At 55.6% G+C, this 57671-nt stretch carries 41 protein-coding genes and 1 pseudogene (1 of these 42 only partly in view); 23 read left to right on the forward strand and 19 right to left on the reverse strand.

The features are described 5' to 3' along the window. Positions 1-911, forward strand: the 3' portion of a protein-coding gene (locus QGH09_02630; GenBank protein HJO17082.1) for a D-aminoacylase. It extends 781 nt beyond the left edge of the window; the window shows 911 of its 1692 coding nt (coding positions 782-1692); its start codon lies off the left edge, out of view; the stop codon is at positions 909-911. A 12-nt stretch (positions 912-923) separates the two neighbouring features. On the opposite strand, the gene QGH09_02635 is transcribed toward QGH09_02630, so the two are convergent. The 3 genes from QGH09_02635 to QGH09_02645 form a co-directional block, all read right to left on the reverse strand. Then, complete coding sequence (locus QGH09_02635) at positions 924-2255, reverse strand: MFS transporter (GenBank protein ID HJO17083.1); 1332 nt, start codon at positions 2253-2255, stop codon at positions 924-926. Between the two features lie 92 nt (positions 2256-2347). After that, positions 2348-2680, reverse strand: a complete 333-nt coding sequence (locus QGH09_02640; protein ID HJO17084.1) for a hypothetical protein — start codon at positions 2678-2680, stop codon at positions 2348-2350. Between the two features lie 265 nt (positions 2681-2945). Continuing rightward, positions 2946-4262, reverse strand: a complete 1317-nt coding sequence (locus tag QGH09_02645) for an amino acid permease (GenBank protein ID HJO17085.1) — start codon at positions 4260-4262, stop codon at positions 2946-2948. 363 nt (positions 4263-4625) lie between these two features. Here QGH09_02645 and QGH09_02650 point away from each other — a divergent pair, with 363 nt between their 5' ends. After that, positions 4626-6068, forward strand: coding sequence for a sulfatase (locus QGH09_02650; protein HJO17086.1), 1443 nt, complete (start codon positions 4626-4628; stop codon positions 6066-6068). A gap of 96 nt (positions 6069-6164) precedes the next feature. Here QGH09_02650 and QGH09_02655 read toward each other — a convergent pair whose 3' ends face one another. Next, complete coding sequence (locus QGH09_02655) at positions 6165-7589, reverse strand: amidase (protein HJO17087.1); 1425 nt, start codon at positions 7587-7589, stop codon at positions 6165-6167. A 117-nt stretch (positions 7590-7706) separates the two neighbouring features. On the opposite strand from QGH09_02655, the gene QGH09_02660 reads away from it, so the two are divergent. Together QGH09_02660 and QGH09_02665 are read left to right on the forward strand one after the other, a co-directional pair. Next, positions 7707-8795: an amidohydrolase family protein gene (locus QGH09_02660; GenBank protein ID HJO17088.1), complete on the forward strand. Its 1089-nt coding sequence runs from the start codon at positions 7707-7709 to the stop codon at positions 8793-8795. 147 nt (positions 8796-8942) lie between these two features. Then, positions 8943-10271, forward strand: a complete 1329-nt coding sequence (locus QGH09_02665) for an AMP-binding protein (GenBank protein HJO17089.1) — start codon at positions 8943-8945, stop codon at positions 10269-10271. Between the two features lie 30 nt (positions 10272-10301). On the opposite strand, the pseudogene QGH09_02670 reads toward QGH09_02665, so the two are convergent. The 6 genes and pseudogenes from QGH09_02670 to QGH09_02695 all read right to left on the reverse strand — a co-directional run bounded on the left by QGH09_02670 (position 10302) and on the right by QGH09_02695 (position 17022). Further along, a pseudogene (locus QGH09_02670) lies at positions 10302-11543 on the reverse strand (YeeE/YedE family protein). A 14-nt stretch (positions 11544-11557) separates the two neighbouring features. Further along, positions 11558-12316 carry a nitroreductase family protein gene (locus QGH09_02675; protein HJO17090.1) on the reverse strand — a complete coding sequence of 253 codons (759 nt, stop codon included), beginning with the start codon at positions 12314-12316 and terminating at the stop codon, positions 11558-11560. A gap of 59 nt (positions 12317-12375) precedes the next feature. Next, complete coding sequence (locus tag QGH09_02680; GenBank protein HJO17091.1) at positions 12376-12792, reverse strand: acyl-CoA thioesterase; 417 nt, start codon at positions 12790-12792, stop codon at positions 12376-12378. Positions 12793-12807: 15 nt separating this feature from the next. Then, the gene (locus QGH09_02685; GenBank protein HJO17092.1) at positions 12808-13179 is read right to left on the reverse strand and encodes a carboxymuconolactone decarboxylase family protein; all 372 of its coding nucleotides are present in this window, start codon (positions 13177-13179) and stop codon (positions 12808-12810) included. A 92-nt stretch (positions 13180-13271) separates the two neighbouring features. Beyond that, positions 13272-14093, reverse strand: a complete 822-nt coding sequence (locus tag QGH09_02690; GenBank protein ID HJO17093.1) for a hypothetical protein — start codon at positions 14091-14093, stop codon at positions 13272-13274. A 40-nt stretch (positions 14094-14133) separates the two neighbouring features. After that, positions 14134-17022, reverse strand: coding sequence for an FAD-linked oxidase C-terminal domain-containing protein (locus QGH09_02695; GenBank protein ID HJO17094.1), 2889 nt, complete (start codon positions 17020-17022; stop codon positions 14134-14136). A 165-nt stretch (positions 17023-17187) separates the two neighbouring features. On the opposite strand from QGH09_02695, the gene QGH09_02700 reads away from it, so the two are divergent. After that, on the forward strand, positions 17188-18468 hold the full coding sequence (locus tag QGH09_02700) for an SLC13 family permease (protein HJO17095.1): 1281 nt from the start codon (positions 17188-17190) through the stop codon (positions 18466-18468). A gap of 71 nt (positions 18469-18539) precedes the next feature. On the opposite strand, the gene QGH09_02705 is transcribed toward QGH09_02700, so the two are convergent. Next, positions 18540-19325: an enoyl-CoA hydratase/isomerase family protein gene (locus QGH09_02705; GenBank protein HJO17096.1), complete on the reverse strand. Its 786-nt coding sequence runs from the start codon at positions 19323-19325 to the stop codon at positions 18540-18542. A 32-nt stretch (positions 19326-19357) separates the two neighbouring features. Here QGH09_02705 and QGH09_02710 point away from each other — a divergent pair, with 32 nt between their 5' ends. After that, complete coding sequence (locus QGH09_02710) at positions 19358-20551, forward strand: CoA transferase (protein ID HJO17097.1); 1194 nt, start codon at positions 19358-19360, stop codon at positions 20549-20551. Positions 20552-20585: 34 nt separating this feature from the next. Then, on the forward strand, positions 20586-23507 hold the full coding sequence (locus QGH09_02715) for a DUF5107 domain-containing protein (GenBank protein HJO17098.1): 2922 nt from the start codon (positions 20586-20588) through the stop codon (positions 23505-23507). Positions 23508-23578: 71 nt separating this feature from the next. On the opposite strand, the gene QGH09_02720 is transcribed toward QGH09_02715, so the two are convergent. Then, entirely contained in the window at positions 23579-24574 is a 996-nt protein-coding gene (locus tag QGH09_02720; GenBank protein ID HJO17099.1) for an acetamidase/formamidase family protein, read from the reverse strand. Between the two features lie 261 nt (positions 24575-24835). On the opposite strand from QGH09_02720, the gene QGH09_02725 reads away from it, so the two are divergent. Next, positions 24836-25960: an aminotransferase class I/II-fold pyridoxal phosphate-dependent enzyme gene (locus QGH09_02725; GenBank protein ID HJO17100.1), complete on the forward strand. Its 1125-nt coding sequence runs from the start codon at positions 24836-24838 to the stop codon at positions 25958-25960. An 87-nt stretch (positions 25961-26047) separates the two neighbouring features. Here the strand turns inward: QGH09_02725 and QGH09_02730 are convergent, their stop codons facing one another. Next, positions 26048-27655 (reverse strand): alkaline phosphatase family protein, encoded by a 1608-nt coding sequence (locus QGH09_02730; GenBank protein HJO17101.1) that lies wholly within the window; start codon positions 27653-27655, stop codon positions 26048-26050. A gap of 210 nt (positions 27656-27865) precedes the next feature. On the opposite strand from QGH09_02730, the gene QGH09_02735 reads away from it, so the two are divergent. From QGH09_02735 to QGH09_02760, 6 genes are all read left to right on the forward strand, one after another. After that, positions 27866-31078: a hypothetical protein gene (locus tag QGH09_02735; GenBank protein ID HJO17102.1), complete on the forward strand. Its 3213-nt coding sequence runs from the start codon at positions 27866-27868 to the stop codon at positions 31076-31078. Positions 31079-31111: 33 nt separating this feature from the next. After that, positions 31112-32299 carry a fumarylacetoacetate hydrolase family protein gene (locus QGH09_02740; protein ID HJO17103.1) on the forward strand — a complete coding sequence of 396 codons (1188 nt, stop codon included), beginning with the start codon at positions 31112-31114 and terminating at the stop codon, positions 32297-32299. 132 nt (positions 32300-32431) lie between these two features. Further along, positions 32432-33295, forward strand: coding sequence for a DUF4159 domain-containing protein (locus QGH09_02745; GenBank protein ID HJO17104.1), 864 nt, complete (start codon positions 32432-32434; stop codon positions 33293-33295). 254 nt (positions 33296-33549) lie between these two features. After that, positions 33550-34911 (forward strand): hypothetical protein, encoded by a 1362-nt coding sequence (locus QGH09_02750; protein HJO17105.1) that lies wholly within the window; start codon positions 33550-33552, stop codon positions 34909-34911. Beyond that, the gene (locus QGH09_02755) at positions 34908-35495 is read left to right on the forward strand and encodes a hypothetical protein (protein HJO17106.1); all 588 of its coding nucleotides are present in this window, start codon (positions 34908-34910) and stop codon (positions 35493-35495) included. Before QGH09_02750 ends, QGH09_02755 begins: the two co-directional genes overlap by 4 nt. Further along, positions 35492-37312, forward strand: coding sequence for a multicopper oxidase family protein (locus QGH09_02760; GenBank protein ID HJO17107.1), 1821 nt, complete (start codon positions 35492-35494; stop codon positions 37310-37312). The genes QGH09_02755 and QGH09_02760 overlap by 4 nt, the downstream gene beginning before the upstream one ends. A gap of 95 nt (positions 37313-37407) precedes the next feature. Here QGH09_02760 and QGH09_02765 read toward each other — a convergent pair whose 3' ends face one another. Both QGH09_02765 and QGH09_02770 read right to left on the reverse strand, forming a co-directional pair. Next, positions 37408-38910, reverse strand: coding sequence for a glycosyltransferase (locus tag QGH09_02765; protein ID HJO17108.1), 1503 nt, complete (start codon positions 38908-38910; stop codon positions 37408-37410). Between the two features lie 41 nt (positions 38911-38951). Next, a complete protein-coding gene (locus tag QGH09_02770; protein HJO17109.1) occupies positions 38952-39830 on the reverse strand; it encodes a sterol desaturase family protein in 879 nt (292 codons plus the stop codon). Between the two features lie 182 nt (positions 39831-40012). Between QGH09_02770 and QGH09_02775 the strand changes: the two genes are divergently transcribed. Continuing rightward, a complete protein-coding gene (locus QGH09_02775) occupies positions 40013-41395 on the forward strand; it encodes a YjiH family protein (protein ID HJO17110.1) in 1383 nt (460 codons plus the stop codon). A gap of 51 nt (positions 41396-41446) precedes the next feature. On the opposite strand, the gene QGH09_02780 is transcribed toward QGH09_02775, so the two are convergent. After that, positions 41447-42985 carry a sulfatase gene (locus QGH09_02780; GenBank protein ID HJO17111.1) on the reverse strand — a complete coding sequence of 513 codons (1539 nt, stop codon included), beginning with the start codon at positions 42983-42985 and terminating at the stop codon, positions 41447-41449. Positions 42986-43112: 127 nt separating this feature from the next. Here QGH09_02780 and QGH09_02785 point away from each other — a divergent pair, with 127 nt between their 5' ends. Next, positions 43113-43547, forward strand: a complete 435-nt coding sequence (locus tag QGH09_02785) for a DUF4976 domain-containing protein (protein ID HJO17112.1) — start codon at positions 43113-43115, stop codon at positions 43545-43547. 9 nt (positions 43548-43556) lie between these two features. On the opposite strand, the gene QGH09_02790 is transcribed toward QGH09_02785, so the two are convergent. Further along, positions 43557-44882 (reverse strand): PQQ-binding-like beta-propeller repeat protein, encoded by a 1326-nt coding sequence (locus QGH09_02790; GenBank protein HJO17113.1) that lies wholly within the window; start codon positions 44880-44882, stop codon positions 43557-43559. 114 nt (positions 44883-44996) lie between these two features. Between QGH09_02790 and QGH09_02795 the strand changes: the two genes are divergently transcribed. Beyond that, positions 44997-46346, forward strand: coding sequence for an aminotransferase class V-fold PLP-dependent enzyme (locus QGH09_02795; GenBank protein ID HJO17114.1), 1350 nt, complete (start codon positions 44997-44999; stop codon positions 46344-46346). 292 nt (positions 46347-46638) lie between these two features. Continuing rightward, positions 46639-47931, forward strand: coding sequence for an aminotransferase class V-fold PLP-dependent enzyme (locus QGH09_02800; protein ID HJO17115.1), 1293 nt, complete (start codon positions 46639-46641; stop codon positions 47929-47931). A 19-nt stretch (positions 47932-47950) separates the two neighbouring features. Here QGH09_02800 and QGH09_02805 read toward each other — a convergent pair whose 3' ends face one another. Continuing rightward, positions 47951-50341 carry a DUF5916 domain-containing protein gene (locus QGH09_02805; protein ID HJO17116.1) on the reverse strand — a complete coding sequence of 797 codons (2391 nt, stop codon included), beginning with the start codon at positions 50339-50341 and terminating at the stop codon, positions 47951-47953. A gap of 178 nt (positions 50342-50519) precedes the next feature. Here QGH09_02805 and QGH09_02810 point away from each other — a divergent pair, with 178 nt between their 5' ends. The 5 genes from QGH09_02810 to QGH09_02830 all read left to right on the forward strand — a co-directional run bounded on the left by QGH09_02810 (position 50520) and on the right by QGH09_02830 (position 56792). Further along, positions 50520-51332, forward strand: a complete 813-nt coding sequence (locus tag QGH09_02810) for a c-type cytochrome (GenBank protein HJO17117.1) — start codon at positions 50520-50522, stop codon at positions 51330-51332. Continuing rightward, a complete protein-coding gene (locus tag QGH09_02815; protein ID HJO17118.1) occupies positions 51329-52978 on the forward strand; it encodes a PQQ-dependent dehydrogenase, methanol/ethanol family in 1650 nt (549 codons plus the stop codon). The genes QGH09_02810 and QGH09_02815 overlap by 4 nt, the downstream gene beginning before the upstream one ends. A 115-nt stretch (positions 52979-53093) precedes the next feature. Continuing rightward, positions 53094-54785 carry a gamma-glutamyltransferase gene (gene ggt / locus QGH09_02820; protein HJO17119.1) on the forward strand — a complete coding sequence of 564 codons (1692 nt, stop codon included), beginning with the start codon at positions 53094-53096 and terminating at the stop codon, positions 54783-54785. A gap of 85 nt (positions 54786-54870) precedes the next feature. Continuing rightward, positions 54871-55623 (forward strand): Bax inhibitor-1/YccA family protein, encoded by a 753-nt coding sequence (locus tag QGH09_02825; GenBank protein HJO17120.1) that lies wholly within the window; start codon positions 54871-54873, stop codon positions 55621-55623. 104 nt (positions 55624-55727) lie between these two features. Further along, a complete protein-coding gene (locus tag QGH09_02830) occupies positions 55728-56792 on the forward strand; it encodes a M48 family metallopeptidase (protein ID HJO17121.1) in 1065 nt (354 codons plus the stop codon). Between the two features lie 58 nt (positions 56793-56850). Here QGH09_02830 and pdxH read toward each other — a convergent pair whose 3' ends face one another. Continuing rightward, positions 56851-57513, reverse strand: a complete 663-nt coding sequence (gene pdxH, locus QGH09_02835; protein HJO17122.1) for a pyridoxamine 5'-phosphate oxidase — start codon at positions 57511-57513, stop codon at positions 56851-56853. Positions 57514-57671: the final 158 nt, after the last annotated feature.

A 57671-nucleotide genomic window follows, 5' to 3' on the forward strand; every position in this document is an offset into this window, starting at 1 on the left:
CCGAGATTTATCACCTGAAAGCTGCCGGCCAATCCAACTGGGACAAGCTTGGCGATGTCATCGAGCGGGTTGAAGCAGCGCGTAGTGAGGGGCTCGAGATCACCGCCAACATGTACACCTACACGGCCGGTTCGACCGGCTTGGATGCTGGAATGCCACCGTGGGTGCAGGAAGGTGGCTACAACGCCTGGGCCGACCGGCTTCAGGACCCGGTCGTCCGCGACCGAGTTCGACAGGAGATGACGACGCCGACCAACGAATGGGAGAATCTGCTGCTGGCAGCTGGTGCTGAGGGGACGCTTCTGGTCGGTTTTATGAACGCTAGTTTGCGAGGGTACATAGGCCAAACCTTGGCTGAGGTAGCGGCGGCACGTGGGACCTCGATGTCCGATACTGCGATGGACCTCGTTGTTGAAGATGGTAGCCGTGTGCAAGTCGTTTACTTCTTGATGTCGGAAGAGAACGTCGCTCGGCAAATTGGCCTGCCGTGGATTAGCTATTGTTCGGATGCTGGCTCATACGCCTCCGAGGGGATTTTCTTAAATTCCTCAACGCATCCGCGTGCGTATGGCAATTTTGCGAGGCTACTCGGACGCTACGTCCGCGACGAACGGATCATTTCCCTGGAAGAAGCTATCCGTAAACTGACGTCGCTGCCTGCTGGGAATCTGCGGATCCGCGATCGGGGCCAACTCAGCGCGGGCTACTTTGCAGACGTTGTCGCTTTTGACCCGGCCCAAATCCAAGATCACGCGACCTACGAGGACCCGCACCAATATGCCACAGGTATGGTGCATGTCTGGGTAAATGGCACACAGGTGCTACGAGACGGCGAGCACACCGGTGCAACGCCTGGACGCGTGGTCCGTGGCCCCGGCTGGACCGGTTGGTCAGCGGTCGACGGCTCCTAATCCGGTTAACTACTACGTTGGCGAATCTTTCGCCGCCAATTGTTGCAGTCGGTACTCCGGTTTAATTAAGAACATGGCTGTCGCGCAGGCAAGCATGATGCCGACTAAGGTGAAGAATGCTGGATAATATGTGTTGCCAGCCTGTCCATACCACCAACCGACCGTGATCGGACCAAGCATTAAGCCAAGCGCTGTTATGGAGCTAAACGTTCCGAGAATTTTTCCCAGATGACCCGGACCAAAAGTGTGTTTCGCGACCACTGGTTCTTCCATCAGAACGCCCCCGTGCGCAAATCCCCGTGCTAGCTGGAAGATGACCAGGGTGACCATTCCCTGTATTCCGAAGGCGAGCGCGATATAGAACGCGATCATTACGTAGCAGACGGAAATCCCTTTGAGTGAATACCGATCGAAGAACCAACCAAAAAAGATCTTTGACGAAAAGCCTAAGATGAACGACAAACTTACGGTGAAAGCCACTCGAGTCAACGTGAAGCCTAGGTCTTTCACCAGAAATGGGGTCACGTTTTGAGTGAACCCCTGATCCACGAATCCAATGAAGAACTGCACCACACAAAGTACCCAAAACACTGGCTTCCTCAAAATGTTCGAAAAGCTGGACCCAATGTCGCCCCGGGTTTCTTCAATTAGCCGACCTTTGACGAATGTGCGTGGACTGGCCGGTTGATTACCGAATTCTCGACTAACTTCGTCCTTCGTCGGAGCATCCTTCACTATGAAGTACACGACTGGGAAGACTATGAAAAGGATCGCGAGGCTCATGATTGGGAGCCCATTGTTCCAGCCAAAGGTTTCGATCAACCAGGCAAAGAAGACAGGGAATACCATGCCGGAGATGCTCGTTGCACTCGCTGCCAAGCCGAGTGCCAAACCTAATCGCCGATTAAACCAGCGGGCGACCAAAGTCTTAGTTGCCAAAAGGAGTGGAATCGAGGAAAACCCGAGCGGAATTCCAGCAAGCCACCACATCCATTTCCCATCAACGAAATGGAAGTAAACAAAGCCCAGCCCCGTCATAGTGGCGCAAACGTACAAGATGGTTTTGACGCCGAAGCGATCAATCAGGAAGCCAGCCCCGAATGCCACAATGGCCGCGGTGCCGGACTTCACTGAATAAATCGATACGACTTCGGCTCGGGTCAGATTCAGTGCATCCTCAACTGCCGGATACATCAACTGGAGCATCATATTCGCAGTGGAGAAAATAAAAATGACACATGGGAAGACGGCCGCAACATTCCACCATCCGTAGTACATCTTGCCGTCAGGGCCTTTTATTTCTGACTGTATTTCGCGAAACACTCTGGCGAAGCGATTACTCATAGCCAATTCTTTCGGTCAATAGCGACGATGTTGGACACGATGATCAATTAACAGAATGCCGGTAAGAGTTTTACACGGACTTCAGGGTTTTTTCAGGCGTCTGCGCTAGACGTCAATTCACCCGCCACGGAGCAAGCGTACCCCTGGCGATCTTCCAAACCTGTTTCAAAGATGCCACGGTCTGCCACCCAGCGCTGCGTACTGTCGAAAATACGTCGGTCGTAGGGTAAGAACACAATCCGTTCACCTGGGCCGAACATCCTCAGGTCCATTACGTCGTGCCACCGGGGCGGAAAGAACTTTTTGTAGAAGTGCGTGTAACGTTCTGGACGAAGGTCGATGTCCACCTGTGCACGCTTCAATGCACGGTAGTACTTTCTAACGTCATCTTCATTGGTGCCGTTCGGAACAAGCGCCGCAATCATGAACGTTGTGTCGAGAATCTTTCGAAAGCCCAGTTGCTCGGCAAGATACAGCTGTCTTGCCCCTTTAACCCACCGGCTGTTACAAATTACCTTAGCTTCGCTGGATCACGTACGCGGCCACGGCACCACCAAACATATCGTTGACCTAGATCCGCTCGACACCGGGGTTATTAATCCTTGCGGCAAGTCGCGCTGCCGCTGCTCAGGTAAAAACGATATTGTCCCCGTAGCTGTCGCAAACAATAGCCGATCTGGCCGCAAGAGACTACACGTCCCTGTTTGTGCGTCTGCTCCAGTACCAAAACGCTGGTATACCAGTGAGCACAAGACTGGTCCCGATAATTGCATCCCATGGATGGCTCCACAGGGTTTGCAAAACTAACGCCCAGGCGACAGTGCCAAAAATTACCGGAATATATGGGTAGCCAGCGACTTCGTGAGGTCGAGAGTCATTTTGACGACGATACCGAAGGGTAACCACGGCGAACGCACCGAGCATGTAGAAAAGCCACACGGCCACTACGACATAGGTGAAAAGTTGTTCATAACGGCCCGTAAAGGCTAGGAAACTGGCCCAGATGCCCTGACATAACAGTGCGTTGCCTGGCACCTTCTGCTCATTGACCGTCGCTGCCCAGTTCACGAAGAGGCCATCACGAGCCAAAGCGTAAGTAACGCGAGCACCCGAGAAGAGTAAGCCATTGACCGCGGCCAAGCAGGAAGCGATAACTGCTAATGTAACTACCCGGCCACCGACACCGCCGAACACGTGTGTCGCAGCGTCGGCCACGATCCGTTGGGAGTCGAACGCGTCGATTGGCGGAAGTGCCCAAAGAACCCCAGAGGTTAATAGCAAAGCGAGCACAGTCGTGGCAATCACGGAATAGGACATAGCACGAGGAAGGGTAACTGACGGGTTCCGGAGTTCGCCGCCAACTAAAGTCACCCCGGTCCAGCCACTGAACGCCCAGAGTGCCGCGGCCACGGCTGCACCAAAGCCGGCGACGGTGCGGGTCAGAGTCGCGTCAGGAAACGGCGCACGAAAGGTATCCATTCCATCGCCGCCGTACCAGAAAAAACCGACAACCATCATGATCAATAACACGAGCTTGACGACCGTCAAGACATTTTGGATTGCGGCGCTGCGACGAAGGCCTGACGCATTCCAAATCGACAATCCCAAGATCAGTGCGACCGCACCGCCTGTTGTCATCACTGGGCTGAGTGGAGTCAAAGCGCCTACGTAGGTCATGCCCGCGATGGCTAAGGCGGCGATCGAGGCCGGTTGGATGACCATCAGCAGTATCCAGCCGAATAGAAACCCCCAAAGTGGGGAATATGCTTGTCCAAGAAAGACGTAGGGTCCGCCCGCCTGCGGATAGCGCGCGCCGAGTTCCGAGAAGGTTGCCGCACCACACCACGTAATCGCGCCAGCAGTTAGCCATGCGAGGGCCGACAACCAAGCCGTGCCGGTGTTGTTGATCACGACACCTGGGATAACGAAGAGGGCTGTAGCCAGCATAACGCCGATGTTAAGCATCAGCGCATCTAGTAGCGTCAGTTCTCGTGTGGTAATCGACACCGATGGTTCTGGTCTAGAAACGAGATAATGTCACGGGCATCGGTCCGCATTGCAATGCGGGCAGGGCCGCCACCGATGCACGAACGCGTCACCATTTGAAAATGTTTCGGATTTACCGTCGTAAGACGTCGGCTGGTGCCGCCACGTCTGCAGTCTAGTGGTCTGATCCTTGCAAAGCAAGCAACTGAAGTGGCTGTGTGCCAAGGAAGCACGTACACGGCCGTCCCGTTCCAGGCCTGTCATACGAAGATATCCCTTCGCCCGGTGAAGAGAATCCCCGATGACTTGTTCCGCACTGTCCTTCGTGACATCGGATGCCCCAGAACGATCTATAATCACGGTCCTTCTGTGGGAACCTTATTGATGCCGACTTGGACGTTTAGAGCGCGAGTTACAGTTGGCGTGTCCGTGCTTCTAATGGTCACCGGCTGCTCGGCGGTTCCGGATGAGCCGGCGGCAGTTGGGGAACGACCACCGAACGTGGTGATTCTTTTCGCCGACGACCTTGGATATGGCGACTTGGGTGTTTATGGGCATCCGACAATCCGGACCCCCAATCTCGATCAGATGGCAGCGGAAGGGCAGAAATGGACTACCTTCTACGTCGGTGCCCCGGTCTGCTCACCAAGCCGGGCTGCATTGCTAACTGGGCGATTGCCAGTTCGTAGTGGCATGTATGGCACGAGGGAACGCACCCGTGTTCTCTTTCCAGACACCCCTAGCGGCATTAGCGCCGATGAGACCACACTGGCTGAGGCACTCGGCGCGCGCGGCTATGCCACGGGTATCTTTGGGAAGTGGCACCTTGGCCATTTACCAGCCTATCTTCCTATGGCTCACGGGTTCGACCAATGGCTTGGTCTACCGTACTCCAACGACATGCAGCAGACGATTAACCGCGACGCCCCGTTTTTGGCGTCAATTTTTCTCGAGCCAAAAAGTGAATACTGGAACGTCCCGCTCATGCGCAACGATGAAGTTATCCAGCTGCCCGCAGATCAAACTCAGCTGACGCGCCGTTATACCGAGGAAGCGCAGGGATTCATCGAGGCGAACCAAGAACAACCGTTCTTTCTGTATCTGCCGTACACCATGCCGCACGTTCCACTGTTCACGGACGAGACGTTCGTTGATGCGAGTGCTGCCGGCCTTTATGGCGACGTGATCGAAGAAATTGATTGGAGCGTCGGACAAATTCTTAGTACGTTGCGCCTACAAGGACTGGACAAGCGAACCATCGTGCTATTTACCAGCGACAATGGTCCATGGCTCGTCTACAAACAGCAGGGTGGTTCGGCCGGGCTCTTACAGCAAGGCAAGGCCACGACTTTTGAGGGCGGAATGCGTGTGCCAGCAATCTTCTGGTGGCCAGGCACAATTTCTCCGGCAACGGTTCACGAAATAGGATCAACGCTCGACGTCTTCACGACGGCGATTACCTTGACTGACGGTGCAGTACCAGCTGACAGACCAATCGATAGTCTCGATTTGACACCGGTGCTGCTTCAGGCCGGTGCAAGCCCGCGGAACACCATGCCTTACTACCGAGCCGATGAGTTGTATGCCATGCGCAAAGGGATGTTCAAGGCTCACTTTATAACGGAGGGTTCGTACGGCGAGCCACCAGCGCGTAAGGAGCACGACCCGCCGCTGCTCTACCACCTCGGCGAAGACCCCGCGGAACGATTCGACGTTGGCTCTCAGTATCCCGGAGTGATCGCCGATATCCTTGCTGAGGTCGAGATCCACCGTGAGGGCTTAGAGGTCGCCGATTCGGTTTTTGACCTACGGCCGCCCCTGGAGTGAATTTGCTACTTCGCTGTCTCGAGGTTTTGGCAGCGCAATTCTAAAGACCTTGTTCACCTCGGACAGAGATACATACGTGGCCCCAACTACCCACCGTTACCCAGCTCCGGCGATCGCAGGCCGGTGCTGGCCTACGCCCGTCACTTGTTCGAACGCGTAAGCAAGCTGGAGTAGTCCGAAATCATCTTCGGTGCGTCCTACAATCTGGATACCTACCGGCAAGCCAGTGTTTGTGAAGCCGCAGGGCACTGCAATTGCCGGGAGTCCGGTAACCGAGATGAAGTAGCACGACCGCATCCAGTCAAGATAAGTCTGAAGCACCTCGCCGTTGATCTCGGTGACGTAAGGGGTGTTGACATCAAACGGCGGCACCTGACTCACCGGAAGTACTAGAAACGCGAACGTTTCAAAAAAATCCTCGACTCGTTGCGCCAACTTAGTCCAGGCGACTGTAGCTCGATCGAGCTGTTGAGCATTGAGCCGGCGGCCTTCTTCGATATTCCAAACGACGGAGTCTTTGAGGACAGCACGATGTGAGTCAAGCAGCTTCCCGAATGCGAACTCGTAGTACCAGGCTCTCCAGACGCGGAAGATTTCATCCGCATCTGACAGGTCGGGTTCTGCGTCGTCAACTTGACACCCGAGTGTCTCAAGCATTGCTCGATTTGGCTCTACGACGGCGGTCACACGACCATCTATTGGTAGACCACCCAACGAACGGCTCCATGCGACGCGTGTACCACTGAAATCGCGGATGAGAGACTGTCTGAAAGACAAGCCTGGCTCAGGTAGTGCAATCGGTGAACGCGCATCGGGACCAGCGATCACACTCAACATCAATGCAACATCTTCCACCGTTCGGGCTATTGGTCCCTGTACGTCAAGCCGAAACTCCGGAACCGGCGTTGGCCATACTGGTATCCGCCCCGCTGACGGCCTGAGCCCAACGACGTTACAAAATCCGGCGGGATTCCGTAGTGAACCGCCGAAGTCCGTTCCATCGGCGATGGGTGTCATTCCGGTAGCAACTGCGACCGCCGCACCGCCACTGCTCCCACCGCACGTCTTGGTTAGGTCGTACGGGTTCCGTGTTGCGCCGAAAACTTCGTTGAATGTTTGTGATCCCGCACCGAATTCCGGCGTGTTCGTCTTGCCGATCGTGAGCGCGCCGGCGTCACGCAAGCGCTCAACGATCAGTCCGTCGTGATCCGGTATTTGGTCGGCAAACACGCGGGAGCCGAGCGTGGTCCGAATGCCCCTAGTCGGTATCAAATCCTTGTGCGCAACCGGTATCCCGTGTAGTGGACCGACCGACTCGTCACGAGCGATTGCCTCATCGGCTTTCCCGGCAGCGGCCATCGCCTGCTCAGCCACGAGCGTTACAATGGCGTTGACTTTTGGATTCACATGTTCGATCTGTTCTAGATGAGCGGTCATCACCTCGCGTGCTGATACATCCTTGGTAGCTATACGTCCAGCAAGTTCGGTGGCGGTGAGGAAGCAAAGGTCGAGTTCTGACATTGCAAGCGTGGCCGAAGGGCCGATTATAGCTGTGGTTGGAAAGGTTAGGCAGCAGCGGTAAGATTTGGTTGCCCGCGGTTCCCGCGGCATTGACCACCCGTTCGGGAGGAGACCTGCATGAAGCTTGGTCGATTCATTGTTGATACTCACGTGCATGCTCAGCGGTTCGCGGCAGGCCCCGAGTTTGCGAAAGCGAAGCTGGATACCAGCAAGGCGCGCTACAGCGACCTCGGACGTGTTATGCGGGGCCTGACACCTTACGATAATTCTGCTCGACTCCTATACGACATGGACTGCTATGACGTTGACATGTGCGTGTTGCTTCCGGCGTTTGGCATGACGAATGCTCTCAATCTTGAAGTTGTCGAGCGACACCCCGACAAGTTCGTGGCGGTGTGTACCGCCATGGAGACGCAGCGGAAGGCGCGGAAGGGCGAGATCGAATGGACGCCTCAGGCGGCGGCGGAGGAAATTGACGAACTGCTGTCGACGGGCAAGTTCGTCGGGCTGGGCGAAGGGATGCCGGCAGATCACACGAACAAGCGGACACTCGGCCAGACGGAACGGATGGACCAGATCCGCCCGATTATGGACGTTGCGAAGAAACATAAATCCGTTGCACGTATCCATACCGGCGTCGTAATGGGCTATTCACTCACGCATCATTTTTGGCCTGAGTCGCTTAATCCGATTTGGGCCACCGACCTGGCTGCCGAATATCCCGACGTGCCTATCGTGCTTGACCACGGCGGCCTGCAAGGTTGGTGGTCGCAGCGATTCGTCGAGGAAGCGATGACCGTTGCGGCGGCCCACGACAATGTCTACCTTGAGACCGGGTTGTGGTGGACTGAGATGTACATGAAGGCCTTGCTCGACCCGAACATCGGTCCAGAAAAACTGCTTTGGGGCTGTGATTGGGGTGCTAGCATCCCATTCCATGCGCAATACGGGAACCAACCTCCAGCCTATGCTGTTCAGCTTCGAAAGGAACCCCTCGTTAGACATCAGGTGGATGTGTGGGGTTGGAGCTTGAAACAACTTCTACGTCTCGACATTGTGCAAGATGACCTCAACCTCATTCTTGGTGGTAACGCCGCACGACTCTATGGGTTGCCTGTACCGCATAAGCGGCTGTTCCGGCCGGTTGGCGGTGAATTGGTTCCTCAGCCTGGTGAGCGAGATTCGATTCCGCCCCGGTGTAGTTGATGTCGAGGTCCACCGGCCATCTCACGGTGGCGGGTACAACGATCCGAGCACAGGTGCCGTCGGCTAGTTCTGTAGGCGTTAGCGAGCGAGTTTGGCTGACCATTAATCCGGAACGTTGCACGTTGTTTGCTTCAAGGTAATTCAGTGATGGTAATGCTGCCCGACTATACGGTGCTAGACCCCGGCCTAGAACGCTTGACGCCGGCTGAGCTTCGCGCGCTTCAAGCTGAGCGGTTGCGGGAGATGGTTGCCTACGTGTACGACGCGACGCCATTCTGGCGGCGAAAATTCGCCCAGGCCGGCGTTATCCCTGGTGATATCAGCGGTCTCGAAGATCTTGCAAGTTTACCGTTCTGCACCAAGGAAGAACTACAAGCGGACCAGGTCGAGCATCCACCGTTCGGGTCGTACGTTGGCGCCGAGCGTACACGGCTGACGAAATTCATGACGACGTCTGGTACGACAGGTCGTCCGCTGCGGCGAGTCTTTTCAGGCCGCGACTGGGGTTACGTGCTCGACAGGTTTCAACGGAACCCACGTGTGGGGCCTGGTGACATTACGATGACCTTGGGACCGGTGGATGGTCTGATGGGACCAACGGCGGGAGCCGAAGGTGCCGCGCGTGCTGGAGCGATGGTTGTGCTGGCCGGCTTACTTGATTCAAAGACAAAGCTTCGGCTTATGGAAGAGATCCGTCCGACGAGTGTGAACGGCACAGCTTCGTATCTCTTGTACCTGATCGACCTTGCTCAGGAAATTGGCATTAATTTGCCCGGATTGGGAATTAGGGTTGTCCTGTCTGTCGGCGAGCCAGGTGCAGCAGTAGCCGCGACACGTAAACGACTAATGGATGGTTGGGGCACATTCGTCAATGACGGCTACGGCATGACCGAAATCTTCCCTCTTGGTGGAGGTTGTCGGCATTCCACTGCATTGCATATTGCTAGCGACCTGGTGATTACCGAAATCGTTGATCCTGATTCGGGCAAGCCCGTCTCTCCTGGTGAACCTGGTGAGGTTGTGTACACGAATCTGGTCGGCGACACGCAACCGCTGCTGCGGTATCGGACACGGGATATTGCGAGGCTGGCCGCCGACGATGCCTGCGCATGCGGCTTCACTGGTACTCGTTTGCGTGATGCGATTGAGGGTCGCGTCGATGACATGATTTGGTTTCGCGGCGCAAATCTGTATCCGTCCGCGATCGAGGGTGTTGTGCGCAGTTTCGCCGAATTGGGGCACGAGTATGAGATCGTCATTGGCGGCAGCGGGACGTTGCCGACACTGACCATCCGTGCTGAGATGAGGCCAGGCATTGAGGAAAATGCTAAGGCAGAGTTAGAGCAGCGACTCCGCCAAGCACTGTCTGCTGCTGTGCGCGTTAGGTCGAAACTTGAGCTTCTTCCCCCGGATACGCTCCCACCATGCGATACCCACGCGAAGGCGCATCGGGTTGTCGATAAGCGGTCGTCCTAGCAAGCCCAACGCTCAAGACGAAATGATTGTTTAGCAGCTTCCTTCGGTTCGCTCGACAGTGAGACCAAACATTGGCCGCAGCCACGTGCCGAGGATACCTCCGCAGAAAGCTGCCACGAGCCAGAGCCAGCCATGGAGACTACCTGAGGCAATCCCGCTAAAGTACGCACCGACATTGCACCCGTAGGCCTGTCGGGCGCCATACCCCAGCAGTAAGCCCCCCAAAATAGCTGCGACAAGTGACCGCCGCGGAATATGCCATACCGAACCGAAGCGTCCGGCGCACCCGGCCGCTGCCATCGCGCCAAGGAGGATTCCGAGGTTCATGACAGTTGTGATGTCGGTGACTAAACTGTTTTCGAGTGCCACGGCTCTGTAGGGTGACGACCAGTAGGGCCAAGATGCCGGGTCAAATCCGATCACCCCGGCCATTTTTGACCCCCAGAGCGCGAAGCCCGAGGTCACCCCCCAGGGTCGTCCAGCTAGGGCCAGCGTAGCAAAGTTGGCGAGTGCTAAACCGATAGCGCTAACGACAAGCGGCCAAGGTCCCCTCAGGAGACGAGCAACCCCATGCCGTCTTGGGTCTTCTTCTTTTTCGGACCACCTGACCTGTCCATGCCGCTGACGCTCCCCAATCAGTGTGATGGCTACCACCACTCCGAACATCGCAAAACTTATTGTGAGTCCACCGATCAGACCGAAGTTCGTGAGCAGTGACACCGCTGGGAGATCGGGCAGTGCCTTCCACCAGTGTTCGTGTGCCGCACCAAAGGTTGAGCCAACGATGAAGGCCCCAAGTGTGATGACTGAGCGTGTGTTACCGCCACCGGCGGCAAAGAGGGTCCCAGTCGCTCAACCGGCACCGAGTTGCATGCCGATACCAAACAGAAATGCGCCGGCTGCAACTGACAAACCCAGTGGGTCGACATTCCCACGGACCGAATCAGTGAAAATTGGTGTACCCGATGCCAGAACTGGGAAGAACAGGAGACAGGCCGCGGCCAGCATGAGCATCTGTGCTCGCAAACCGGTGCCGCGACGATCGGCGATAAACACCCGCCATGACGACGTGAACCCAAACGAGGCGTGATAAAGAAGTAAACCGATGACGCCGCCGACCAGAAACAACATGGCCTGTTGTATGTGCACGGTCCGTGTGAGGTAGACCATGCCGGTCGCAAATAGCACTGCGGCTGTTCCGATGACTCGCGTGTCGACGCTCGGTATTCCCACGGGCGTAGCCGCACCCGTTGAGTAAAACTGTTGCGGCATTATTAATTTACCCGTTAGTCGATTTTTGACTCGTCCTTGTACATAACTTTGTGTCGGGTATTCTTAATCCAAAGTTTGACCTGCTCGTCGGACATAACGTTGGCAGGGTCGAAGCGGTCCCAGTTCATAATCTGGTTTAGTCGTTTCTTCCAGCGCTTGTAAGATGGCTTGAGTGGTGGGCCGAAACACATGATGTCAACGAGCGATAACGCTTCTGGCACGCCAAGCATCGGTTTCACAACTTCCTGAATGCGCGCTTGTCCGATCGCTGTGACCCACCAGACGGCATAGCCAAGCGAGGCGGCAGCGAGGTGTGCCGACATCGTCGAGGCGGCGACACTTTGAAGCAAAATGCGTTCGGCGTTCTCTTTATACATCTGTGCTTGGGCTGAGTCGTCGGAGAGAACCGGAAACGCCTGAATGAAACGAAAGTCCGCAGCGACCACAATGAATCCAGGCGCAGTCTGCATCCCGGTATAGTTGGGTGTCGGGAAACTCATCTTCAGTTTGGCGCGCGTCTGCTGCTCTTCAACGAAAAGGTCGCCGATCGCAGTTTTTTGTGCGGGATCACGGACTACGATGTAGTGCCACGGTTGGCAGTTGGCACCGGAAGGCCCATGCCTCGCGGCCTCGAGAATCAGTTCGAAATGTTCGGTGGGGATGTCGTGAGCCGCGAACGCCCGGTTCGTCATCCGTGTCCGGACGACGTCCATGAGTGCTTCGTAGCGATCTCGCCGGTCAAATTGATCGGCCCTGTGGTGGACTTGCGTCATAATATTTATCCTCGAACTTTTTCAAGCGTGAAAGGAAACAGTATAACTAGCTTTCAGGCTTAATCGTCGAAGTGAGCAATAATGTCGGAGGGAATCGGATCAGCCCGCATCCCGCGCGCTGAATCAGGCGCGTCGACAACCCAAGCCCGGAGTTCGAAACCCTCTAACGCTAACCGCCCATCAGTGTGGGCGACGCGGTGCTTGACTAACAGGGTCTTCCGCCGCCATTCCTCGACCCACGTGTCCATTGTGAGTGGTTCGCCGAGTTGACACGGGTTTTCGTAGCGTGCGCCAGTTTCGAGTAACGGCATCCCAAGAATACCGCGCTTACGTAGCGCGGCGTAGGCCAGCCCACTGGCTGCGAAGAGCCGCTCGGTGGCCTGGTCGAACCAGATATAGAAGTGAGGATAAAAGACGATGCCGGCAGCGTCACAGTGCGCCCATTCGACTGTGAGTGCCTGGACCAAATGCTTCATGGGCCTAATGCGCTCCTATGCAGCCTCTTCGTCGAAGATTTTATTGATGATCTCAGACGCCAGATTGAACGCCGGCAGGCCACGAAATAGAAATGTCAGCCCAGCCACGGCGTGCAGTTCTTCCTTGGTTGCCCCAGCACGTTTGGCCGCGCGCGCGTGGAACTCAGCCGCCGGAGCCAAGTGCGCTAGCAGGATGCCCACTAGGATCAACTGAGCTGTCTTTACGTCGAAACATTTCGGGTACATCGCAGTCTGACGGATCTGTTCAGTCTGACGTAGTAACTCAGGATCGACCTCAAGACCAAGACGAATACGTTGTTGAATACGTGGCGGGACAAATCCAATTAGCTCGGTATAAACCTTTTCGTAATCTTCTTGCACACTCATGGCGTTCCTTTCCGAAGTGGTTGCAATCCTTGGTTGTCGCCTCGCCCCCTCGAGACCAGAGAACTGAGAATTGGACGACCGGCAGTTGGTAACTACGTCTGCCAGAGTGCAATGTTGGCGTTACCGCTACCTGACGACTGTGTATAGGGACCGTATTGCTTCCCGGTGTAGGCGCGCGCCGATGTTTCATCAAGGCAACCGAGAAATGTTGCAAGGTTACGGCCGCCCATCTCACCGACAACCGCATCGTTGTACTCTTTGAACCAGCTCTTTGCTTCTGCGATCCGCCCCGACGTAAGCATCTGGATAAACTCATGGTCGAGCTGTTGCCGATCGTGGGTCGGCCACTCAGCAGGTCCCCGCACAAGCTCGTGTGAAAACGCACAACTGGCAGCGAAGAGTGCCCGCCGCCCAAGCCCTTCAGCGGCCCGACGGATGGCTGTCCCAGCTTTTAGGCACTCGTCAATGTCCGAACTGGGAACAGTCCCGATCAGGACGACTGCGAGTTCAGCGTCCGGGTCGAGATATTTTGCTGGCACCCACGATCCATAGTCCCACTGGAAATACTTGCTTTCATTGGGAGCGCCCGGAATGCCGTCTGCCTCGAATTCGCTCAAAATCGCGCGGCCCATTTCAGCGTCACCTCGCCAGTGATACGGCACACCGTCGATCAATTCGGGAGCTTCATTGGCAACACAGTGTCCAATATGTTCGGCCTGACACGTCACGTGCCAGTTAAACGTGCATACCCAGTGCGCTGAGTTGATGATGAGGACATCAGGCTTTGTCGCGCGGACCACTTCGCCCATTTCCTTCTGACTATTAATGAGTGCGTGGACGAAGTCTGGAGCTTTGTCCTCGATGCCCATCCTAGGCGTGTGTGGTGCGACGAGTGAATAGGTGATACCAGCCACGTTAAAGAACTCTATCCAATGGGGAGCGTATCACGTCTGATCAGCCGCTCGTGTTGAGAGCTCGGGCAAGAACTTGTACCACGTGTAAGGCGGTCCGGCCTGTCAGGTCGGCGATCTGGTGGCGGCAGGACGTCCCATTGGCGACGATGGTGGTGTCTTGCGAAGCTGCTCTGATGCGCGGAGCGAGGACACGCTCGGCCATAGCCACCGACAGGTCGTAATGACCGACTTCATAGCCGAATGAACCGGCCATGCCGCAGCACCCCGAATCGATCTCAGATACCTTGAGGCCTGGAATCAAGTCAAGTGCGGCACGAGTTGCGCGTGTTGTCGCGATCGCCTTCTGGTGACAATGGCCATGCAGAAGGACTTCTGAGTCTCTCGAACGCAAGTTGAGTGTCAGTTGCCCTGCTGCCGCTTCATTTGCGAGAAACTCCTCCACTAGCCAAGACCCAGCTGCGAGTGTCTTCGATTCTTCCGACTGCAACAAACTTGGGTATTCGTCGCGGAAAGTGAGTAGGCAGGAGGGTTCAAGGCCGAGAATCGGGACGCCGCGGTCGATATAAGGCAGCAATTGCATGACAGTGGCGCGCGCGGCATCGACCGCGGGTGCGTGCAATCCTTTTGAGATCTGTGGTCGACCGCAACACGTGGGTTTAGGTACAACGACTGTGTAGCCTGCTGCCTCAAGTACTCGTACCGCGTCAATCGCCACTGCAGGCTCGTAGTAATTCGTGAAGGTGTCAGCCAGAAGAACGACAGTTTTAGGTGAATGGACTTGGGTTCTTGCGGATTGCTGCTGCCACCAGCGCCAGAACGTGTCACGCCGGAAACGAGGAAGCGACCGGCGGCTGTCCAGACCGAGGACAGTGTTGGTCAACCATCGCAGCGGACCCCACTGACCAAGATTTGACAGCGGTGCAAAGGCCGACCCGATCGCCGCCACGGCATGGGCATGACCCAGCGCTAACGTGCGTAGCGGCACGCCAGTCCTAGCGTGATATTGCACCTGGAACTCGTACTTGTGCTCAGCCATGTCGACTTGCGACGGGCATTCGAGCTTACAGGCCTTGCACCCGATGCAGAGCTCCATCACCTCGTGCATCTCATCGGAGTACAGGCTTTCGGTTGGTAATCCACCAGAGATCGCCGCACGGAGTGCGTTGGCGCGGCCGCGCGTTGAATGCATTTCATCGAGTGTCACCATGTAGGAAGGACACATTGTTCCCACTTCCGATTTCCGACACCGAGCGTTTCCGTTGCACATTTCAATGGCCGAGTCCATTCCTCCGAATTCGGCATAGTCAAGAATAGGCACTGGGAAAGTAGTTGTGTAAGCGGCGCCGTATCGAAGATTCTCATCCATCGGCGGTGCATCAACCTTCTTGCCAGGGTTCATCCGGCCATGCGGGTCGAACGCCGCTTTCACTTCCCGGAACGCCGCATAGAGTGTCTCGCCGAATACCTTCGGGTTGAACTCAGATCGGGCGAGTCCCTCACCGTGTTCGCCAGAGTGTGTGCCACCGAATTTCATGGTTAGTTCAGTAACTTCTTCAGCAATCGCGCGGTATTTTCCAACGTCCTCTGCTTTTCGTAAGTCGAGCATTGGCCGAACGTGAAGGCACCCGACCGAAGCATGGCCATAGAAAGCCGCGCGAACGCCGTACCTATTGAGGACCTCTCTAAATGCGGCCGTAAACTCCGGCAATTGTTCGGGCGCGACCGCGGTGTCTTCCACGAAGGCGACTGGCTTCGCGCCCCCCCTTACGCTACCTAAGAGCCCGAGTCCAGCCTTACGAACCGTCCACACTTCAGCGCACCGTAAAGGTTCAGTCACCCTAACGACGTTGTCGCCGAATCCGAGGTCACGCATCAGAACAGAGAGAGTGTCAAGTTTCTTATTTAGTTGGCTGAGTTCCTCGCCAGCGAATTCAACAATTAACAGTGCTTCGGGGTTACCGTGGACAAAGTGAAGCTTGTCTCGATGGAGTGGTGACTCGCGTGCAAAATCGATCAATAACTTGTCACTGAGTTCAATGGCGTAGGGCTCCAATGTGACGATGGACGCCGAAGCGTGCATTGAATCCGAGAATGTTTTGAAATGACACACGCCAAGCACAGCATGCTTAGGCTTTCGGACGAGTTGCACGCGTGCTTCGGTGTTGATGGCGAGCGTACCTTCTGACCCAACGAGTAATCCAGCCAGATTGAACCCGTTCCGGAGCCCAAGCTCATCTAGGTTGTAACCGGCGACACGCCGCTGGATCTTTGGGAAACGCTGATCGATTTCGTCACGATGGGTAATTGCTAGGTCATTCACGGCCCGGATGATCAGAGCAGTCTCAGTGTCTTTCTGTAGCGTGGTCGCAAGTTCAGCCTCCGATAAACATCCAAACTTGAATACCGAACCGCTTGCGAGAACACCTCGGAGTTCGACAACGTGATCCACCATTTTGCCGTATTGGATCGACCGCGAACCGCATGAGTTGTTACCCACCATGCCACCCAGAGTGGCCTGCGAAGATGGCGACACTTCAGGGCCGAACATGAAGCCGGTCGGTTGCAGGAGACTATTAAAGTTGTCGAGTACGACCCCAGGTTGGATTCGTGCCCAAGTTTCCTCCAAGTTGATTTCAAGTACTTGGTGCATGTACTTGGAAAAGTCGATGATCACTGCCTCACCGACCGTTTGGCCGCCTAGGCTGGTACCGCCACCCCTAGGCAGGAGCGCGATCTGGTCGCGTGCCGTCAAGTCGACGATGCGCTGGACATCCTCGAAGTGCTTCGGAAACACAACGCCGATCGGAACGATTCGGTAACTGCTCGCGTCGGTGGAAAACAACTCGCGGGTCATCGGATCGAAGCGAACGTCGCCGTCAAGTTCCTGAGCAAGACGCTCCGCAATCGGATGCGTAGGGTGGCGTGTCACTTTCGGCACGTGACCACTGTACTTCGACTCGCTCGTAACGACCTAGAAACCTGACACCTCCGAGCCTCAGAACAGGAAATGTTAACTCGAGGGCCAAATCCGCTGAATGCCAGCGCCTTGATATACTCGTCGCGCTTTTTCCTTGAGGCTCTAAGGCTCTATTTGATGGATGTCGCTACCATTTCGTTACTTGCCCTATTAGTCACTATCGTTGTTAGCTGCACGATCCGGCTACACGTGGGTTTTCTGGCCATTGGTCTGGCCTGGTTAGTGGGTCTCCATGCCGGCATCGACGCAAATCAGGTCATGGCGGGTTTCCCAACCCGCTTGTTTCTGACGCTGGCTGGCGTGACCTTGTTGTTTTCACAGGCTCAGGCGAACGGCACCCTCGACCGGGTCGCGCGCCGAGCCGTGCTGTACTGCCGCGGCAACGCAGGTGTCATACCGATGATGTTTTTCGCGTTGGCCTTCGTGCTTGCCTCAATCGGACCCGGTAACATTGCCGCGACCGCAATCATTGCACCCATGGCGATGGTGGTGGCGGGGCAAGTCGGCATACCCGCGTTCTTGGTCGCGATAATGGTCGGAAACGGTGCCAACGCCGGTTCGCTATCGCCTATCGCACCTACCGGTATCATCGTCAATGGCATCATGGCCGATGTTGGGCTTACCGGGTTCGAGTGGCACAACTACCTCAACAACATGGTGGCGCACACGGTGATCGCCTTCGGCGCGTATTTCCTATTGGGTGGTATGAAGCTGATAAGGAGGCGCCACAATGGCGAGATTGAGGTTCCGGATAATCCTGGCACTGAGGAGGCCACCGATTGGAGCTTTGACCGGAGCCACTATGTGACGATGAGCGTAATCCTTACTCTTATTGTCGGCGTCATCTTTTTTGGAATAAACATCGGGATGGGTGCCTTTACGGGCGCCATTCTGCTATCGCTGCTCAAGGTAGGCGATGAATTGAAAGCAGTGAATCTGATGCCGTGGCGTGTCATCATGATGGTGTGCGGTGTGACCGTACTGATCTCATTGCTCGACGAGACCGGCGGCCTCGCTCTCTTCACCCAACTACTGGCTGGCATATCGACGCCGGATTCAGTAACGGCGGTCATAGCCTTTTCGACGGGCTTTATTTCAATTTACAGTAGCACTTCTGGTGTCGTCTTGCCGGCGATGTTACCGACGGTGCCGGGGCTTGCCAACTTACTGGGTGGAGTCGAGCCGATCGCAATCGCGTCAGCGATGAATGTCGGTGGCCACCTTGTCGATGTGTCAGCACTTTCAACTTTGGGTGCTCTCTGCCTGGCCGCCGCGCCAAAGACCGAAGACCCACGCGCCTTATTTAATAAGTTAATGGCTTGGGGTTTGTCGATGACGATTGTTGGTGCAGCTTACTGTTATCTGCTCTTCACAGTTCTGGGGATTGGCATACCGTAAAGCTCCCTGAATCGTCACAGTTTTCTGTGGAGTTTAGTAACAGCCGGCGCGGCAAGCCTAAGAATAGAGGGCTATTGCCCCAGCCACTTCGGTGGCCGTTTTGCTAAGAACGACTCGATGCCTTCGGCAAAATCGTCACTCGCGTAACAGAGTTCGATCAATTCGCGTCCATCAGCCGGGTCGGGTCGACGGCTAGCTAGAATCCTGCGGGTGATCTCCTTTGTGGCCATGATGGTTAGAGGCGCGTTTTCAGCAATGGCTGCGGCAACTTCACGCACCGACTGTGCTAGGTGGTGCGCCTCAACCACCCGGTTGACAAGACCCAGCGTGGCAGCCTCGGTCGCGTTGATCAGCCGCCCCGTGAAGATCATCTCCTTTACTCTCGCTGGTCCGATCAGATCGAGTAAGCGGGCGTGGTTGGCAACGGACAAACAATTACCAAGGGTTTTGGCAATTGGTATCCCGAATCTCGATTCAGGCGTGCAGTAGCGCAAGTCGCACGCCAACGCGATCGCGCAGCCGCCGCCAGTGGCTGCGCCTTCGATCTGAGCGATGGTTGGCTTTGTGACTCGTTCAAGACGGTCCATCACCTCGTCAAGCCGGCGTTCGTAGTTAACACCGTCACGAGGCGATTCGAACTCCCGGAACTGGCCGATGTCGGTGCCAGATACGAAGGCTTGGCCACCGGCGCCTTTTAATACGAGCGTGCGGATACCTTTAGTGGCGTCAACAGCGTCACACGCGTCGATCAAGGCTTGATACATGCTCCAAGTCATGGCGTTTCGCACATCCGGACGGTTAAAGGTCAAGGTGGCGATTGGACCGACTATTTCGAAGATTGTGTGAGATGTAGACACGATGAGTGGCTCCTGCGGTTAGAGTATTGACGATGCCCAGTAACGGTGCACTTGCCGATATCCGCGTCCTCGACGTCACCCAGGTGATGGCCGGGCCATACTGCGCGATGCTACTGTGCGACATGGGTGCCGATGTGATCAAGGTCGAACCACCCGAGGGCGACTCCTCCCGGCGGATGGCCGGAGCAAGCACCGCCGACAGTCCGAGCTTCAATGCAGTCAATCGGGGGAAGCGGGGAGTGGTTATCGACCTCAAATCGACCGAAGGACGGGGTGTTTTTGAACGGCTGGCGGCGTCAGCCGACGTCCTAATTGAGAATTTCCGTCCAGGTGTGATGGCCCGGCTTGGGCTGGACTACCCTCGGCTCGCGAACCAGAACCCTGGGCTCATCTATGCCTCGATTTCTGGGTACGGGCAGACCGGACCAAAGGCTAACCGAGGGGGATTCGACCTCGTAGCACAGGGTGTTTCTGGCATCATTTCGGTTACAGGTGAGCCAGGGAGAATTCCGGTTAAAGCTGGTGTACCTATTACCGATCTTGGCGCAGCGCTCTTTGCGGCGTCGGGGATCTTGGCGGCCCTATACCATCGCGCCGTGAGGACTGGGCGCGGCCAATATATCGACACCTCGCTTGTTGAGGCCGGTGTAGCATTCTCGGTATGGGAAGCGACGGAATATTTTTCTGGCGTGGGGGTGCCGGGCCCGCTCGGTTCGGCTCATCGGATGAGTGCTCCATACCAGGCGATCCGTTGCCTAGACGGTTACATTACGCTCGGTGCTGCCAATGATCGAATCTTCCGAAGGCTGTGTGACCTTCTTGGCCATCCAACATGGGCCGATGATGGGGACTACGCTGACGATACCGCCCGGGTCAGAAATCGGGAGGCCCTAGCACAGCAAATCCAGGGGATTACGGAAAAGGAATCCTGTCGCCACTGGCTTGATTTATTTGAGGCACACGATATCCCCTGCGGACCGATCAACGACTACGCGGCGGTGGTAAGGGATTCACAGATTCAGGCCCGGGGGATGGTGGTAGAGACCGAACACCCAACCCTTGGCACAATCAAGACACTAGGCTCACCGCTCAAGTTCTCTGAGACACTCATCGCAGCCGGTCAGCCTGCGCCGCTTCTCGGCCAGCATACGGACGCGGTTCTCCACGAGGCGGGCTACGATGATGAGGAAATTGCTCGCCTGCGAGATAAAAAGGCTGTGAAGTAACTGACGTCGCAGTTTCTAGAAAGCGTCTACGAACATGGCTGCCGTCACAACTTGGGCCGACCAGGTCGTCATTCCGACATACCCACTACATCCCGAAGATGTAAACCCCAGATTTTTTGAACTCGAAGGTACGCTTATCTACCCGTACCCTATGCAGGATCATCTCTCCCGGACGAGGGTGGACAAGACTTATCAAGCACTCTTTTTAGAGAACGAATACATTCGAGCGATGTGCATTTCTTCTCTTGGCGGGAGGATTCTTTCAGTCTACGACAAGATTCGAAGCCGCGAAATGTTCTACCGAAACAGAGTAATTAAACCCGGACTGATTGCTTTACGCGGCGCTTGGTTTTCCGGTGGCATTGAGTGGAATCGTGGTCCACAGAGCCATACCGTGACGAGTTATTCCCCGGTCGATGTCTTAACTGTGAAACATCTTGATGGTTCGGCTTCGTTCGTAATTGGCTATACAGAATTGAACTTCCGCACGGGATGGGAGGTCAGGTTTACACTTCACCCGGGCCGCGCGTGTATCGACGAGCGGGTGACCATCTTTAACCCGACTGATTTTCCACACAGCTATTATTTCTGGAACAACACGGCCTTTCGGAACACCCCAGGGACGCGGTTCTGTTATCCGATGAAGGCTGCGAGTGACCACGATCGCTTCTTCCCGTGGCCGATCTATCAGAATCGCGACCTGCGGTGGCTGAAGAACTATCCTGACGCGACGCCTGTATTTGCCTACTCGTGCCCATTCGATTTCTTCGGTGTTTACGACCTCAGGGAGGACTACGGTGTGGTGCAGTGTGCCAACCATCATGTCGTCCCTGGCAAGAAAGCTTGGACTTGGGGACAGTCGGATGCTGGAAGGATGAGCCAGACCGCGCTCACGGACGATGCGAGCTCTTATATAGAAGTGCAAAGTGGACCGCTCCGAACGCAGACTGACTACGCTGTCCTTGGGCCGGGCCAACAAGTCGCTTGGCAGGAGTGGTGGTATCCCGTGGCTGGTTTGGGAACGGGTTTCGAGTACGCGACCAAAGACATTGCGGTTGAGCGCACCGCTCGTGATGGGAAAGTCCAGTTCAAAGTTGCTGCGACTGCGGCACACCCCGGCGCTCGGTTTGAGGTCCGACGAAATGCCATCTCACTGTTGGCTAACTATGTGGATCTGACTCCGGACACCCCAACTCAGATTGATTTGAGCCTAGAGGCAGAATGCTTGGTTGAGGTGCAGGTTACCGCTGCGGACGGCAGGCTACTCGCGGAGTACCAATCGCCATTGGAGATTCCCGAGGTGCAGATTCCGACGGAATTGCATAGCGAGTGGTCCGAGCCCAAGAGTGCCGACGATATGCACGAGCGTGGCGTTGAGTTTGACCGGTTGATGGACCGTGTTAATGCTAGGAAGTGGTACAGGTGGGCGAGTGAGTCAGAGCCCTCACATATTGGAGCCCTTGTTGCCCTTGCGAGACTGGATGTACAGGCGGGGTTGTACGAAGTTGCTGACGAACGGTTGGCGAGCGCCTTGGCGAGAAAACCAGACGATGGCCCAGCTCGGTACTTGCGGGGGATTGTCCGTCTTAGACAGGACCGGAGTGACGAGGCGTTCGCATGTGGAATTAAGGCTTCAACTCACCGGGACACCGAATCGCTGGGGCTGGGCGTTGCTGCCCGCGCATTGATGCGACAAGGTGCGTTTCAGGAAGCTTTCACGATGTTTAGCACGGCATACGAACTGGGCGATCTGGACCGTGTCCGGCTGTTTGAGTGGATGATGCTCGCGATGCACTTCTCGGGTGAGTCAGTCCGTGCAAGGAGTTTAGCGAAACAGGTAATCGCTGAGGGTAACGCCCGTTTAGTGCCGCGCGCTGTAGTTGCAATGGTAGATGGTGGTGATTGGAAACGATTCGCGACAGAGACACGCTCCTTTCTTGGTGAGTTCGAATTTGCTTACCTAGAACTTGGTCTGTGTCTTGCCGACCTTGGACTTTTTGATGATGCGACCAGCATGCTACGCGCAACGCTCGTTGAGGGCCCCCTCAACGAGGTGGTGCGCCCGTTGCCGCTGTACCACGTTGCCTACTACATGGCTCGTGCTGGCAAAGATGACGTGGCAACAGAGTGGCTCCACCGCGCCCAGACCACTTGCGAAGATTATGTTTTTCCTTCGCAGGTCGACGCCTTACCTATCCTTAGGTACGCAATTGAACGACAACCCGCTGATGCAAGAGCCCATCTGTATCTTGGCAACCTACTTGCTGGGCTAGGACGGCTGGATGATGCGGTGCGGCACTGGAAACAAGCCGTGCAACAGGATCAAACGTTAAGCGTGGCGTTTAGAAATCTTGGAATTGATGCCTGGAAGCGACAGGGTGTCTTAAGCGATGCAGCCGACTGGTTTCGTCAGGGTGTTGTGGCCAGGCCATCTGATCAAGTGATGCATCGCGATCTTGCGAACGTTCTCATTACTCTGGGGCACCGTCGGGAAGCGATCTCACTCTTGAAGAGCATGTCCCCAGCGCCATCTCTCCGGAATGATGTGACAACAGTGTTGGCACGCGCCTATCTTGACGAGCATCAATGTGATGAGTCGCTAGACGTGCTTGAGACCGCGACCTACTCGAACTGGGAAGGTGATATCGATAATTGGCTGGTTTTTGTTGGTGCTCACGTCGAACGAGGTCGTGAACGACTAAAAAATGGCGATGCGCTCCTGGCCTTGGAGGATTTTGAGGCGGCCCTGACCTACCCCAAACACCTACACGTTGGACGTCCGTCACAACCACGCGAGGCCAAGGCCTTGTATTGGAAGGGATACGCTCTGGCTGCACTTAGCCGCACTTCTGAGGCGCGTGCTGCTTGGCAAGCCGGTGCCGCCGGCGCGCCAATGAACGAAGAGCAGAAAGATTACATTTCGAAGTGTGAAGAGCAGCTAGAAACCGAAAGCTAGCCCGCTTAAACCGCTGCCGAACTCTGACTTCTGACAAGCACCGAAAAGGAAAAAACCGACGTCGTCACGCTTTACTGTAGGAACTCCTTACGAATTTTTGCCGCGATCGTGAAGTGTGGGTCTACAACCTGAACGACCTCGTATTCGAGTACGTGGCCCATGAGTAGCGACGAGCCACGCTCATCGTATCCATAATCGGTCATGAGCCAGCGCTGCAATTCGGTTGTTGCATGCTGCAGTGCCTGCAGTAATGGACGTGCGCTGCCGAGAACAATGATGTATTCATCCGTTTCAATACGTGGCCAGCCAATCTTCTTGGCCTTGATTAGTTCGACAGAGAATTCAACATCCATCGAGACCTCAAGGGCGTTGCCGACGACCTCACCCTCTCCCTGCCGTGCATGACCGTCACCGATGAACAGTAAAGCCCCAGGTTCAAATACCGGGAGCATTACTGCAACTCCTGCGACCATTCCGAAGTAATCGAGATTTCCACCAAATTCGCCTGGTGTTGCAGTCCAGACGGCTTCCTTTCGAGGCGGTGCGACAGCCACGCAGCCGAGCATTGGCCGAAAGGGAATCTCAATGCCTTGTTCCCGTGAAGCTGCCGTCGTCGGTCGCGCCATACGCTCCACAAGATCGAGTTCCCAGACTTCCATTTGCTGTTCTTTGAGCGCCTCATATCGCAAGAATGCCGGATCGGCAGCGTAGGGAGCCAATATCGAACTTGAGAACGCAGTGTCCCGATTCGGTTCGATCTTCTCTAATTTCACAACAAGGACATCTCCTGGTTCGGCGCCTTCGACGTAAAATGGGCCAATTTGCGGATTTGGGCCTCGTGCAACCTGCCTTCCATTCTCGTCGCCGCCGCGCGCGTCGATCGTTTTAGTCACAACGTGGTCCCCAGGGCTGATCCGTAAGGCCACAGGATGGTCGAACGAGAACGTGTTGTAATAAGTGGTTGCGTTAAACTCGTGAGTTGTTTGCGCAGTTGAAAATGTTGGAACTGTTGCACAGAGGAACCAAGCGCCGAAGTGAAGCGCTATCCGGACCATGGTCAGACGCATCGAGATCTCCTATAGCTGTGAAGCAGGCTGATTCTATCGTTTCGCGACCAGAAAACTAAGACCAACTACAATTCTTCCTATACGGGACTAGAGTGAATACATTAGGCTTAGCCCGCAGGCGCTGGCCTTCCAGAAGTTGCGTGGAACACAATAGCGATCGTGCGTGTGTAACTCTTCATGAATCCACATGGATGACGCTGTAAGAATAGAGGTTAAGGAGCACTAAGGCTCAGAAGCATAGTCGGTAGTGGAGTTCGCTGAATGTCAAAATTCCAGCCTTTTGTAATGGAACGATTGTTGTCGAAGTGGGAAAACCAAGTTGAGTACAACCTGTCTGAGAGTGGCGTGCATCCGGCGACGGTGCGCGAACTCATTCCCGATCCGGAACAGGTGGAGCAACTCCTGTCGACCGAGATTGTCTACTCACAAGCCAACGGTATACCGGAACTGCGTGAGCGGATTGCCGCGCTCTACCCGGGCGCGACTTCGGAAAACGTCCTGGTCACAGTCGGGTGTATTGAAGCCAACCTTCTCTCGTTGCAGACCCTAGCCGAACCGGGTGACGAAATTGCAGTCATGGCCCCGAACTATTTACAGGTCTGGGGTGCAGCACAGAACCTTGGCATGGTTGTTCGGACATTTGACTTGTCAAGCGACCGGAAATGGGAACTCGACGTTGACTCACTTAGTCAGGCTGTTACAGATCGCACTAAGCTTATCGCCGTTTGTAATCCAAACAACCCGACCGGTCACATCATGTCGTCAGCGGAGATGGACGCCGTCGTTACGGCGGCGGATCGAGTCGGTGCTTGGATATTGGCTGACGAGGTCTATAGTGGCGCCGAGCGCCTAACCGACGAGCAAACCCCTTCATTCTGGGGGCGTTACGATAAGGTCTTCGCCAATAACAGCCTGAGTAAAGCGTGTGGTTTGCCCGGATTAAGGGTGGGATGGATTGTTGGGCCACCCACTGAGGTCGATGAGGCGTGGGCACGTCACGAATACCTAACGATCAGTGTAGCTACGCTCTCGAACCAACTTGCCGCAGTGGCCTTATCTCCCGAGATGAGACCGAAACTGTTGCAGCGCACGCGCGACTACATACGGCGTGGTTATAAGATTTTCGAAGAGTGGATGCAGTCGCAAGGCAATTTATTATCGATCGTCCCGCCCGGTGCCGCGGCGATCGCGTTTCCGCACTATGAACTAGAGGTAAACTCCACAACCTTCGTCGAACGGTTAATCAAAGAAAAAAGCGTGCTTGTTGCACCAGGTGATCACTTCAACGTCGACCGGCACCTGCGGATCAGCTTCGGGTTACCAGCCGAGTATCTTCGTGGTGGACTTGAACGGATCCATCAACTATTGACCGAGATGACTAACTGATTACTTCGGCTGTCTTGTAAGCTGGCCCGGTCTCTGACGACCGGGGATGAGGGTGCGGACAGTTTTTCGGCGCCGACGTGTGAGGAATTAATAATCGCCAAGCGCCTCGGTAAGGACACGCCCATCGGTACGTGCGAGTGTCACCCCCGCGATTGCTGCTAGCGTTGGTGTAATGTCGGCTGGAGTAACTTCAGCTAAATAGTGCCCTGGGGTGATCTGATCACCCATCAGGAGAATGGGGACACGGGTGTCGTAGTCATAACTGGTGCCGTGGCCGGATGCATTGACGGAGGTTGTCCAGTAGGGCCGAGGCACGATCAGGAGATCCCCGCTCCGTCCCGGATAATAGTTTCTGGCCAAAGCCCGTTCGATGGCATTTCCTGAATTGCGTCGCTCGCGGATTGTGTCCCCACGATAAACCTCAGCCACGCCCTCCACGGCTCGGATAGCGTCGGCGACGCGCTCGAGCGCGCCCTCCTGGTCCACAAGACGCGCGTATATGCCGGGTTCGAAATAGAAGTCCTGCTCTTCGAACCTGGCGACGTGGCGACCTGGCCCAAACTGCCTGCGGATTGCTGTTTCAGCAGCATCAATGATCTGCTGCGCTGGGATGCGACCGGCATCGGCCAATCGTGCTCGGCGCTCAGGAATCGGCGCTACACCGTGGTCAGCTGTCAACGCAACAACGTAACGACCGGAGCCCACGGTAGTGTCCAATTTATCGAAGAGACGACCTAGCATCCGGTCTAACTGAATGAGAACGTCTTGCACCTCGTGACTCTGTGGGCCGAAGCGGTGACCCGCCCAGTCCAGTGCTGAGAGGCCGAGAGCGAGGTAATCGGTTGCTTCCCGTTGGCCAAGGTCCAATGCGTCGACGGCGGTGCCTGCCAGTTGCCCGAGGTAATCATTTGAGCGAGGGCTGGCCATCCATTTCTGGTAGAAAAGCAGGTCAGGGCGGTCGCCCAGGCCAATCAGGGTGTGTGGCAATCCAGTGGTCCATCCTTCAAACGGACGGCTCACGTCAACGGAGCCGGAAAACAGATACAGGTTTTCGGGCAGCGCCCGAGTCCAGATCTTGCCCAGGTCATTAGCGACCGGATTAGCGTCAAGAAATTGTTCGATAAAGACCACCGGTTCACGAGTGTAGGCGGTCGACGTAACCCAGGCGGTGCCCTGCCGCCAGAGCGCGACATCAGCACCATGCCCAGCCAACATCACGGCCACCCGAGGTTTCATCGACAGGCTCACGACACGTGCCGAGGCCTGCACCCGCAACTCATCACTGAGTGTCGGAACCATCAGGTTATCTGGACCCAGGGTAGCCTCTACCGGGTCGTCATAACTAATGAGCGGGGAGTCAGAGTTATCGGCACAGGCTCGGAGACGTCCCTCGGCACGGTCATACCAATTGTTGCCGATGATGCCATGGGTTTCTGGAAGACTTCCCGTTGAGATGGTGGCGTGGCCGACACAGGTGTTCGTCTGGAAGTATGGATAAGCCGCTTGGCGGAACCAGGCTCCGTTGTCGATTAAACGTTTCAGACCAGAGGTCCAATGATGCTGAAACCGATCGAGGTAGTCAGCTCGCATCTGATCAACAACCAGAAGCACGACAAGTCTTGGTGACTCCGATTGGGCCTTAGGTGGGAAAGCCGCAAACAGTAGAAGGACAATCGCTATTACAACGCCACGCACAATGTCTCAGGATCCGTCATACGAGGGTTGCGGGTCAACCCCACCTGGGGGTTCTGAACCGGGCGTTGCCTAGACCGGGATTCCTCTACCAAGCGAAACCGGTCGTCAACCACGGATAGGTGTCTTCGCCGCATCATTGATTGTTGCCGCGCTACGCGCGGGTCCGAGTATAGTAGGCCACTCACCTCATTTTCGATTCGGAGAAACTCGATGTCGCGCATAGTACCGTTCCTTCGACTGGTTGCTTTCGGCTTACCGTTGGTGCATTTCGGAGCGTCGCCAGGGGTTGCACAGCAGCCCACAGAATACGATCCAACAATATTCACTGACCTTGAATATCGCCATATCGGTCCAGTCGGGAATAGGGTCAGTGCTGTGGTTGGGGTGCCGGGAGATCCTAATGTCTACTATATCGGTGCTGCTTCGGGCGGGATCTTCAAGTCTGTCGACGCCGGCATCCACTGGGAACCGGTTTTCGATGATCAGCCAGCAGCATCGATTGGTGCTTTGGCGATCGAAACGGTGAATCCGAACGTTATCTGGGCGGGCACAGGTGAAACATTCATCCGCAGTAACATTTCGCACGGCGACGGCATCTACAAATCCGTCGACGCTGGCAAAACATGGCGGCATATGGGATTAGATGCAACGGGCCGCATTGGCCGGATCGTGATCCACCCAACCAACCCGGACATTGTTTTCGCGGCGGCCATGGGCCACAGCTACGGCCCCCAGCAGGCCCGTGGTGTGTTTCGCACGACTGACGGCGGTGAGACATGGGAACACGTACTGTTCGTCGATGAACATACCGGGGCTTCGGATATTGTGATGGACCCGAACAACCCCAGGATCCTCTTTGCGGGTATGTGGCAGCTACTAATACAAACGTGGGGCCGTGAGAGCGGCGGACCTGGAAGTGGTCTTTGGACATCGCGCGACGGCGGTGCAACCTGGGAGGAGCTCACTGGCGCCGGTCTCCCAGAAAAGCCGATCGGCAAGATCGGCTTGGCGATGACACCAGACGACTCGAACCGTATCTACGCGCTCATCGAGACTAACTCCAACGCTGATTATGCGGAGTTGGACGATCACGAAGGCGTGCTCTGGCGCTCAGACGATGGAGGAAGGCAGTGGCAGATGGTGAACGCGGACCATGCACTCGCGCAGAGACCGCTCTACTATACGCGGGCAGCTGTTGCCCCAGATGACCGTGACGAGATCCACTTCCTGTCGACGCGTCACTCGGTTTCACTTGATGGAGGTATCACGAGTGAACGTGGTACGGCGGGTGGCGACAATCACGATATGTGGATCGACCCCCTGCTGCCCGATCGAATGATCGTCGGCCATGACGGTGGTGCGTCCATTTCGACAACCCGTGGTCAGAGCTGGTGGCGGCCCCGCCTGCCGATCGCTCAGATGTACCACGCCTACACTGACAACCAAGTTCCCTACTACGTCTATGGCAACCGCCAAGACGGTCCATCAGCACGGGTCCCGAGTAATAGTCTTCAATCGAATGGCATCCCGATTGGCCTCATGCACTCGGTGGGCGGTTGTGAATCAGGCTTTGCCATTCCCGATCCAGTGGAAAACGACATCGTTTGGTCAGGCTGCTACGACGGCATTCTCGAGCGCTATGATCTCAAGACCGGACACGCACGCAACGTCAGTGTCTGGCCGGATAATCCTGAGGGTTGGGCTGCAGCGGATCTACTGTACCGCTTCCAGTGGACCTTTCCGATTGCCATTTCACCACACGACCATAACCGTGTGTATGTCGGTAGCCAGTACGTGCATATGACGACTGACGGTGGACAGAACTGGCGGATGATAAGTCCTGACCTGACTACCAACGACAAGAGTAAACAACAGAAGACGGGTGGCCTGACGGCCGAGGACGTGAGTCCGACTTACGCCGCGGTGCTATTTGCTATTAGCGAATCATCCCTTGAGGAAGGGTTAATCTGGACCGGCTCAAACGACGGGTTAGTTCATGTGACGCGCAATGGAGGTGGTCGCTGGGACAATGTCACTGCCAACATTCCCGGTCTACCGCCGTGGGGAACGGTGAGCAACATCGAACCGTCGAGTCACGATGCCGGCTCCGCTTACATTAGTGTTGACTTTCATCAGGTAAACGATTTTCACCCGTACATCTATAAGACCACTGACTATGGCAGTAGCTGGACACAGATTAACAGTAATATCCCTGCCAGCGTTTTTAGTAGTGTCCACGTTGTCCGGGAGGATCCAGTTAGGCCAAGGCTACTTTATGCTGGCACCGAAAACGCCGTCTACGTATCGTTCGACGATGGTTCCCGGTGGCTGCCGTTACAAACCAACCTACCTCATGCACCAGTTCACTGGTTGACGATTCAGCCACATTTCAACGATTTGGTGGTCGGGACCTACGGACGAGGTTTTTGGATTCTTGATGACATTACACCACTGCAACAGATTAACTCAGAGGTGCTCAACACGGACGTGCATCTGTTCGAGCCTCGGCCAACCTACCGGTTCCGTACCCGAGAGAGCACGGTGAACCAGCCAGAGGATTCTGGGGCCGGCACCAATCCGTCCTACGGGGCAGGACTGCATTACTATCTGCAAAATGGACTTGGTGATGACGAGAACTTACACATTACGATTCTTAATGCGGACGAAGAAGCAGTGCGGTCACTGTCGGGACTGCCGTCGGCGGCGGGTATCAACCGTGTCCATTGGGATCTCCGCTACGACCAAACTGATGAACCGCAACTGCGGATGCCCGCTTTTGAACACTCACACGTGCGGGCTGACCCTGATCGAGGATTACGGCCCGTGGGCGATGGCAGTCGCGTCGCTATTCTCGCGCCGCCTGGCATATACACTGTCAGGCTCACACTGGGCGACACTGAACTCGTTCAATCACTCACGGTTCTCAAGGACCCGCACTCGGCGGGCTCTGAAGAAGACATTACAGCACAGATGGCGTTGCTTGTTGACCTGAGGAATGTGCTGAACGATGCCGTGTCGCTCATCAATGAGATCGAGTCGGTCCGTGAACAGGTTGCCGATATAGGTCGGCGGGTGCATGACCATCGTGACAATGATTTGATTATTGATGCAGCTAGGTCTCTGGATGAGCGGTTGCTCGCGATTGAGATGAGGTTAAGCGATCAACGGTTGTCGGGCGGCTCAGCGCGCCAAGATTCGGTCCGTTGGCCACGCCAATTGCTGGCGAAGCTAAGCAGTCTTGCCGGCTATGTCGGGCAAACGGACTTTCCACCGACCACGCAGCAACTTGAGGTGCTCGAAAACTACAAGGAGCTGCTCGACACTTACGAGCTGCAAATGGACGGTGTCCGAAAGGGTGCTCTCATCGAATTTAACCAGGCGCTGGAGGAACGAGGCCTCGCGGGAGTCGTGCCCCTACCGTAGCTAAAAGCCACTGTGTGTAGAGAGGAGATTTGTATGACCACGAAAACGAACCATGTGAGGGCCAATCTTTCAAACCTTTTTTGCGCGTTAGTGCTCGTGTTCATGTCGGCCTGCACGTCAACCACAGGAGAGATTTCCAACCTACCCGACACCCCATTCAAGCTAGCGACGTTCGAGTTAACGGATATAGGCGCCACGGCTGTTGGAATGGTGCTCGGTGAGCAGATTCTCGAATTGGATAGTGCCGGTAAGTATCTTGTTGCAGAAACTGGACTTGAAGCGATGGTCTTACCTAACGAGATGCGCACGCTGATTGAAAATTACGAGACGGTTTCGGCGCGCTTGTATCAGATCGCCAATTTCTTCCAAGAGGGCGCCGATGCGACGCTGCCTTTTGTGCATGCCATCGGTGCTGTGAGAATCACAGCACCGATCAAATATCCGTGGAACGTGTTGTCGGTTGCAGCTAACTACAGGGCCCATGCCGAGGGGATGGCTGCGGCGCCGAGCGGAGAGAATCCTGACGACGTCGATGGTGTGTCTGGTGCAACTGATGAAGCGGGGTCTGGTGGTAGCGGCGGTGGCTTCGACCCATCGCGCATCGCTGAAATCGACCCAGCCAGCGACGACCCGGTTATGTTTGCGAAGTCCCCACGCTCCGGCATCATCGATCCGGGTGAGCCCTACTTTATTCCGCCAGGCCGTGACCAAATCGACTGGGAAGGGGAGATGGCAGTGATCATCGGCAAACCGGCTTATCTAGTGTCAGCTGAGGAGGCTGATGACTACGTGTTCGGCTACAGCATCATGTACGACGTAAGCGACCGTGGTGGCAGGTCACGAGGCGCGGGTTCGATGTTTCCTGGCGTGAATTGGTTCGACGGCAAGAGCACGAATCGTGGTGCGCCGTTCGGTCCATTCATCGTGCCCAAGGAATTCATTCCAGATCCCGCAAACCTCCGCGTGACCACCAAGGTCAACGGCGAACTGATGCAGGACCAAACGACGGCCGATCTCATTTGGCCCCAAGAGCACCTTATCCGGTTTACCACCTCAATTTTGACGCTTTATCCGGGGGATGTCATCGCCACTGGCACACCATCGGGTACCGGTGCTGAGCGGGGTGAGTTCCTAAAGGCCGGTGACGTTGTTGAGATTGAGATTGAAGGAATCGGCATTTTGAGGACACCTATCGAGGATTATCCCGGTAGCGAATCGTAGGGTGTGAGTATCGTCGAGATTCCAGTGTGATTGGTTAGAAGCACTAGGGACCTCTCCTGGACAGTTGAAGCAACATCGCTAAGCGTTGATGCCGTAAGATGAGCCCAGCTGCTGCAACCGAAAGGCATCGGGATGGCCTTTAGCTCAGGATTCGCCCGCGGGCACGGCCGCTATTTCCGTTGGACTTGTGGCCTGGTAGCTGCGGGGCTGTTCGCGCTCACGGTGAGCATAGCCGAAGCTCAGTGGGGCCGGCGATGGCGGGGTGGACCGCCGCGCTTCCCAACCGCAGTCAAGACAGACCGTTCATTTGCCTTTGCCCGGGTGATGTTTCAGAGTTTCCGTCGCGAGCCTGGCGGCTACGGCTGGAGCACCGATTATCCATTGTCCGACGCCAACTTTATGATCCGGCTCTCGGAGTTGACGACGACGCCGGTCAGTCTTGACCCTCACGGCAATCCGAACCACGTTGTTGTACGTCTGACTGACCCCGAGCTTTTCGATTACCCGTTCGTCTTCATGTCCGATGTCGGCACGGTGTTCTTCACTGACGATGAAGCAGGTGGCCTACGACGCTATCTCGAGCAAGGGGGATTCCTCTGGGTGGATGATTTCTGGGGCCCGTCCGCGTGGGATACTTGGCGAGGCGAAATCCGTAAGGCGCTGCCATCGTCCCAGTACCCGATCACTGATCTTTCCCTGGATCACCCGATCTTCAGCGGACTGTTCGACCTGGAGGGGTTTCCGCAGATTCCGTCGATTCAGCACTGGCGGCGGAGTGGTGGCGTTACAACTTCTGAGCGCGGCGTCCGGTCTGCGGAACCGCACTTCCGTGGCATCTCTGACCAGGAAGGTCGACTGATGGTGCTGATGACCCACAACACCGACATTGCCGATGGCTGGGAGCGGGAGGGTGAGGACACGGAATATTTCCACCGCTTTTCAATTGATGCCTACGCTGTCGGAATCAACGTCCTGATGTATGCGATGACACACTAATGGTGGTGCTCTTTGTGCTTGAAGCCGATGCTCGTGCCCCCGGTCGCCTAATTCAGCCTTCACTAAGCCAGGTCGACGCATTTGCGGTCGGCCTTCACCAACGAAATAGGGTTGTTTTTACGAGTGGCATTGCGGGAAACATCGGGAAGATGATCTACGGGCCCCGTACTTATAGAATGGGCTTCTGTGTCATATGCGGGGGTGGGCTCGCTAGTTAGAGGTTGCCGTTAACGAAGATCCAGCGAGGGAGTTTGATGACTATTTACAGTAAGTTCGTCTGGTCCGTCGCCATAGCCGGGACAATGCTGTCCTTACTTCTCCCAGCGCGTGATGCCGCTGGTCAGTGGACCGCTGAGAAGCCGGGAAGCGACAACATTACTGTGCTATCGCACCTACCGCTTGGTCCGCGCTTGAGCGTGTCGGACATCGATATTGAGCAGGAGGTCGACCGGCCTTATGCCTATGTCGGTCGGATGGTTTATGGCTTCGAGGGTGATAAAGGTATTGACATCATCGATTTACACGATCCGATGAAACCGGAACGTGTGTACTCCTGGCGGATCGAAGACCAAGATCTCCATCTTGGTACGGGTGGGATGGACGTGAAGCACTTCAAGTGGAATGACCGTTACTACGTCGTCCAGTCGCTGCAGTTTCGCCAAGGTGGCCCTAACCCCGATCTCGGTGGCGTTGTGCTCGATGTGACTGGTCTACCCGATCCGACAACTGTGACAGAAGTGGCACGAATCCGATCCCCCGATACGCCCGGTGGGTTCCACAACATCTTTGTATACAAGCACAGTAATGGTCGCGTACTCTTGATCGCAACGGTGTCTGGGCCGTTCGCGCATGTATACGACTTGGGTCACGTCGTCGACGGATTCATGGACGACGCGCTTGTGGGAAAGATTCCGACGGGCGATTCGGCAAGTGGCCGCCGCGGCTATCATGATTTTTATGCCGGTTATCATCCTGACGCCGGGGAAGATCGTTTCTATGGTGGTGGTACGGGCGGGTATTACGTCTATAACATTACCGACCTAGAAGAGCCCGAACTACTTGTGACGTTACTGGGAATAAGCGGCGTTAATCGTGGACACACCTTCACGCCAACACCAGATGGTCGTTACGTTGTAGCAGAGACGGAGTATCAATACGCACCGCTTCGGATCTTTGACCTTGAGCCAGCCTTCGAAGGCGAGGTTAAGAACATCAATAGGCCAGTATCAGCCTGGACAGCCGACTGGCGCCATCTCGTGCACAACCACGAGGTCCGCTGGCCCTACGTCTTTGTATCAGGGTACCTTGACGGCCTACAGATCTTCAGCCTGATGGATGTAGAGAACCCGGTTACAGTTGGCTACTACGACACTTATACCGGTCCGCCGAACAAGATCCGCTACTCACAATTCAACGGTGCGTTCGGGGTCGATGTGCGTAACGCTGACGGTTTGATCGTGGTGAGCGACATGACGACGGGCTTCTGGGCATTTCGGATGGAAGGGTTCTCTGGTTGGAACGGTGCTGATTGGGGTATGCCGGATATCTCGAGTGCACAGAAATGGGATGAGAACCTTGGCGAGATTTCCTCGGTCAGCCCTGGTGGTAGCCGATGAGCTTCCTTCGGGCCATGGTTCTGGAGACGGTTTTTGCAGCCGCAGTGGGCATATCGCTGGCTGCGGCCGTGCCGTCGACAACCAGTGGAACGATTGGCAGCCTGTCCCCGTGTAGTGCGATCATCTCCGCACCGCTACTACCGTCGCAGTACTACGGCATTGAGATGGTAACGACACGCCGCGTGCCGGGTACTGGTCGGGCCGTCGGCACCGGCATGGTCAACTTTGCTCGGTCCCCATTTGGTGTTGCCGTCTCGCCCAGTGGTAGCTACGTTTATGACCTATCACTGTCGATTGATCGGATTAAGGCGCCTCGTCGGGGTGCCTACACAGCCTGGGCGGTGGCACCCGATCTCCAAGACGTTGTTCGGCTCGGTGTGATTGAGGAAGGCCAGGTTGCCTCGGCACGTGTCACTTGGAATAAATTTCTCGTAGTCGTAACGCTTGAGCCTTCGACTGAGCCGACGACGCGGTGGCACGGACCGGTGGTAATGCGTGGGATGTCCCGTTCAGGCATGATGCACACCATGGCTGGCCACGGTCCGTATGAGAACGAGGCCTGCCTGAAATACGGCTTCAAATGAGTATTCGTCAGCGGTCGCTTTGGGTCGGCCTATTTCTACTGGCTGGTTCCTGCTTCGATAGTCTTCCCGGTCTCTCTGCACAGCGAGGGCACACTCCCGAGCCCTCGCAGGTCAAGACATCCATGTTGCTGGATCAACAGGACGCAGGGCAGATGGAATCCATGGAACAGATGGACGAGCAAGGTCAGACGGGCATGATGCGCATGGGTCCCGTCGAAGTGCTCGGCGATGGCAATGTCGCCTGGCGGATACCGCCGATGGACGCACCGATGCCACCGCTCCCGGGCATCGAGAACGCCGTGCCAACTGTTGGACCGTTTATGGTCAAGGGTGATATGGACCCGACCGGTTTTCCGGAAGCACGCCCAGGTGAAATCGTTGAAATGGACGACGGCGAAACGCTCGATCTTACAGCGTCGATCGTTCAGCGCACGATCAATGGCAAAACCTTCTTGATGTATGGCTACAACGGTCAATACCCGGGACCGCTTATTAAGGGCGATCGCGGCTCGACGGTCATCATTAATTTTACAAATGAGATTGAGATGCCGACGACTGTGCACTGGCACGGCTTACGGCTCGATAATCGATTCGACGGGGTTCCCGATGTGACGCAGCCGCCGGTGTTAGTCGGTCAGTCATTCACATACGAACTCTACTTTCGCGATACCGGCATTTACTGGTACCACCCGCACATGCGAGAGGACCTCCAGCAGGACCTTGGTCTCTACGGCAATATGCTAGTGATGCCACCCGAGAACGACTACTACGGCGCCGTGAACCGGGAAGAGGTAATTATTCTCGACGATCTCCTGATGGATGGGCAGGGGCCAATTCCATGGGGTGACACGGCTCCTAGTCATGCCCTCATGGGTCGATTTGGGAACGTGCTTCTTGTTAACGGGACGACCGATTATCAGCTAGAGGTCGACCGTGGTGAGGTCGTCAGGTTCTATATCACCAACGTGGCAAACACTCGGACCTTCAACATGGTGTTTGGTGGAGCACGCGTGAAGGTCGTAGCGTCCGATGTTAGTAAATTCGAGCGCGAGGAATGGGTTGAAAGCGTGGTGATCGCACCTGCTGAGCGTTATGTGGTAGAGGTGCTGTTTGATGAGCCGGGTGAAGTCGAACTCACTAACTCAATACAGGCGATCGATGATTTCATGGGTGAGTTTTACTACCAACTGAAATCGCTTGGTCGGGTTACCGTCCGCGATACCACAACTGCTGACGATCTGTCAGTGGAGTTCAAGACACTGCGACAACACGATGATGTTATCAACGACATTGATAATTACCGTGATGCGTTTGGACGCGAGCCAGATCATCAACTTGAGTTGACGTTGCGTGTGAAAAACTTGCCGGCGCCCATCATGCGTGCTTTGGAATTCGAGGCTGGGTTGTTTTCACCACCACTTGAGTGGAACGACGCGATGCCAATGATGAACTGGCTGTCGAGCGCCGAACAGGTCGAGTGGATTCTACGCGATGTTGATACCGGCCAGGAGAATATGGAAATCGAGTGGAGGTTTAACGTCGGTGATGTCGTGAAGATTAGGATTTTCAACAATCCCGAGACAATACACCCGATGAACCATCCTGTTCACTTGCACGGGCAACGCTACCTCGTGCTGTCGATCGATGGTGTGCCGAATCAGAATCTTGTATGGAAGGACACGGCCATTGTGCCTGTAGGATCAGTCGTCGACATCCTCGCTGACATGGACAACCCTGGCACTTGGATGCTGCACTGCCACATTGCAGAGCACCTTCACGCTGGCATGATGACGTCTTTCAGCGTCAACGAACAGTAAGGAGTTTGCCGAGTTTCTAGCGTCTGCTCTACTGTCTGAAACGTCAGCCCCTGTTGCGCAGTCACCATAAAACAGAGACTAAAGTTTGTGTGGGTTTACCCGGCGTTCTCGATTTTTCGAGCCACCGCGATGAGCCCAAGTCCTGGCCAAGGGAAGAATCGATCAAAGATTTTAAACAATGGTATGAACAAGTCAAAAATCTTAAGCTGCCACCGGCTGAAGTCGCGGCGGCGAAGAACCCGACCGTTCCACCACCACGCAAGCATTCCAGTTCGATTAAAGTCTTGGAGATGCTCGACTAGGAATCCGCTACTTTGAAGTTCCTGGATCAACATTTGCCGATCGTAGCGACAGCGATGTCCTAGGTCTTCATCAATCCTGGAGTACAAGAATTGCCCTTGGGGTACGTACAACACCACTCGACCGCCTGGCTTAACTGCTCGTGCGAGGTTGTGCAACGCGACCATTGGATCGTCGACCTGCTCGAGTACGTTGAGGCAGAGTACCGTGTCAAATGCTCCCTCGTGTGCATCGAACGACGAAGGCACCTCAAGGTCGACGGATTGAATCTCCAGGCGGGCCTTGGCTGCTGCTAGGTTTCGGAGATAGTTCAGGTTGTTCTTGTTGACATCACTAGCGACATAACGATCGCGGGGAATGAGTTGGTGCATGATATCGCCAAGACCCGCCTCAAGCTCCAGCACTCGGTCACCGAGCCAAGGGCGTATCGCATCGGCAAGCCACCCGCTGAACCGCCGCGTGCGTTCAAGTCGATGCAGGAGGTAAACACCGACACTATCCGCTCTGTAGAGGTCGTCTATGAGCCAGAAGCGCACCATTGTAAACAGTGCGACGAGGCCATCCCACCAACGGATCTTCTTGCCTTCGCTATAGGCTCGACCTCGGTAGCTAATAGGTACTTCGTAGATGCGGCAATGACGCTTTGAAATTTTTGCCGTGATCTCGATCTCGAACGCGAAGTCGTCTGAGCGGATCGGAATTGACTTGAGTAGCGGGGCTCGGAACATCTTGTAACAGGTCTCAACGTCGGTCAAATTGAGTTCGGTGATGAGATTGCTGAGGAAGGTAAGAATGTGATTGCCAAGAGTATGGCGGAAGTACAGGGCCCGTCGTCGACTGCTCACAGCAAAGCGTGACCCATAAACGACGTCGGCGCCATCCTCTAGAAATGGTCGAACCATCGCTGAGAGGTCCTGCGGGTCGTATTCGAGGTCGGCATCCTGAACGACGATAAGGTCCCCGGTGGTCGCGTCGATTCCCGCCCGAATGGCTGCACCTTTACCCTCGTTCTTTGTTTTGGCGATGACTTGCATTTGTTCGCTATGGTGGGTAGCAAACTCCTGCACGACAGCCGCCGTGCCATCAGTCGACCCATCGTCAATAATGATGATTTCTAGCCGACTGATACCTGGGCATGACACGTTAAGGAGCTGTGTCAAAAGCTCGGTGACAAGATACCGCTCGTTATACACCGGCACGATGACACTAAGCGTGGCGCCATTAGGAAAACTCGCGCGCCATTCGTCTTCCCATGAGACTACGGAGTTGGCTAACGAAGGTTTCGAAGCGACGGGCATGACATCATCCGTACCATCACTCTGATTTCTATTGTGCTGCATCAGAAAACCGACCAGGACGACGCGGACCTACCCGAGCCCGTTGGGACGCGCAGGCGGCGCATCGGTCTTCCACCTACAGTTGCACCGAACGGTAGCGCCAACATCCACGCTACCGTCTGACGCACACCAGTTCGAAATTCGGTTAACCCGATTGTCATCCCGAGATGCCCTCCCCGAGGTTGTGCACGATAAGTGCCCAGCAATCGGTCCCACCAGGGTAGGTTAAACCCGAAATTTGTGTGACATTCGTCCACAAACACCGAGTGATGAACCCGGTGCATGTCGGGTGTAACGAGGAACCAGCGCAACACTCGGTCCACACCGTTCGGGACCTTGACATTGGCGTGATTGAACATCGCCGTCGCATTCAATATCAACTCAAAGAGAAAGACTCCAATGGCAGGAATACCGACGAATAGGACGACACCAACTTTGATTAGCAGCGATAGCATCATTTCCAGTGGGTGAAACCGTGCTCCTGATGTCAAGTCAAGATCGGGATCTGCGTGATGCACCATGTGCAGCCGCCAGAGTAGTGGGACACGATGGAACATTACATGTTGTGTCCAGATGGCAAAATCGAGAATCACGATCGACAGAGGAACGACCAGCCACGATGGGACGGGGAGTGCGCTGAGTAAACCCCATCCGTGTTCGGCAGCGACCCAAGCGCTACCGACGGCTGTAGCTGGGAACAGCAGGCGTAGAAGGATCGAGTTAAGTGCGGTAAGGCTGAGATTGGAAAGCCACCGGTCGCGTTTAGACACCGTCAACTGCCGACGAGCAGCGATGACTTCCCAAAAAGCCATTAGGCTGAGGATGAACATAAAGCATCCGAGTTGTAACTCGATCTGTCGGTCGAGGATCCAAGCTTCCATGTATGACGAGTATTATGACCGCGACAGGGTTAAACGAACAGGTTGTCTGGCAAACGCGTGGGTTAGCTTAGGCGAATAACTAAGGCGGATCCATCGCCTGCAACAAAGGGCGGAACCCTGTCAGACCGCAGAAAACTTGCGAAAACCAAGGTTCAGGTTTCCGGTGTGCTAGCCTGCACCCGATGGTCACAGACACTGTTCACGCCAGAGAATCTGAGGTCGCATTAAGCAGGGCCGATTACCTTCGCTTCCTAATACCCTCTGCCATCGGTGCGGGACTGATGCTCGTACCGTTTAGGTTCGGCGACACGTTCAACATCGGTCTTGGCATCATCGCCGATTTCCTACGCGCACGCGTCGGCAGCATCCTGCCTGGACTTGCCACTCTAGTGATCGTGTTATCAGCTATTGCGACTATTGCCACGGGAGTTGTTCGGCGCCGACTCGATACTGAGACGTTGGCAAATCCTATCTTGAGTATGTTCCTGATGGGGCCAACGATTCTAGTCGCGCGGGTCGTAGGGGCTATCACTGCAAGCATGGTTCTCTTTCAGTGGGGACCTGTGTGGCTTATCTCAGATACCACTGGCAGGGTCATCCTTAACGAACTGATTCCGGTCATCATGGTGATCTTTGTGGTGGCGCCGTTGTTACTGCCACTTGTGACCGACTTCGGCCTAATGGAGTTTTTCGGCACCCTTTGTAGCAGGATATTTCGGCCGCTCTTTACCATGCCGGGGCGGTCATCGATCGACGCAATTGCTTCGTGGATGGGCTCGGCGCCTGTCGGCGTCCTGATCACTGCGCAGCAATATGAGCTGGGGTTCTACACCGAGCGAGAAGCTGCCACAATCGCGACGACATTCTCGGTTGTGTCAGTGGCGTTTGCGTTTGTCATCGTCGACTTCGTTGGGCTCAGTGAATTCTTCGTTCCGTATTATGGTGCCATCGTGCTGGCTGGCACGGTCGCGGCGATCGTTATGCCGCGTATCCCTCCACTGTCACGAAAACGCGACGTCTATTACGCACAAGCAGGCAAACAGATTACGGAAGCTCTGCCCCCGGGGCGTAATCTCTGGTCGTGGGGATTCGAGTTGGCGGCGTGGCGGGCGCGACGAGCCCCCACGGTGTTGGCATTATTGCGGCGAGCAACGTTCAACATTTATGACATCTGGTTCGCGTTGTTGCCGCTAATCATGAGTATCGGTGTGACGGCCCTCGTGCTGAGCGAGTACACCTCGATTTTCAACTGGCTTGCGGTACCACTGGTGCCGTTTCTCACGATTCTTGGTATTCCTGAAGCGTCTGCCGCAGCACCCGCATTTCTGGTGGGATTTGCTGACCAATTCCTGCCGGTGGTTCTTGGACAGGAGGTCGAAAGCGAGCACACTCGTTTCGTCATCGCCGGGGCGGCGGTGACGCAACTCGTCTATATGTCGGAGTTAGGGGCGTTGATCCTGAAGTCGAAGATTCCGGTAAACGTGGGCGAGTTGTTTACGATTTTTCTATTGCGAACAGTCATTACCGTACCGGTGATTGCCGGCATCGCAGCTCTGATTTTCTGATGCCGGCGGAACAGTAAGCCCGTAGGTCGTACCGGAACAACCTGACAGTGGCTACGGAACAACTGGGACCCGCAGCTCTTCCTTAAGCCGTCCCAGTTCATTAAGCAGCGCAGTCTGGGTCTCTGCGTAGGAAGGGACATCATAGACGCTCCGCAGTTCGTTCGGGTCGGTTACAAGGTCAAACAGCTCCCATTCGCTGGTTTCATAGTAGTGAATGAGCTTATGCCGCTCGGTTCGAACGCCCTCGTGCGGCGCGACATTGTGGATGCCTTTCTCGTAGTAGTGGTAGTAGAAGCTCGTCCGCCAGTCTTCTGGTATCTCGCCCTGCAGGAGCGGCAATAAACTCCGCCCCTGCATGTCGGAAGGGATCTCGATACCAGCAGCGTGAAGGAGGGTTTCTGGTAAATCAAGATTCGACACCATGTTGGTGTTGACAGTGCCAGCTTCGATAATTCCGGGCCAGCGCATGATGAGCGGCGTCTTCAGTGATTCCTCATACATCCACCGTTTATCAAACCAGCCATGCTCACCGAGATAGAACCCTTGGTCCGAGGCATAGACAACGATTGTATTTTCGGCCAAACCGGTTTCGTCGAGGTAGCGGAGGAGTCGACCCACATTGTCATCAACTGAGGCGATTGTTCGTAGGTAGTCCTTGATGTACCGCTGGTACTTCCAACGCACCAAATCGCGCCCCTCTAGGCCGGCCTCAAGAAATTCGGCATTCTTTGGCTCGTAGACTGCGTCCCAAATCCGTCGTTGTTGCTGGTCAAGGCGGCCGTACCCTGCAAGCCACAGCCGTAGGTCCGGGTCATCCTCAGGCGTGTCACGTGGTGGCTTCAATTTCAAGTCATGCCCATCGATCGTATGGCGCCCGATCTCCATTTCTTGTAACCGCGCCGGGCTCGCTCGGTTCGCGTAATCATCGAACAATGTGTCAGGTTCGGGAATCGTTATCCCGTCGTAAAGCGTGAGGTGCTCTGGTCCTGGCATCCAGCCCCGGTGTGGGGCTTTGTGCTGCGACATCATCATGAATGGCCGATTGGGGTCGCGCTCCTCCTCAATCCAGTGAAGTGTCAAATCGGTGATGATATCAGTGACATACCCGGAGTGCTGTCTTTGACCACCCGGAACGCGGAAATCAGGGTTGTAGTAGGACCCTTGACCAGGCAACACCTCCCAATAGTCAAAGCCTGTCGGCTCACTCTTGAGGTGCCACTTACCGACGATTGCCGTTTGATAACCGACTTGTTGAAGTAGCTTGGGGAATGTTTGCTGCGACCCATCGAACACTTGACCGTTATCGAGAACACCGTTCAAATGACTGTATTTTCCGGTTTGGATCACGGCTCTGCTTGGGGCACAGATTGAGTTTGTGACCATTGCATTTTCGAATCTCAGCCCCTCGCGCGCGATCCGATCGATGTTCGGCGTGTGGTTGATTCGGGATCCGTAGGCACTGATCGCTTGATAGGCGTGGTCATCGCTGAAGATAAAAAGTATGTTGGGCCGATCATTTTGTGCCCAGGCCGGAGCAACAACACCCAGCAGGAGCATCGCAACGGTGGTTTGCATCCACACACTTGTCATTCGCTTGTCCTCCTCCGACAGGTCGATCCGGCTACCAACAGTATCAAAACGTACCGCGCCTAGGATCCGGACAGAACCTTACCATCTCTGCGGAACGGCCCTGCTCTTAGGTTGGCCTGGTGCTGCCGTGGCCGGTGCCGTGGACGGCACCGAGGTAATCAGTGCTGATATCTATCCAACGATTCTCGAAATTGCTGGCGTGGTGGATTCTAACGAAACCACGGACGGTCTGAGCTTGGTATCAACGCTTCGGGGTGAGAGTCCGCTGGTGCGTGATGCGCTCTACTGGCATTACCCGCACTATCACCCTGGTGGCGCGTCACCATCCGGCGCGGTGCGAGTCGGTCGTTACAAGTTGATTGAGTACTTCGAGGACATGCGGGTTGAACTCTACGACCTCGATGAAGATATCGGCGAGTTCATCAATCTTGCCAATACGTTGCCTGAGCAGACAGTGCGACTCCTGGAAAGGCTCCATGCGTGGCAGAGCGAGGTTGGAGCCCAGATGCCGACCGAGAATCCTGACTACGATCCAGCCCGGGCACTCAACTTTACGCGATAGCGCCCGATCTCATTCAGAGTTGGTGTTCTTGGTGATCCGGTAGAGACGCGAAGCAGTGCGAATGATCAAACTTCCTCGGGCGATTGCGGGCGTTGCCAAACACATCTCGTCCAATGAGTTCTTGCCGAGTAGTTCGTATTTAGGTCCGGCGCGAAACACGAACGTGTCACCTTCTTCGCTTAGGGCAAAAATCTTGCCGTTGTACGCCCATGGTGACGACGTAAACGCCGCTCCAACCTCAACCCGTACCTTGCCGTAGACCTCGCGACCGGTCTGCGCATCGTGCGCCGTGAAGAATCCCCGGTCGAACAGCGTGTAATAGTAACCACTGTAGATGATCGGGGAGGGGTTGTAGGATGCCGCCTGTAGCTGAGCCCAAGCGATGAAGGTGTTGTTCCGCTCACCCGGCCGTAAGCTGATGTCGCCCCTTGCACCTGGTCTGATCGCATAGGCGGGCCGAAGGGGGTCGCCTACGTAGCCCGAACTGATGTAAAGGAGGTCGTCGGTCGCAAGCGGCGTCGGAATGGTAATCGTCGACATTCCCGTCAGTTCCCAGAGAAGCGACCCGTTTTCAGCATACGACCGCACTTTATCGGAGCCGGTTGTCACGATTTCGGTACGCTTAGAATTACTCCACACGTAGGGTGTAGACCAGTTTGTTCCTTCCTTACGTTCAATCCGCCAAATCAACTCACCAGTTCGTTTGTCGAGCGCCAGGAGGAACGACTGGTCATCGTTATCGTTGACTATGTAGAGCCGGTTATTGTGGAGGGCTGGTGACGCTGCTGTGCCCCAACCATTCCGAGTCCGGAACGGCTCCCATTGTTGCGACCACAGTGGTGTTCCCTCCATGTCGAAAGCAAAAATGCCGATTTGACCGAAGTAAGCGTAAACGCGCTCACCATCGGTCACTGGAGTCTCGGAAGCGTAGCTGTTCTTGAGGTGGCGTGGTGCTCCAGGGACAGACGCGTGCACTTCGCGTTCCCAGCGGATGTCGCCAGTGTTCCAGTCGACGGCATACAGCATCCACCGGTGCAGGTCGCGTGGCGTACCGCGCTCGCCACCCAAGTAGAGTCCAGGTCGAGGTGGCTCGCCTTCGGCTGTCCGGACGACTGAGGTCATGAAAATGGCATCGTTCCAGACGACTGGTGAGCTCCAACCAGTGCCTGGCACCGCCGTTGTCCACACGACGTTGTCGGTCGTACTCCAAGTGTCCGGTAGTCGCGGGTCGTCGGCGATCCCAAGGGCACCTGGGCCACGAAACTGGGGCCACTCTTGCGCCAAGACCGGCGTGCAGAGCAACGTAACCAAAGCCGTCGCTACTAGGTTTTGCATCACCTATTACTATAGTGGTATCTGGTGCGAAGTCCCGATTGATTGTGGCTTATGCTTGGCAGGCGTTTGCAGCTATGATCGGGTCCATTATGAAACTTAGTGGGGGAGGTTTCGATGCCTGTGAATCGAAGAAAGCTTGAGTGCGAGGATGAGGTCGGTGGGCAGGTGAGCCGTCGCGATTTTATCGGTGCCACGGTGGCCGCCGGTGTGGCAGGTGCCTGCGGGGTTCCGTCAACTGAGACGGATACTGGCGGTGCTGCCGTGCCAGATATTGAGACGCTAACTGCGGCAATCGAGGCAAAGGTTGAGCGCGACAATATCTATATGCGATTACTTGGTGTCAAGGCGCACCTGCCAGGTCATGGCCACGCGACTGCACTCGGCGGTTCGCGTATGCCGACCGAGGTGATCGAGGCGATGCAGGAGGCCAACGACTACTTCGTCATGATAGACGAGCTGACGGTCGCCGCGGGCAAGCGTGCCGCTGAGGTGGTTCGGGCTGAGGCAGCATTGATCACGTCGGGGGCTTCGGGTGGACTACTGCTGGGCGCGGCCGCCTGTCTCACTGGGAATGACGAGGAAAAAATGCGTGCGCTCCCGAATCCTACTTGGATGAAGCGTGAGTGCATCATTCAAAAAGCGCACCGTTATCCGTATGACTTCGCTCTTCAGGCTGCCGGTGCGACCATTGTTGAAGTTGAGGGACGCGCGCAACTTCTGAATGCCATTAGCGAGAGAACAGCCTTCATTTTTGGTCTACCACGGCACGTTGCTCTAAGCGGTACGATGGCCGCCGAAGTCCTGCAGCCCCCGGAGTTGATTGAAATTGCCAAACAAGCCGACGTATCAGTAATGATCGACGGAGCGTCACGACTACCACCGACCGGCAACCTAACAATCTTCAACGAACTCGGCGCTGATTTAGTTGTGGTTTCAGGTGGTAAGGGGCTGCGCGGACCTCAGTCTACCGGCATCCTGTCGGGTCGCGCGGACCTTATTGAGGCGGCGCGGATGCAGGCTGCACCCAACGATCTCATCGGTCGCGGTATGAAAGTCGGTAAGGAGGAGATCATCGGCCTTGTTGTCGCGCTCAATCGATACGCACAGCTCGACCACGTGGCAGAGCGTGCGGTGTGGAAACAAAAAGCCGAATACTTGGCGGCAGAACTGCAGGGAATTGACAGTTTTACTGCTGAGGTCGTGGATGACAACGAGAGGGCGCCCTACGTGGAGATCGGATGGGACCAAGGTGTTATACCAATGACCCACCAAGAGGTCCGTGACCATTTACGTCGGCGGCCCAACCAGCGCGTTGCGTTGTCAAGTCTCTTTGGAAGCCGTCGTATTCAAACTCGCTGTATGCGAGACGGTGAAGAAGTGCTCGTCGCGCGGCGACTGCGGGAGTTTTTTACGGAGGGATACAAAGCTGCGGCCGAGGGAGAGGAACCAGTCGCCAGTCTCTAATCTGGATCTTACGGTCAGCCGATTGTTTCAGCTGGAGGGCTACTGTTCATCGGGGCCACAAAAGATCAAGCATTTCGTGCGTTTGATACCAACACCGGTGTATTGCTTTGGGAGACTGAGCTACCGGCCGGCGGCTATGCCACTCCCGCGACTTATGCGGTTGACGGCCGCCAGTACGTGGTCATCGCCGCCGGCGGTGGGAAGATGGGGACTAAATCCGGGGATAGTTACGTCGCCTTTGCGCTGCCTGAGTGATAGGGTAGGAGTCTTCTTACGGTAGAGGGGGTACAAGATGTGGAGTAGACGAGCCTTTCTTCGAAGCACCGGCTTGATCGGCGCGGCGACGGTTGCAACCGAAGTTCACGGTGTCGGCGCAATCGCTGAAGCGGCCCAGTCGGTCGCTGACCGAACACCCGAAGAGGTTGCCCAAAATGAGTTCTTTTGGCGTGAGATCCAGTTTGGATTCACGCTCGACCGAACCCTAACTAATCTGAACAATGGCAACAGTTGCCCGACGCCACGCGTGGTGCACGAAGCACTCAAACGTTATCTCGATTTTTCAAATCAACTCCCGGTGCATTATCGTAGCCAACTCTCACGGAACATTGAGACGGTCAGGCGACGACTGGCCGACGAGTTCGGATGTGATCCTGAGGAATTAGCTATCACGCGGAATTCGAGCGAGGCGTTGCAAATTGCGCAAAATGGTATCGACCTCCAGCCCGGTGACGAAGTCATCACGACCGACCAGGACTACGGTCGAATGCGAACAACTTGGGATCAGCGGGTGCGACGCGATGGGATCACGCTCACGCAGATTCCCTTTCCAGTGCCAACAACTCAGGACGATCTCTACGAGCGTTTCGAGCAGGCGATCACACCACGTACGAAGATCCTGCACTTTTGTCACATTACTAATTTGACGGGACAACTCTTCCCGGTGCAACGACTCAGCCGCTTGGCACGGGAACGCGGGATTGTTTCAATTTGCGATGGTGCTCACTCTGTCGCACATTTTCCGTTCAAGTTACGTGACCTCGAGTGTGACTACTACGGGACGAGCCTTCATAAGTGGTTGCTGGCACCGCACGGTACCGGTTTTCTATACGTTCGTCGCGAGAAAATCGAGAACACTTGGCCGCTGCAGGCGGCACCGAGACGCCGTGACAGCGACATCCGGAAGTTTGAGGAAATTGGAACGCACCCAGCGGCGGCTAAAGCAGCGATTGCTGAAGCCTTGGCATTTCATCAAGCAATCGGCGCTGAACGAAAGGCGGCGCGGTTACGTTATCTAACGATGCGCTGGGCTGACCGGCTTAAGAATCATCCGCAGATTACGATTAATTCATCACTTGAACCGGGTCAAGTATGGGGCCTCGCCAATGTCCAGATTAAGGGCGTGGACACGAGGGAGATCAACGCCTACATGTGGGATCGCTTCCGGATCGTCCTTGTGCCGATCATTCGTGATGACTACGAGGGCTTACGCGTGACGCCAAATGTTTACACGCGCGTCCAAGAGATCGACACATTTGCTGACGCGATGCTGGAGATTGCAGATAACGGGCAGATCCCGACCATGTAATAGCGAACACGGTCAGTGATTACATCCTGAGCAACTTAGTGAATTTGACGACAAAACCGCGGTTCGCCATTACAGGGAAGCCGCGGCGGTTCGTCTCGCGGCCTTCACTGTAGACGACGAACAGGTCGCTACCCGGCTGGTATTCCCAGCGCAACCTGACGTTTGTACTAATCGACTCACTATTGGAGTTGTACTGGACTAGCGTCGCGACAAGTAGCCGCGTGGTCAACGTGTAGTTGACGCGCGTGCTGGCGAGTTTCGTGTTAAATGATCCCTGCGGCAAGTCGATCCAGTTAACCTGAACACGCGGCTCAAACGATAACTGCGGTGACACCTCAACCCGGCCGTTCACATTAACGATGGTGCGTTCGCCGCTAAAGAATCCGCCTCGGGAAACATAAACACTACCCGGGACCCGGCGGCTGGCGCCCAGCCGATAGTTCACCCTGAAGTTACGAAAGTCGTATCCGCCAATCGGTAGTGTGACACCGTCACTTATCGTGAATTCTTCGAACAGCGCCTCGTGTTTGTCTGACGCATCAATACTGAACCTATCAGTATTTTCAAACTCGATCTCAAATCGTGCACCCAGGTCACGGGACTCGAGGGTGCCGGTTGACTCGTTCGCAATGTAGTCAACATCTCCGCGGAACTGGAATCGACGGATCGTGCGGATTGACGTCGGCCTTGGCGTGAACTGCACTGACGCGCGGTTCTGTCGGAAGTCGTCCCGACGAACGAACCCAATTTCTGGGTTGAAGTTGTCGCCGACGACCAAGTGCGCATAGCTGAAGCCGTAGCGGTCACCCTCATTTCGGATGGTTCCCGCGTAACTTGTATCGCTTCCGGTGAGCCCAGGCGTTTTCGTTTGAGCGTAGTAGCCACCGAGGTTTAGGTTCTCGAAGAACGAGAAATTGACGTCAACGCCGTAGGACTGGCTGGCCCCATCGCCTTTGAGAGATTCCGAGCGGTTGGTGCCCATAAACCCGATGGAACTCCGGCGGAAAATATCGCGCCGAATACGCACCACCGAAAAGTTGGTCGCTTGGGCGCCAAGGCTGGTGTCTTCCGCGGTTTGGACGTTCAGTAGCCCCAGGGTGAACGCGCCGGCACGACCGGTTACCCGACTTCCCGCCCGGATCGGCACCTCGTTTCTACCACTGATACCGATCTGCCGGCTGAAGAAGAGGATAGGTGTATCGCTACCTCCGGGCGAACCACTCCATCGCCGGCCGGTCGAAGCGCCACCAAACGAGAAAATCCCCTGACCCTCAAGGAAGAATTCTCGCTTTTCCGGGAAGAACAGGCTAAACCGTGTCAGATTAACCTGTTCGTCGTCGTCCTCCACCTGGGCAAAGTCAGTGTTCACGGTGAAGTCGGCGGTTAAGCCCTGTGTCAGGCCGTACTTTCCGTCAAAACCGACATCACGTGAGAAATCGTTGACGATAGTGTTGCTGGAGTTACGGATGCCGGTGGTGCCGGAAATCGCGTAAGGCTTGAATTCGAGAGTGCGCGAAATCCCTGGTGTCTGGAGTCCAACCAGTGTTGCGGCCAGTGACAGCCGGAACTGCGCCATGTAATGAAGCGACCGTGGCATCGCTGTAATAAACGAGTCTTCATTCTTCCACTGCACACCGCGCCGGACGTTAATTCCCCATACCTGATCACGACCCGGGCCATAGCGGAGTGATTTAAACGGGATGACGGTTTCTACGGTCCACCCTTGGTCGAATCGCGAGGTTCGAACATCCCAGACGGTGTTCCAGTCAGAGTTGAGTTGACGCTCATCGCTGATGAGACCATCGCGCAATGCACCCAGCGGATTGGTCTGAAAAAAGTAGCCGTTGCGGCGGTCGTAGAATGTGTCGATCGTGAGCGTGAAGTTGTCATTTTGGCCGATCTTATTGCCGTCGCGGCGCATGTCGTTAGCGATCATTCGAGCGGGTTCGGAGTCCCAATTGCGGCCGGCCACATAGAGGTTGCGGTCGTCAAAGAAAATCCAGACCTCGGTCTTCTCGGTAGCAGGGACATTTTCCTGGGGTTCCTGCATGATGAAGTCAGAGATCGATTCGACTCGCGAGTAGATTGGCTCATCGAGGCGACCGTCGATCACAAGCTCCTCACCCACGCGAACGGCTCGAATGGTAACCCGCCCGTTCTCGTCCCTACTGACCACCCTCGGCGGTACTGGCGGAGCGGGTCCGTCGAACGTTCCTGGTAACTCCCCAGTGAACGTACCGTTTTCGTAGACACCTCGGGTGTCGTCTACTTGTTGCTGAGAAGTTTCAGACTGGTTTTCTGAAGCTGGTTGTTCGGCTGCTGCCGGGGTGCTCATCAGACATAGAATGAGGAGCGCTACCCTGGCCAGCCGGGGTGAATATGTTGTGATCGGAGTCGGGTAAAGCCACATGGTCTCAATGATTCTATCGTGTATTGTGAGTGAAACATACAGGGGTAATATCCATGGACAGCTTGTTACTTCTGGTTGGAGGCGTTGGTAGTGAGAAACAAGGTTCAAATATTTCGAAGCGAGAAAATTCGGTTATGCTGTTGGTCCAACAAGATAGCTACTTCCGAAAGGATGCGCCATGTTTCGCCTGCAAGGCATAAGTGTTGGTCGAGTTGCACTCATTGTGTCGGTGTTTTGGATAGGGTCGAGTGCCAACCTAGCGGCTCAAGGTGGCGACAACCCGCACGCGTCACTTGAAGATGTTGAGACTGGCGAGCGGCTGTTCCAGATACATTGCAGCCGATGCCACGGCATCGATGCGGAAGGCGACGATGGACCCAGCCTTCGCCGGGGCAGGTTCCGGAGAGCTCAGAGTGACGCTGGCTTATTTCGGGTGATTTCTGAGGGAGTAGCTGACACTGGAATGCCACCGATCTTCCGGCGTCGGACAGACGAGTCAGTGTGGCAGGTTGTTGCATACCTCCGTTCGATCAATCAACGTCCAGAGGATATTTTGCTCCCAGGTGATGCCGAGGTTGGCCAGCGTCTGTACGCAGGTGCAGGGAGGTGTACCACGTGTCACATGATCGCTGGTATGGGTAGTCTGCTAGGTCCTGACCTGACCTTTGTAGGCGACCGGCGTTCACCGGATGAGCTACGGGCTGACCTCCTTGAGCCCGACCATGAGGTGGCGCCGCGTTGGTGGTCAGTGCGCGTAACCTACGCCGACGGTCGGAAGCTTGAGGGCATCCGGATGAACGAGGACACCTATTCTTACCGGCTCCTCGACGCTGACGAGAAGCTGTGGTCAATCGCGAAGAGGGACCTCCGTGAGAGCCAGCGTATCGAAACCTCAACGATGCCGAGCTACGATGACCAGCTCACGGTATCTGAGGTTGATAACTTAGTTGCCTATCTATTTTCGCTACGAACCAGGGAGAGTGCACCATGAGACATCATGTGCCCATCGCGTTGTCTGTGTTCCTGCTGGTTGTTGCTGCTGGACGCGCATACGAGGCGCAGCAAGCAGATGGGTCCAATGGTCCGGTCCCCGCGTTCACACCGGTGAGCTATGAGCGTTTACTGCACTCGGATGATGAACCAGAGAACTGGCTGATGTACTCCGGCCAGTATAGTAGCCAACGCTTTAGTTACCTCGACCAGGTTACGGTGGCGAACGCCAATCGCCTTCGCGTTAAGTGGGTTTATCAGCTGCAAGACCTTGATCGTGCGGAAACGACACCACTGGTGGTTGACGGCATCATGTATGTCACAGAGTCGCCAAGCACGGTGATCGCGCTCGATGCACGGACTGGCCGCGTCTTTTGGCGATACGAACACGAGTTACCAGAAGACCTGAACTATTGCTGTGGCAGGAACAACCGTGGCGTGGCGGTAAGTGGTAGCCGGCTATTCATGAGCACGCTCGACGCACACCTCGTTGCACTCGATGCGCGAACTGGCAACATACTCTGGGATACCCAAGTTGCCGATGCGGCGATGGGCTATAGCAAGACCGCTGCGCCGCTGGTCGTCAAGGACAAGGTGATTACTGGCATAGCAGGTGGGGAGTTCGGTATCCGTGGCTTTCTTGATGCCTATGACCTTGAAACAGGTGAGCGCATCTGGCGTTTCTACACAATTCCTGGAGAAGGCGAGCCCGGTAACGAGACCTGGGCGAACGATTCTTGGAAAACCGGAGGGTCTCCGACTTGGATGACTGGCTCCTATGACCCCGAGCTCGACCTCGTCTATTGGGGCACCGGCAACCCTGGGCCAGACTGGAACGGTGAAGTTCGCCTCGGAGACAACCTATATTCAGATTCAGTACTTGCGCTCGATCCTGATACGGGCGAACTCGTCTGGCACTTCCAGTTCACACCGCACGACGTGCATGATTGGGATGCGACACAAATTCCGGTACTAGCTGACGTCGAGTTCGATGGCCGGATGCGCAAGCTGATGCTCTGGCCGAACCGGAACGCCTTCTTCTACGTGCTGGATCGTCAGACGGGCGAATTTCTCCGCGCCACGCCCTTCGGCAGGCAAACATGGGCTGAGAGGATTGGGGAAGATGGCCGCCCGATTCGCATCCCGAACATGTTTCCGAGCGCTGAAGGCACACTTGTCTCGCCACCGATTGAAGGGGCGGCTAACTGGTGGTCACCGAGTTTCAGCCCACGGACAGAGTTGCTATACGTGATGGCGTATGACAGCGAACAGATCTATTTCATCCGCGAGGACGAATATGTACCCGGTGAAAGCTTTACGGGCGGCGGCGGGCGGCGTCTGCATCCACGAGAAAAATATTACAGTGCAGTACGCGCCATCGTGCCTCAGACTGGAGAGATTCAGTGGGAGTACCCCGTCCAACCCCGGTCGTCTTCGGGCATACTCACGACTGCTAGCGACCTTCTCTTCGGTGGGACGGTCGATGGGTACTTCTTTGCGCTCGATGCACGCAACGGTGATGAGTTGTGGGTTATGAATGTCGGTGGCAGGATCCACGCTGGGCCGATGACTTATGCAACTGCCGGCGAGCAGCGCGTCACCGTCGCGGCTGGTAACACAATCTTTACATTCGGGTTGGAAGAGTGAAGAACCGCTGCCGCTGCTCAAAAGAGGCCTCCGTCTAGTCCGTTCAAGTCGGCGGCCAGTGATTTTGGCTCACGGCAATAATTTCTTTCCGACTGTTATGCGCGAGGAGAATCTGATGCTCTGTGCTTCTGTCCGTACGGTTCGAAGACTCAGCTTGGTGTGTGTTTTAAGCTTGGCCGTTGCTACGCCAGGTGTTTTGGCTCAGGACCAACGCAATGCTACTGGTGCGTACGGTGTGGTTGTGTCGCGCTCGGTCGAGGCAAGCGACGTCGGCGCGGAGATCCTCGAACAGGGGGGTAACGCGGTCGATGCAGCCATTGCGACAGGTTTTGCTTTGGCCGTGACATATCCCTCGGCCGGCAACATTGGCGGCGGTGGTTTTATGTTGGTCCACCCCAGTGATGGACGCGATCCTGCTTTTGTTGACTACCGTGAGAAGGCGCCGCTTACCTCCACAGCGGACATGTACATTGATGGAGGTTCTCGGAAGAACCACAGGTGGGTTGGGGTGCCAGGCACCGTCGCTGGCTTTGTCCTAGTGCACGAACAATTCGGCACCCTGCCGTGGAAGGATTTAGTGATGCCTTCAGTGCGGCTTGCCGAAGATGGATTTGTGTTGAAGAGCCTAGCCCAGGGTCTCAACCGAGCCGTAGAGCGATCCGAGAACGACGAATTCAAGAGGGTCTATGGCAAGGGGGGGGGCCAACCTTGGCAGGCCTCCGACCGCTTGGTTCTTTCCGACCTCGGCAGCACTTTGCGCCGCATTGCCAGATGGGGCAACGATGGCTTTTATGTAGGAGAGACAGCGGACCTGCTGGTTAGTGAGATGGTTCGGGGTGATGGTTACATTACTCAGAATGACTTGTCTAGTTACGCTGCCGTCATTCGCGAGCCGATTCGTACTACCTTTCGCGGCAATGAGATCTTTTCCGCGCCACCGCCTAGCTCAGGTGGAATTGCACTCACCATCATGCTCGGCATACTTGAGAATTTCGATTTGAAGTCGAAGGGCCGTTGGTCACCAGAGACCGTGCACTTAATTATCGAATCGATGCGTCGCGCCTACGCCGACCGTGCCCGGCACCTCGGCGACTCTGACTTCGTTGAAATCCCTGTTCACCTAACAACTAAAGGCTATGCCCGCGAGTTGGCCGCATCGATTGACCCTCGCCACGCCACCATGAGTGAGAAACTTGGTCCTAGGCTGACCGAGGTTGAAGAAAGCCAAGAAACTACGCACTACTCGGTGATCGACCGAACAGGCATGGCCGTGTCGAACACCTACACGCTAGAACAAGGCTATGGCTCTGGCGTGGTCGTAACAGGTGCTGGTTTTCTCCTCAACAATGAGATGGGTGACTTTAATCGGAATCCCGGGGTGACGAATCGGCAAGGGAGCATCGGCACGTCTGCTAACCTTATTGTGGCTGAAAAGCGCATGCTCAGTTCGATGACACCGACAATTGCCATCCGCGACGGTAAGGTTGTAATGGTGACTGGCAGCCCCGGTGGACGGACCATTATCAACACTGTTCTCAATGTTACGTTAAACATCCTTGAGTTTGAGATGAGCCTACGGGATGCCGTGGATGCCCCGCGCCTCAATATGCAATGGTTTCCTGACCGTGTTGGCTTCCAAGGCTTCGACGACCCTGAGTTTACTGACCTCGTGAAGCAATTGACCGTGATGGGACACCGTGTGGCCAGTGGTGGAGGCGGCGACGCCAACTCCATTCTTGTCAAGGACGGACTGTTCATCGGTGCTGCGGACAACCAGAATGGTGGTGCCTCCGCGGCGCGACGATAATGGAAGAACAAAAGAACGCGTGTTGATTCTTATGACTTTAGTTTAACGAAAGAGCGAAGACTGCATCAATTCAGGAGTACACAAGATGTCTGCTCACCTTGCCCTCCGTTCAGGCAACCCGGCACTTAGCGCCAACACCTTCACCGCAATTCCGCACGTAGTAGGCCAAGAAGTGATGACGATCGGTGGAACCGTCAACAAGACCGCAATGGCATTGGCCATCCTCTTCATTACAGCCACCTACGTTTGGGGACAGGGCACCGCCGGCACACTCCCCATGGGCCTGGTCTGGGGCGGCTTTATCGGTGGCTTTATCGTTGCAATGGTGACCGTCTTTAAGCACGCCTGGGCACCCTACACCACACCACTCTATGCGGCGTTCGAAGGGGCGGCGCTCGGAGGCATCTCGTTTATCTTCGAGCAGCAATATCCTGGGATTGTTAGCCAGGCGATCTTTCTTACGTTCGGCACACTCGGCGCACTTCTCGTGGCGTATCGTTCAGGAATCATTAAAGCTACCGAGAACTTTAAGTTGGGTGTAGCTGCTGCGACCGGTGGCATCTTCCTGGTGTATCTCCTTAGTTTCATCGTTGGGTTTTTCGGCGTTGAGGTGCCCCTGATCCATTCCAGTGGCACCTTTGGTATCCTCTTTAGCCTCTTTGTTGTCGTTATTGCGGCGTTAAATTTGGTGCTCGACTTCGACTTTATTGAGGAAGGTGCCGAGCGTGGTGCGCCAAAGTACATGGAGTGGTACGGCGCTTTCGGTCTTCTTGTCACCCTCATCTGGCTCTATCTAGAAATCCTCCGCCTCTTGGCCAAGTTACAGAGCAGGAGATAAGTGGCATAGGGGCTACATCGTCAGTTTTATTAGGCTCGATGGTTGATCTTTTGTACGTTGGCATTTGTAGGACTCCGCTCGCCGTTTCGAGTATGGTGTGAGGTGTGATCGGCCTCCCCGAACTACTGCTCATCGTCCTCATCATTCTGCTTGTTTTTGGTACTACCCGCCTGTCGCGTGCCGCCGAAACTACTAAGGCAGCCGTTAGGGTTGGTAAGAGGCGGTTCTGGGTCACGAACCCAGTGACGGGCGAGAAGGAACTAACCCTGATGACCGCCGAGAAGGAATTGGCCCTTGGGCAGCGAAGCGATGCTGAGGTTCGTCAAAAATGGGGTCTCTACGAAGATTCTCGCCTTCGGCAGTACGTCCAGGAAATTGGTCTCCGCGTGGCGCGTGCGTCGGAGCAGGCCAAGCTGTCTTGGCATTTTAGTATCGTTGACGATTCAGCGGTGAACGCCTTCGCGGCTCCTGGCGGCTACGTCTACATCACACGTGGCTTGCTTGCTTACTTAGGGACCGAGGCGGAACTAGCCGGAGTCCTCGCGCACGAGGTTGGTCATGTCAATGCACGCCACACCGCTAAGCGCTACACGCGCGAGCATGGGGCGCAGGCTGGCCTCTGGCTGGTCCGAGTCTTCTGGCCAGCGGCCCGGACTCTCAGTGGTTGGGCAGACAAGGGTCTTGACATGCTCTTTCTTAGGTACGGACGCGATGCCGAGTTGGAAGCCGACAGCCTCGCCTTGGGCTATATGGCCAAGTGTGGCTGGGATCCAGCGGGTTTGCCGGATGCACTCAGTACTCTCGGCCGCCTTGGGGATGCCCACGGCGAAAACAATATTCCCTGGCTTTCGACGCACCCGTCGTCGCCCGACCGGGTGGCTGCACTTGAAAACTTGATTACTCGCTTGAAGACACAGCAGGCCGATACGGGCCGTGACACGTATCGTCACTATATTGAGGGACTTTCTTTTGGTGCCGGGCCTTCAGGTCGGATTGGTTTTTATGTCGTGCGTGACGGTGATAGCTGGGAGGCGATTACTAAAGATGTCGGACGCGGAAAGGCTGACCCCAGAATACTCGCCATCTTGAATGGCTACCCCATGGGCAAACAGCCAAGAGCGGGGGAGGAAATTAAAGTGGTGTTGACTACATCGACCATGGCCCAGTAATGGAATCTTGATACAAGAAAACGGTCTGACGCGCAGTGCTACCACCCGTATTCCCGGATCACGGGTTTAGGCGTGTGACCTTCCAGCCGCTATCTTCGCGTTCGTATAACAAACGATCATGTAGCCGGTTTGCCCGACCTTGCCAGAACTCGATCCGTATCGGCCTGACGATATATCCACCCCAGAAGGGTGGCAACGGAACGTCTTGACCTTTAAATTTCTGGTCGAATTCCGTCGTTCTACGAACGAGCTGGTCATAGCTGTTGAGTGAGGCACTCTGCGTGGATGCCCAGGCACCGATCTGACTTCCGCGTGGGCGGGTTCGGAAATATTCGGTTGATTCCTCTTGGCTAGTACGTTCGACACTTCCTTCAATCCGTATCTGACGTTGCAACATGGTCCAGTAACAAATAAGCGCGGCACACGGATTTTCCTCGAGATCGCGGCATTTTCGACTGTCGTAGTTAGTGTAGAAAATGAAACCGCGGGTGTCGAAGCTCTTGAGAAGAACAATACGGGCTGAGGGAGCCCCGTCTTTTGAAGCTGTGGCGAGGGTCATTGCCTCGGGTAGGGCAACGCCAGAAGTCTTGGCGTGTTGGAACCACTCACCGAAGAGACGAAAAGGGTCAAGCCCAGCTTCTTTCTCAGTAAGACCGTGAGTAAGGCTCTTTATGCCTTGGCCGAGAGAGAACACGAGACGAAGTTTGGCGAGTAGCGACATAGGTGCAGCAACACGAAACCACCATTCTAGACCAAACTGAGCACATAGCCCTCGGTCTACCCACGATGGAACGAAATCCTGTGCGACCTGTTTGAGCGAGTGAATTTGAGACCGGTGGTGACAAAAAGGCAGCTGACGACCCCCGACCCTAGTGGATC

It is taken from the genome of Vicinamibacterales bacterium, assembly GCA_036012125.1.
Taxonomy (GTDB): domain Bacteria; phylum Acidobacteriota; class Vicinamibacteria; order Vicinamibacterales; family UBA823; genus UBA11600.

Coding starts and splice junctions, on each gene's coding strand:
- QGH09_02655 (HJO17087.1), bottom strand. CDS start 7,589: ATGTCAGAACTCGACCTTTGCTTCCTCACCGCCACCGAACTTGCTGGA.
- QGH09_02765 (HJO17108.1), bottom strand. CDS start 38,910: ATGCCCGTCGCTTCGAAACCTTCGTTAGCCAACTCCGTAGTCTCATGG.
- QGH09_02760 (HJO17107.1), top strand. CDS start 35,492: ATGAGTATTCGTCAGCGGTCGCTTTGGGTCGGCCTATTTCTACTGGCT.
- QGH09_02805 (HJO17116.1), bottom strand. CDS start 50,341: ATGTGGCTTTACCCGACTCCGATCACAACATATTCACCCCGGCTGGCC.
- QGH09_02710 (HJO17097.1), top strand. CDS start 19,358: ATGCCCAGTAACGGTGCACTTGCCGATATCCGCGTCCTCGACGTCACC.
- QGH09_02715 (HJO17098.1), top strand. CDS start 20,586: ATGGCTGCCGTCACAACTTGGGCCGACCAGGTCGTCATTCCGACATAC.
- QGH09_02795 (HJO17114.1), top strand. CDS start 44,997: ATGCCTGTGAATCGAAGAAAGCTTGAGTGCGAGGATGAGGTCGGTGGG.
- QGH09_02680 (HJO17091.1), bottom strand. CDS start 12,792: ATGAAGCATTTGGTCCAGGCACTCACAGTCGAATGGGCGCACTGTGAC.
- QGH09_02665 (HJO17089.1), top strand. CDS start 8,943: ATGGTAATGCTGCCCGACTATACGGTGCTAGACCCCGGCCTAGAACGC.
- QGH09_02650 (HJO17086.1), top strand. CDS start 4,626: ATGCCGACTTGGACGTTTAGAGCGCGAGTTACAGTTGGCGTGTCCGTG.
- ggt (HJO17119.1), top strand. CDS start 53,094: ATGCTCTGTGCTTCTGTCCGTACGGTTCGAAGACTCAGCTTGGTGTGT.
- QGH09_02800 (HJO17115.1), top strand. CDS start 46,639: ATGTGGAGTAGACGAGCCTTTCTTCGAAGCACCGGCTTGATCGGCGCG.
- QGH09_02685 (HJO17092.1), bottom strand. CDS start 13,179: ATGAGTGTGCAAGAAGATTACGAAAAGGTTTATACCGAGCTAATTGGA.
- QGH09_02775 (HJO17110.1), top strand. CDS start 40,013: ATGGTCACAGACACTGTTCACGCCAGAGAATCTGAGGTCGCATTAAGC.
- QGH09_02810 (HJO17117.1), top strand. CDS start 50,520: ATGTTTCGCCTGCAAGGCATAAGTGTTGGTCGAGTTGCACTCATTGTG.
- QGH09_02825 (HJO17120.1), top strand. CDS start 54,871: ATGTCTGCTCACCTTGCCCTCCGTTCAGGCAACCCGGCACTTAGCGCC.
- QGH09_02790 (HJO17113.1), bottom strand. CDS start 44,882: ATGCAAAACCTAGTAGCGACGGCTTTGGTTACGTTGCTCTGCACGCCG.
- QGH09_02780 (HJO17111.1), bottom strand. CDS start 42,985: ATGACAAGTGTGTGGATGCAAACCACCGTTGCGATGCTCCTGCTGGGT.
- QGH09_02660 (HJO17088.1), top strand. CDS start 7,707: ATGAAGCTTGGTCGATTCATTGTTGATACTCACGTGCATGCTCAGCGG.
- QGH09_02675 (HJO17090.1), bottom strand. CDS start 12,316: ATGACGCAAGTCCACCACAGGGCCGATCAATTTGACCGGCGAGATCGC.
- QGH09_02770 (HJO17109.1), bottom strand. CDS start 39,830: ATGGAAGCTTGGATCCTCGACCGACAGATCGAGTTACAACTCGGATGC.
- QGH09_02740 (HJO17103.1), top strand. CDS start 31,112: ATGACCACGAAAACGAACCATGTGAGGGCCAATCTTTCAAACCTTTTT.
- QGH09_02755 (HJO17106.1), top strand. CDS start 34,908: ATGAGCTTCCTTCGGGCCATGGTTCTGGAGACGGTTTTTGCAGCCGCA.
- QGH09_02745 (HJO17104.1), top strand. CDS start 32,432: ATGGCCTTTAGCTCAGGATTCGCCCGCGGGCACGGCCGCTATTTCCGT.
- QGH09_02750 (HJO17105.1), top strand. CDS start 33,550: ATGACTATTTACAGTAAGTTCGTCTGGTCCGTCGCCATAGCCGGGACA.
- QGH09_02815 (HJO17118.1), top strand. CDS start 51,329: ATGAGACATCATGTGCCCATCGCGTTGTCTGTGTTCCTGCTGGTTGTT.
- QGH09_02735 (HJO17102.1), top strand. CDS start 27,866: ATGTCGCGCATAGTACCGTTCCTTCGACTGGTTGCTTTCGGCTTACCG.
- pdxH (HJO17122.1), bottom strand. CDS start 57,513: ATGTCGCTACTCGCCAAACTTCGTCTCGTGTTCTCTCTCGGCCAAGGC.
- QGH09_02725 (HJO17100.1), top strand. CDS start 24,836: ATGTCAAAATTCCAGCCTTTTGTAATGGAACGATTGTTGTCGAAGTGG.
- QGH09_02720 (HJO17099.1), bottom strand. CDS start 24,574: ATGCGTCTGACCATGGTCCGGATAGCGCTTCACTTCGGCGCTTGGTTC.
- QGH09_02640 (HJO17084.1), bottom strand. CDS start 2,680: ATGATTGCGGCGCTTGTTCCGAACGGCACCAATGAAGATGACGTTAGA.
- QGH09_02700 (HJO17095.1), top strand. CDS start 17,188: ATGGATGTCGCTACCATTTCGTTACTTGCCCTATTAGTCACTATCGTT.
- QGH09_02635 (HJO17083.1), bottom strand. CDS start 2,255: ATGAGTAATCGCTTCGCCAGAGTGTTTCGCGAAATACAGTCAGAAATA.